Genomic DNA, 41,395 nt, shown 5'->3' with positions numbered 1-41,395 from the left:
GATGCGATCGTTAGTATGGATCATGGGGTTTATCCTTGGTTTTGACTTTGGGTTTAGGCACCTTCATCAAAACCGGTAAACCCCTTCTTTTCAAGGAGAGGTGTCAGATTTGGTCTGAACTAATCCAGCTTATTTTTATCCTTTCAACTCCCAACCTCTAAAGCCTCAATTCCGTGTTTTCCCAGCCGCGACCGCACGTTTGTTGCTGCCGCTGTCCGCCCTGCTTCCAACTTGCTGCCACCGACTTACTGCTCATAACTCACTGCCTTTAATTCACTGCACTTTACTCACTGTCCTTTACTCACTGCCCATAACTCACTGCGGCATGAGTATTGCCCAGAATGCGATTTTTTTTAGTTTGGCAGTCCGCGATTTCATCAAAAAATACTGTTTTTTGTCGCTCTGTTTTTAGCTTTCTTTTTTCTGTAGGTTTTCCATGCACGCGGATATGACTGGAGACCAGAGGTGGCAAGTAAAGTGCTGCGGCGACAGCCTAAAGGCAATGACGAATGACGAATGAGCCGGTGTGGATGAGGGCGGGGCAGATGTGCGGGCAAGGCTGTAAACGGCGCGCGACCCGGGCCGGCAGGGCGCCCGGTTTTGCTTCTTAGGCGGCGACGACCCGGTTGCGGCCATCGTGTTTGGCGCGATACATCTTTGCGTCCGCGTCGGCGAGCAGTCGCGAGTGCGGCTGTTCGTGAGGGCTGCCCTCGGCAACACCGAAGCTGATGGAGATCTGTACCTGGTGCGGGTAAGTGTCGCTCAAGGCCTCAACCTTTTCGCGCAGTTTTTCCGCCAGAAAGCTGCCGCCTTCGAGGTCGGTGTTGGGCAGCAAAATCAGGAACTCCTCGCCGCCCCAGCGCGAGACCAGGTCTCCAACGCGGGTGTTTTGCTGCAGCACCCAGGCCACGTCCTGCAAAACCCGGTCGCCGAAGGCGTGCCCGAACTGGTCGTTAATGGTTTTGAAATTGTCCAGATCGCCGATCAGCACCGTGTAGCGGCCCGCCTGTTTCGGGTCACGGGATTCCAGCTTGCTGATCTCGCGGTAGGCCTCGCGCCGGTTCAGCAGGCCGGTGAGCGCATCGGTGCTGGCGCGGGTCTCCAGTTCCAGTGTCAGGCGCTGCAGCAGTTGCTGGGTCTGCTGCCGGCTGCTGTCGAGCAGCGCGGTCAGTACGGTGAGCGCGACGAATACCGCCAGGAAGCGCGCCCGGTAGGTGGTGTCATACTCGGCGGTCAGGCCGGGGAACTCGGGGTAAAAGAGGATCAGGGCGGTGGCGGCACCCATCGCCAGGAGGGTCCCAGTGCCAGCGCGGTAGCCGTACAGGTTGATAAAGCCCGGCACCAGGGTAACCGCCCACATAAGGCCGGTATTGTTCACGCCGCCGGACAGCAGCAGGTAGAAATAGAGCGCCAGCAGCAACAGGCCCACCAGCACTGGGGTCAGGCGGCTCAGGCCCACTTTGTGAATGGCCACATAGCTGCCGAGAACAGTGGCGGCGATGGCAAGCAGAACAGAGGCTCTCAGTATTTCATTGTCGCTGAGCGCTATGGCGGCCATGGTGCCGGTGATGGCCATGGCGAAAAGGAGCATGTAACCGGAAGCCTGTACACGACGCCGCAACTCGATTTGCCGCGCCAGCTCCATGGGGCTGGATAAATCTTGGGCGTTGCTGACTATACCTGGATTCATGGATATCCCTATGCGTGTCAGGCACTAGATCCATCTGGCCCGTTCCGCCCTGCCCCAAGGGCAATTTTTAATCAGTTAATCGGCTAATCATTCTTGGCAACGGCTCGAAGCCGACATAAACAGCGAACTAGTATAAGTGGTTCCGCGGGGCTCCCATAGAGCGGCGGCTATAGTTTCAGCACACAGTGCGAGGGGAATCACAGACGATGAAAGGGATTAAACTGACAAGCGGCGACATCCTGACAATTGGCGCCGGCGCCCTGGTGTGCCCGGCCCATAAGCACCTGATCCGCGGCCGTGGACTTTCCGAGCAGGTTTTTGAGCGCGGTGGCGAAGCACTGGAGGCAGCCTGCGCCCTGCAGTCGGAATGCCCGGTGGGTGAGGCGCGGCTCACCCGCGCCTACGGCCTGCCGGTTACCTACCTGATCCACACCGTCACTCCCCAGTGGACCAGCGGCGACCAGTGGGGCGCGCGGGCGCTGGCGCAGCTGGGCCAGTGTTATACCAGCGCACTCGACCTGGCCCTGGCCAGTGGTATCCGCACGCTGTTGTTCCCCGCGCTGGGCGCGGGCAGAAATCACTTCCCCCACAGTCTCGCCGCCCACCGGGCGCTGGAGGTACTGGTGCCGCGGGCGGACGAGTTCGAGCAGCTGACAGTCTGCCTGCACACCCGCGGGGCGCTGGCGGATTGGCGGCAGGTGCAGCAGCGTTTTTTCACGCCATCCCTGTGAGAGCCTTGGCTTGCGCTCTGGAGTGGCACGGGGTTAAGCACCGAGGTGGTGTCGGCGCGGTGCAGACACCGGCGTTATGCGGATAAAACAAAGGCGGGCCTGAGGCCCGCCTTTGCTGTTTGCGCTCTTGCCCGCGCTCTTCTCTCTTGCCTGCGTTTTTGCCGCGGCGCCGGCAGGCTTACTTCTTGGCGCGCTTGCGCATATTTTCCTGCAGGATCTTCTTGCGGATACGGATGCTTTCCGGTGTGACTTCCACCAGCTCGTCGTCCTCAATAAATTCCAGTGCCTGCTCCAGGGTGTGCCGGATCGGCGGTGACAGGGTCAGCGCGTCGTCGGTACCGGAGGCGCGCACGTTGGTCAGCTGCTTGGCCTTGGTGGGGTTTACCACCAGGTCGTTGCCCCGTGAGTGAATGCCCACTACCTGACCCTCGTAGACCTCTTCACCGTGGCCCAGGAACAGGCGGCCGCGATCCTGCAGCGGGAACAGGCCGTAGGCCAGAGTCTTGCCGTTGACCATGGAGATCAGCACGCCGTTGATGCGCTTGGCCACATCGCCCTGCTTGACCGGTCCGTAGTGGTCGAAGATGCTGGTCATGATGCCGGAGCCGCTGGTGATGGTCAGGAACTGCGAGCGGAAGCCGATCATGCCCCGCGACGGCACGATAAAGGTCAGGCGCACGCGGCCCTTGCCGTCCGGCTCCATATTGGTGAGGTCCGCCTTGCGCAGGCCGAGCTCTTCCATGATCGGGCCCTGGTGCTGCTCCTCGACATCGATCACCACCTGCTCGTAGGGCTCCTGGATCACGCCGTCGACTTCCTTCTGCACCACTTCCGGGCGGGACACGCCCAGCTCGAAGCCCTCGCGGCGCATGGACTCGATCAGCACCGACAGGTGCAGTTCGCCGCGACCGGAGACCTTGAACTTGTCCGGGGAATCGCCCTGCTCGACACGCAGCGCCACGTTGTGGATCAGCTCCTGGTCCAGGCGATCCTTGATGTTGCGCGAGGTGACGTATTTGCCCTCCTTGCCGGCAAACGGCGAGTCGTTGACCTGGAAGGTCATGCTCACGGTAGGCTCGTCCACAGACAGGGCCGGCAGCGCCTCCGGGTGCTCCGGGTCGCACAGGGTGTCGGAAATGTTCAGTTCACCGACGCCGGTAATACACACGATGTCGCCGGCGCTGGCCTGCTCCACTTCCACCCGCTCCAGGCCCAGATAGCCCATGACCTGCAGTACTTTGGCTTTGCGCTTGTTGCCGTCGCGGTCGAGCACCACTACCTGCTGGTTGGGCTTGAGGGTGCCGCGGGTGATGCGGCCGACGCCGATGACGCCGACGTAGCTGTTGTAGTCGAGGGCGGAAATCTGCATCTGGAAGGGGCCGTCGAGGTCGACCTTGGGCGGCTCGACCTTGTCGACGATCATCTGGAACAGCGGCGTCATGTCCTCGGCCAGATCGGTGTCGTCGAGGCCGGCGATGCCGTTCAGGGCGGAGGCGTAGACCACCGGGAAGTCCAGCTGCTCGTCGGTGGCGCCGAGGCTGTCGAACAGGTCGAACACCTGGTCCATTACCCAGTCGGGGCGGGCGCCGGGGCGGTCGATCTTGTTGATCACCACGATGGGGTTCAGGCCCTGCTCGAACGCCTTCTGGGTGACGAAACGGGTCTGCGGCATGGGGCCGTCGACCGCATCCACCAATAGCAGCACGGAGTCGACCATGGACAGCACCCGCTCCACCTCGCCGCCGAAGTCGGCGTGTCCGGGGGTGTCGACAATGTTGATGCGGTAGTCGTGCCAGCGAATGGCGGTGTTCTTGGCCAGGATGGTGATGCCGCGCTCACGCTCCTGATCGTTGGAGTCCATCACCCGCTCGGCGCCTTCGTCGCGGCGATCCAGTGTGCCGGACTGGGACAGGAGCTTGTCGACCAGGGTGGTTTTACCGTGGTCTACGTGGGCGATGATCGCAATATTGCGCAGGTTATCAATCACAATGAACCTCTAGGGGGATAGGGCGGCCAGTCTGCGGACTGTCGCGTCAAGTCAATCGGGGCGGGGCTGTCGATTAGCGGTCGTCCGGCCAAAGGCGGCGATTATAGTGGCCAAGCGTGACAAATGGGAGCAAAAGCCGGACAAAAAACCATCACGGGCTGACTTTTTTAAACCGGTCCCTAGGCATCGGGCAAAATGATTTCCGCGCGGGCAGGGCGGTCTGTGCCTGCGGGGCTGGCTTTAGCCCCGCAGCAATCGCCTGTGCGAGGCAGCTGTCACCCGGGGGCCCGGCAGCGCATGCACAGCCGCGGCCACAGCCGGATTAGCCGTGACCTATAGCGGCCGGGGCGGTGATTCAGTCCGGCCGGTGCGGCAGGTGTGGGCGCAGCACACCGACGTTGCGGTGGCCCTGGTCGATAAGATGCGAGGCGTGCAGCTTGCTCATGACGCCGCGACTGCAATAGAGCAGGTATTTTTTTTCCGCATCCAGTGTGCTGAAGACGCTGTTGAGGCGGTAGAAAGGAATCACCTCCACCTGGCTGCCCTCCAGTTCGAGCGGATCCATTTCCTCCTCGTCCGGGTGGCGGATGTCGATGACCACCGCATCGCCGGCCTCGCTCACCACTTCCACGTCCGGCACCTCGCCCTGCACCTCTTCCATGACCTGGTCGATATTCTGGATCACGCGGTTGCCGATGGCGCGGTCGAGCACGCTGAAGTCAAAGTGGGTCTCCTCTTCCTCGACCCGCTCGCGTCTGGCCTTGGTGGTGGGCTTCACCGAGATGACACCGCAGTATTCCGGCATGTTGGCCGCAAACTCCTCGGTACCGATGGCGCGTGCGGTGCGGATGATCTCGGTCTTGTCGTTGACGATCAGCGGGCGCAGCACCAGGGTGTCGGTGACACTGTCGATCACGGCGAGGTTCTTCAGGGTCTGGCTGGAAACCTGGGCCACCGCCTCGCCGGTCACCACCGCGTCCATGTTCAGCTCGTTGGCCATCGCGGTGGCCGCGCGCAGCATCATGCGCTTGAGGATCACGCCCATATGGGAGTCGTCCACATTGGTGAGGATTTCCCCCACCACCTCATCGAACGGCACGGTGACGAATTTTACCCGGTGCGAGGAGCCATAGCGGTTCCACAGGTAGTAGGCCACTTCCTTGACCCCCAGCTCGTGCTGGCGACCGCCGAGGTTAAAGAACAGGAAGTGGGTGCGGATGCCGCGCTTGATGGTCATGTAGCTGGCGACGATGGAGTCGAAGCCGCCTGACACCAGCGACAGCACCGGGTCCTGGGTGCCGAGGGGGAAGCCGCCAAGGCCCTGGTGCAACTCCTCCACCACGTTGAGTTTGTCGTGGCGGATTTCCAGCTTGACGGTGACATCGGGGTTTTTCAGCTTGACCCCCGCCGCCGCGGTGTTTCTGTTCAGGCCGCCGCCCACGTACTGCTCCACGTCGAGGGACTGAAAGTCGTGCTTGCCGCTGCGTTTAACCCGCACACAGAAGGTCTTGCCGTCCAGCTTGTCACCCCAGACCGACAGGGTCTTTTCGTAGATGTCCTGCATATCGCCGAGGGGGAACTGCTGCACCCGGGCGAAATTGGCGATACCCGGAGTGTGCGCCAGTACCTCCTCGATGCGGTCGGACAGGTGCGCCACCGCGTCCGGCGCGATCACTTCAATCTTCTCCCAGTCCTTGAGGATCTTGATGCGATCATCGACACGGTGCAGCAGGATGCGCAGGTTGTCCTTGAGCTGCTTGGACATGCGCTTGCGCACCGGGTTGCTCTTGATGGTGATCTCGGGAAAGAACTTGACGACAAAGTGCATGGGAATCCGTGTTGTACCGCGTTGCTGGGAAAACGCTGCATTATAAACCAGCGGCCCGCCAACTGGTTGCGCACCAATAGTGTGCATCGCTTGTGAAGGGCGGCCCAAGGTGGTGCAAATAAATGTGGCCAGCTGCGCTGTCTGCCTCTATTCTGACCGCGGCGACGCCACGCAGCCCCGCAGGGGCGCGGTCTGACGCCGCTGCCCCAATTTGGCACACTCTTTGCTTTGGTTTCTCGCCTAATAAAGGTCGCGCTTTCGGGCCTTTACCACAGAAGAGCACACGCCAGCATAAAAAAGGGCTGTCGCAACTCAATACATTTCCAAGACCTGGAGGACTGCAATGTCAGCGAAAACGCTCGGTTTGATCAAAGAGAGTGAGGCCAAGTGGGTAGATCTGCGCTTCACCGACACCAAAGGTAAAGAACAACACGTAACCCTGCCGGTTTCCGAAATTGACGGTGAGTTCTTCGAAGAAGGCAAAATGTTCGACGGCTCCTCCATCGCTGGCTGGAAGGGCATCAACGAATCCGACATGATCCTGATGCCGGACGACGAGACTGCGGTACTGGACCCGTTCACCGACGAAGCCACAGTGATCATTCGCTGTAACATCGTTGAGCCGTCCACCGGCCAGGGCTACGAGCGCGACCCCCGCTCCATCGCTCAGCGCGCTGAAGACTACCTGAAGTCCACCGGCCTGGGTGACACCGCCCTGTTTGGCCCGGAGCCCGAGTTCTTCGTCTTTGACGACATCACCTGGGGCGCGGACATTTCCGGCGCTTTCTACAAGATCAACTCCGAAGAGGCTGCCTGGTCTTCCAGCATGTCCCACCCGGAAGGCAACATCGGTCACCGTCCGGGCGTTAAGGGCGGCTACTTCCCGGTTCCGCCGGTCGACTCCCTGCACGACGTGCGTGGCGCCATGTGTAACGCCATGGAGCAGATGGGTCTGGAAATCGAAGTGCACCACCACGAAGTGGGCACTGCCGGCCAGTGTGAAATCGGCGTTGGCGCCAACACCCTGGTGAAGAAGGCCGACGAAGTACAGATCCTCAAGTACTGCGTGCACAATGTTGCCCACGCTTACGGCAAGACCGCCACCTTTATGCCCAAGCCGCTGGTAGGTGACAACGGTTCCGGTATGCACATCCACCAGTCCTTCAGCAAGGACGGTGTCAACCAGTTCGCTGGTGATGCCTACGCCGGTCTGTCTGAAACTGCCCTGTACTACATCGGCGGTATCATCAAGCACGCGCGCGCGCTCAACGCTTTTGCCAACGCTTCCACCAACTCCTACAAGCGTCTGGTACCGGGCTTCGAGGCGCCGGTTATCCTGGCTTACTCCGCGCGCAACCGCTCCGCTTCCATCCGTATCCCGTACGTGCCGAGCCCGAAAGGCAAGCGTATCGAGGCCCGTTTCCCGGACCCGAGCGCCAACCCTTACCTGGTGTTCGCCGCCATGCTGATGGCCGGTATCGACGGCATCAAGAACAAGATCCACCCCGGCGACCCGGCCGACAAGGATCTGTATGACCTGCCGGCGGAAGAGCTGGCCGAGTACCCGACCGTTGCTTCCAGCCTGGAAATGGCTCTGGACGCACTGGATCAGGACCGCGCCTTCCTGACCGAGGGCGGCGTATTCTCCGACGACGCCATCGATGCCTACATCGACCTGAAGCGCGAAGAAGTAGAGCGTCTGAACATGACCACTCACCCGGTCGAGTTCGAGATGTACTACTCCGTTTAATGCCCAGCGGCGCCCCCGTGGCGCCGGTTGCATTTGACGCAAAAAGCCCGCACCTTTGAGGTGCGGGCTTTTTTTGTTGGCGGTAGGCGGGGTTGTATTAGGCTGTAGTCAGCGAATCATTCATTAACGATCAGGCGTGGGTGTTCCACGAATGGGATTTCATGAAAAAACACGACGGACGGCGTGGCGCGCTGTTGTTCACACTGATGGGATTGCTGCTGGCCGGCGCCGCTCTGGCCGGCGGCGACGGCGCCGATGAGCCCTCATCCGGCGGCAGCGTGGTGTACAAGACGGTGGCACCCGATGGCAGTGTGGTTTTTTCCGATACACCGCCGCCGGATGGCAAGGCGGAGCGCATCGTGCTGGCGCCGACAAACATCCAGCCCGTCGTACAGTCGCGCCCCATGCCCACGCGCAAACTGTCGCCGCGGGATGGGGACAATGAAAAACCCTGGCGCCTGGCCAGCTTCGCCATCGTCAGCCCGGAAAATGGCGCCACCATACCCCCGGGCCAGCGCTTTGTGGTGATGCAGGTTGCCATCGAGCCGCCGCCCCCCAGGGGTCACCGTGTGTACGCGGTGGTGGACGGTCAGCCGTGGCTTGGCAGCTCCACAGGCGACCGCCTGGATATCTCCTCGCTGGAGCGGGGCACCCACACCCTGCAGGCGGTGCTGACCGATGCCGACGGCAATGTGCTGGCGCGCTCGCAGATCATCAATCTCTACGTCAAACGGCCCGGCGACCAGGTGCCGGACTCCCCCGCTGGTCAGGCGACACAGGCGCCCAAGGCACCCGCCGCGCCCGGCCTTCCGCGCCCCAAGAAGTCCGGCTCGGGTAACTGATCCTCGCACTTTCTGCCCCCGTCCTTCGTTGTTCCCTGGGAGAGCTCTTCGCGAGCTCTCCCCGTAAGCTCTCCTCGTTAGCTCTTCGCACGCGCAATCCTCACGAGCGCTGCTTGCTCACCAGCGCACTAACTATTGGGTGCTGTAGCGTTGCCCTTCATCCGGGACTCTGAATCAGACGCTTTTGACAAGCTGTTCAGGCGTCACGCGGGAGTGACTTCCGCAGGCATCTCGGGAATCGGTTCAGGGGCTGCCCTGGGGGTGTTTTTGCCTATCGCCGGGAAGACCATGACCCCACAGCCGTCCATCGGGCTGTACTCTCTCTGAGTCATGCACCACAATGGTGCGAATGTGGGGCTTGCCCGCTCACTGTGCTTAGCCCCGCTTCCGCGGCCGGCAAGCCTGAGGCTTCTGAGCTTTTTCAGCGCGGTCTGCTTACTGCGGAGCAGGCGGGTAGGGCCCGCTACCCAGAAAATCTCACCGTGCGCCATTTTGGTTTGCTTTTTGCACCGCAATCTATCGACCGCTTTTGGATTGGCCCGCCGAGCCGCCGTCGAAACGGAAAAACACCATGCTCAATGATCGCCAGCTGCGCTATATGCTGGATAGCCTGACCACCGCCGTACTGGTGTTGGATGACAGTTTGCTGCTCTGTTACTTGAATGCCGCCGCGGAGGATTTGCTGGCGGCATCCAGTGCCAGGGTGGAGGGCTACCCGTTCAAGGAGCTGGTGCGGGAGACCGAAACCGCGCAGGAGGCGATGCGCCATGCGCTGGCCAGTGGCGAGCGCTATACAGTGCGGCAGGCCAACTGGCTGCTGCACAACCTCCAGCGCCGTACCGTCGACTACTCGGTGAGCCCGGTGCCGGAACTCGGGCTGTTGCTGGTGGAAATGCAGCCGATGGACCGGCTGCTGCGCATCGCCCGGGAGGATGCTCTGCTGAGCGCGCAGGAAACCACCCGCAACCTGGTGCGGGGCATGGCTCACGAAGTGAAAAACCCGCTCGGTGGTATCCGCGGGGCGGCTCAACTGCTGCAGCGGGAGCTTCCCGACGAGGAGCTGGCCGAATACACCCAGATCATCATCGCCGAGGCCGACCGACTGCGAAACCTGGTGGACCGACTGCTCGGCCCCAACCAGCCAGTGGCCATGGTGGATACCAATGTGCATGAAATCCTTGAGCGGGTGGCGCAGCTGATCAATGCCGAGTGCAATGGCCGGTTGCGCATTCGCCGGGATTACGACCCCTCGATCCCGGAGTTTCCGGCGGACAGCGAACAGCTGATCCAGGCCCTGCTCAACATCGCCCGCAACGCCATGCAGGCAATCGACGAGAGTATCGGTCTTGCCGCCGGCCAGATCACCCTGCGCACCCGTATCCAGCGGCGTTTCACTATCGGGCGGCGCTGCTGCCCGCTGGTCTGCCGCATCGATATCGAGGACAACGGCCCGGGCATTCCCGAGGAGATTCGTGAACGGATCTTTTATCCGATGATCTCCGGCCGCGCCGAGGGCTCGGGGCTCGGCCTTTCCATCTCGCAGAACATTATCAATCAGCATCGCGGCCTGATTAAAAGCGACAGCCGCCCGGGACAGAGTGTGTTCCAGATATACCTGCCCCTCGACAACGCATAGATGTTTACGGAATCAAGAAATATGAGCAATCGTGTTTGGATTATTGACGACGACCGATCGATCCGCTGGGTACTGGAGCGGGCACTTTCCCGCGAGGGAATCGATATCAAGTGCTACGAAAATGGTGACAAGGCACTGGACGATTTTTACAGCGACTCCCCCGATGTCGTCATCAGTGATATCCGCATGCCAGGCACGGACGGTTTCAAGCTGTTACAGCGCTTTCAGGCGGAGCGCCCGGCGCTGCCGATAATCATCATGACCGCGCACTCGGACCTCGACAGCGCAGTGGCGGCTTACCAGGGCGGCGCCTTTGAATATCTGCCCAAGCCTTTCGATGTGGACGAGGCGGTGGCCGTAACCCGCCGCGCTTTGGCCCATGCCAGCGAGCAGCAGGCGGAAGAGCCGGGAGTGGTTGAGCCGGTCAATGGCAGCAAGGAAATCATCGGCGAAGCGCCGGCCATGCAGGAAGTCTTCCGGGCGATCGGGCGGCTCTCCCACTCCAATATCACCGTTCTGATCAATGGCGAGTCCGGCACTGGTAAAGAGCTGGTGGCGCAGGCGCTGCACAATCACAGCCCGCGCAAGAGCAAACCCTTTATCGCCCTCAACATGGCCGCGATTCCCAAGGATCTGATGGAATCGGAACTTTTCGGCCATGAAAAGGGCGCGTTTACCGGCGCCACCACACAGCGCGCCGGCCGCTTCGAGCAGGCCGATGGTGGCACCCTGTTTCTGGATGAGATCGGCGATATGCCGGCGGAAACCCAGACGCGCCTGCTGCGAGTGCTGGCGGATGGAGAGTTCTACCGTGTGGGCGGACACACGCCGGTAAAAGTGGACGTGCGCATTATTGCCGCGACCCATCAGGATCTGGAAAAACTGGTGGTCGAACACAAGTTCCGCGAAGACCTTTTCCATCGCCTCAATGTGATTCGCATTCATATCCCGCGTCTGGCCGACCGCCGCGAGGATATTCCGCGTCTGGTGCGCCACTTCTTCAACAGTGCCGCCAAGGACCTGGGCGTGGAGCCAAAAATTCTGCTGAAGGAAACCGAGCAATATCTGGCGAATCTGGACTGGCCCGGCAATGTGCGCCAGCTGGAAAATACCTGTCGCTGGATTACGGTGATGGCATCCGGCCGCGAGGTGCATATCGAAGACCTGCCCCAGGAACTGCAACAGCAGACCGCCAGTGCCGCCGCGCCGCAGGACTGGCAGAAATCCCTGCGGCTGTGGGCGGATCAGGCATTGGCCTCCGGACGCCGGGAAATCCTCAGCGAAGCCGTACCCGCCTTCGAGAAGGCATTGATCGAGATCGCACTCAAGCACACCGCCGGGCGCAAACGGGATGCGGCGGAGCTGCTCGGCTGGGGCAGGAATACACTGACACGCAAGCTCAAGGAGCTGGGCATGAGTGGCGAGGGCGATTAGGTCGTCCAGCCGCTATTGTCCGACCTTCATCCGTCCGTCAGGACCGCTCCTAGTGAGCGGTTTTTTGTGGGCGGGCATTTTGTCCCCGGCCCTGACCGTCGGCCTGGCAGCCTCTTTAAATTGTGGTTTTAATTGCGTCCTTTATGCCTCTGCCGTGCTGAAAGTAGGTGTGATGGAGTTCTTCTGCCGCCGGCGGGGCGGCCAGCGGTCATGGTGGCTTGCCGCTGGGTTATAGGAGGCCGACCTCAGGTGCCGTCGCCGGACTGGCGGTACACCTCACGAAGCCTGGCCATAAAAACGGATTCAACCGGTAGCGAGAGGGTGTGCAATAGCTGCCGGGCAAAGTCATCTGGATCGCCTGTGGATGCACTGCCCTGCTCAACCGGGAAGTAGGTGTGCACGCGCACAAACTTGTCACCACTGGTAAAGACATAGTTGACGACATCCGCCTGCTGGTCGTCGTGGTCTGTCAGCTTGCTGGTGTAATAGCTACCGTTAAAATCCCTTTGGCCTATTTTCCAGTGGAGTGCTTGCGGCTCTGCGGAAATCACCGATTTCAGCTCTCCAGTGCGCTGCATCTCTACCATATCATTGCGCAGGTTCTGGGCCTCTTCCCATGTCAGCGCCTGCGTATCGTTCCACTCGGTACTGGGAATGGGATAGATAAAAACTTCCGCGCGATCAAATGCGAACTGCCGGTGCTCGAAGGTCAGCAGGGTGCCAAAAAAAGGATTGTTATAGATGTGCTTGTCGCTCAGCACATAGTCGCCAACTTGCTCCGGTACATTGAGTTCTTTTTCATAGTCACTGGCTTCGATTGCGCTCAGGAGGTAGGCGCCGGTGAAGATATTTTCCATTTCCAGGTCGGCGAGCAGGCGCTCGGCAATGGCGGCAGTCAATACTTCCTGGTATTGCTCCGCGTTAAAAATCGATACGGAAAATCTGAGGGGAATCGTATAGTCATAACTTTTGATCGGTATCTCCCGCCAGGTGACCATAAGCTCCGCGCGAATGGTTCTTTCCAGCAGCATGGGAAGCATCATCAATGTCGCACCGGAAAGGACGGCTGTGCTGAATTCACTGCCGGTCTCCTGGTCGAGCACGGCAACAGATGTCAGCAGCTGGTAATTTTCATCGGGTTGCGCCAGCGTCAATTGCTGGAAACGCCCGGATGCGGACAGCGCCTGCTGCAGGCTGCTCAGGTCAAATTCATTGCGCGTACAGTGATGCAGAAACGACCGGGAGCGAAAAGTGTTGCATTCCTTGCGCAGGTCTTCCGAGAGCCGTTTGTACATCAGTGATAGCGGTGGGAAGAGCGGGCTGCCGGGGAGTCGTTCCTGGGGGGTGGGGATCGTTGTGCAGGCGGAGAGAAGCGCGGAGAGTATCAGGAAAATAACAGGCAACTGCAGCGTGCGCATCGGCAAAAACTCTCGGGCAGGGGTTGTGAATCGAAAGGAAAATATACGGAATTGATCATCGGAATGCATCCTCGCAACAGGTGTCACGCCATAAATACTCACTGAAAATTCTAAAAAAGTTGTGTCGAAAATGCCGCAGTGCCAGTGGTGGCGCAATAATCATCTTTGCGGCTATTTGAGCGTGTATTCCCGGCAAGCGAAAAAGAGTCAGCGGGGGTAGCGGTGAGGGATAGCGGCGATGGATAGCGGCGATGGATAGCGGTGATGGTAGGAATAGCGGTTGTGATAGGCATTCAGTTAGGTGCGGAGAGAGGGATTAGGGGGAGAAGCGATGCTGATAGCGACAGAAATAAACAGAGCCGACAACGCTGTTCACAGCGCAAAAAGGATGGCCCTATGGCCGCTGGACGATGCTGACCTGAAGAGGTGTGGAGTACCATCTTGTTGACCACAAAGGGTGTTAGTTGCATTTGGGTTTAACCGCAAAGGATGTTGGCCACAACACAAAGAGTGGTAGCGCGAATACATAGGGTGCAAGTCAAAAAGATACCGACCAAAAAGCTTTGCACTGTATGGAGGTTGCCTGCCGCAAAAGGGACACGCCGGTTCAATCTCACTATTGATGGCTATATCCAGGTCAGTGGCGCCGCCCCCGCATTCCCGGGCATGTACTGAAAACCTGGTCCAAAATGAAGGGGCAAACTGTGGGAAGCCCATGAATATCCTCGACCCCATCAATCCTTTCCATCTCTTCTCAACCGTGCCGTTGCTTGGTCTCTACGGACTTTCCATCCTGCTGGTGGGCGCGACTCTGGGGCTCGGCTATTGGTTGGGATATCGCCGCCGGCGCAGCAAGGCCGGCATCAAAGACAGCTCTCTTGGCAGTGCGGTGGCGGCGACGCTTGGGCTGCTGGCGTTTATGCTGGCATTTACCTTCAATATGACCGCCGAGCGTTTCGCGCAGCGCAAGCTGTTGCTGCTGGAAGAAGTTAACGCCATTGCCACCACCTATCTGCGAGCGGACTTTCTCGACCCCAAGGGCGAGGCAGAGGCCCGCGCGCTGCTGGCGGAATATGCGTCCCTGAGGGCTTTCGATCCGCGCGATCTGGACCTGCCAGGTTATGTGCGCCTGCTTGAACGCAGTGAGGCTATTCAGGGCCAGCTTTGGCAAATCGTTGCGCGGCATGTTGATGCGGGCTTCGATGCGCAAAGACTGCGGGCTTTTTACCAGCCGCTCAATACCCTGATCGACTATCACACCCGCCGGGTGCAGGTGGGCGCCCGCTACCAGATACCGCCGCCAATCTGGGGCGCGCTTTATGCCATTACCGCTCTGGCCATGCTGGGAATTGGTTTTCAGCTGGGTGTTGCGCGGGGCGGTTCCCCGCAGGTGGCGATTGCACTGGCCCTGTCTTTTTCACTGGTGATTCTGCTGATTGCGGATCTGGATCGCGCCGCCGAGGGTTTATTGATCGTGGATCACAGCGCTATGGCTGAGTTGAGCGCCAGCCTGCGGCAGCGCCAGCACTAGGACAGCGGGTGCTGGCTGGAGAGTGGGGGAGTGGGGGAGTGGGAGAGTGGCAGAGCGGGCGGAGGCCTTGCTTGTATACTCTCCTTCTCCCTTTTGATTCATTCCGTGTCCGGGAGCGGGTCTTCGCCGGCTTCAGCTGGTCCGTTATCGTCCAGGGAGTCCGATCCCATGAATTCGCGCATAAAGATTTGCCAGAAGGCCATAAACAGCGCTGCCAGTAGCGGGCCGATGGCAAAGCCGCTGATGCCGAACATCATCAGACCGCCGACGGTGGAGAAGAGCACCAGGTAATCCGGCAGTTTGGTGTCGCGGCCCACAAGAATTGGCCGCAGTACATTATCCACCAGGCTGATAACGCCGACCCCGAATGCCATAAGGATGGATGCCTTGACCACATCACCGGTGGCATAGAGGAAGAGCGCCGCGGGAAACCAGATAATCGCTGCGCCCACGGCGGGCAGCAGCGACAGCAGGGTCATTGCCACGCCCCAGAGTAAAGGCGCCGGCAGGCCCAGTACCCAGAAGATGAGCCCGCCCAGTGTGCCCTGGGTGATGGCCACCACCAGGTTGCCCTTGATAGTCGCCCGGGTCACCTCGGCGAATTTGTCCAGCAACAGGCGCTCGCGCTCATCCCCGAGGGGCAGTGCGCGGATCAACAGCTCCACCAGCCAGTGCCCGTCGCGGATCAGGAAGAAGGTCAGGTACAGCATCAGCCCCAGCATCAGGAAGAAGTTCATCGTATTCTGACCGAGGGCGATGGCGTTCTTGGCGATAAAGCTGCCGGCGTTCATCAGCCCGCTCAGGATACGCTCCTTGAACTGCTCGAAATCCATGCCTAAACGCTCGATCAAAGCGCTGATTCCCGGGAAGGCCGAGCGCACCTGCTCCACCTGTTTGGAAAGATCGATCTGCCCGCTCTGGGCTTTCTGCAGCAGGCTGGCGGCCTCGTCGACAAACGAGGTGACCACCACCAGCACCGGAATAACCACCAGTACCACGCAGAGCACCAGGGTGAGCAGTGCCATCAGGTTGGGCCAGTGCGGGAAGCGCTGCATCAGCAGCCGGTAGACCGGGAAAAAAATCACTGTGATGGCGCAGGCCCAGAAAATGGGCGTGAAGAACGGCTCCAGCAGGAGGGCGAAGGCTACTGATACCAGCAGCAGGGCGACGACGAACGCGCGCTGTTCCATTTTTTCTTGCACTGACATCCCCGATGTTCGGTTTGTTATTTTTACTCGGGCCTAGTTTACGCAGTGGCGTGTGCTATTTACCAGCGGCGGTAACCGCAGGTATCGATATGGAAACGCACCCCGCTGTAGATGCCGAGCCCCGCCCTGCTCTCGGGTCCCAGGCGCAGGTGCATCGCCTGCAATTCCGCCACCAGCTCGCGGCGGCTGATATTGGACCTGGGTACCAAGTCGACACTGCAGAAATCCCGGTGGTGACTGGTCGCGGAGCCGCCGACCCTGCGGTTGTAGCGCGCCGAGCGGTAGGCGGAAACGATCACCACCGGGCCGATACTGGGCACCACTTCATCGCGAACCAGCTGCAGGGTTGCAACGATATTGGGCCAGGTTGGCGGCGGCGGCAGGGCGAAGGCGGGTTCATTGATTCTGAGCCAGTCGGAGCCTTGCCGCAGCAGCCCGTGGGCGGGCAGTAACTGCAGGTCCACATCCGCCTCGCGCAGAAAAATGGTGAGTTCGGCAAACTGCTCGCGGTTGCGGCCCTGGCGAAGAAATTGCCGCAAGCTCGCCTCATCGGCGATCCGGTAGCCGCGTATCTCGACATAGGGCTGGGCTGCCGACTGCAGGTACAGCAGGCCCCACATCACCGCGATAATCAGCACCAGCAGCAGGGTGATGGCGCTCACCACCAGCCAGTTGGTGCGCTGGGCTCGCCACTGGCGGTGGACCTGGCGGCTGAGCAGGCTGAATTGATCTGTTGCGGACATGGCATCCGTTCGCGGCTGAATACAACTTCGCCGCACGGCCTGCGGCATCCTGTCGTTCGCTGTCTGTATTCACTATAGCCACAAACAAAAAGACCCCCGCAGATTGCTCTGCGAGGGTCTTGCGGACCGCTGTCCGGTCAGTGTCAGGCGCGGGGGCCGGCGCCCTTCACTTCGTCGCTCACCTGGAACTTCTCGATGTTCTCGGCGAAGAGGCCAGCCAGCTTCTTGGCCTGCTCATCGTAGGCGGCCTTGTCGGACCAGGCTTCACGCGGGTTCAGGTAGGACTTTTCAACACCGGGCACTTCCAGCGGGATGTCCAGGTTGAGGGCTTCCAGGTGCTCGGTGGCAACGTCTTCCAGGGCACCGCTCTGGATGGCGGCGATCACGGAGCGGGTGACTGGAATCGGGAAGCGCTTGCCGCTGTCGCCGGAGCCACCGGTCCAGCCGGTATTGACCAGGTAGACCTTGGAGCCGAAGTCCTCGATACGCTTCATCAGCAGGTCGGCGTATTCGCGCGGTGCGCGTGGCATGAAGGGCGCGCCGAAACAGGTGGAGAAGGTCGGGTGAATACCCGCTTCCGCACCCAGCTCGGTGGAGCCGACACGGGCGGTGTAGCCGGACAGGAAGTGATAGGCGGCGGCTTCCTTGGACAGGATGGAGACCGGCGGCAGTACACCGGAAACATCGCAGGTGAGGAAGATCACGTTCTTGGGTTCGCCGGCCTGGTTGCCGGGCTGGCGCATGACCACGTGCTCGAGCGGGTAGGAGCATCGGCCGTTCTCGGTCAGGCTGGTGTCGTGGTAATCCGGTACGCCGGCCTCATCGGTGACCACGTTTTCGACGATGGCGCCGAAGCGGATGGCATCCCAGATAACGGGCTCGTTTTCCTTGCTCAGATTGATGGTCTTGGCGTAGCAGCCGCCCTCAATGTTGAACACGCCACCCTTGGCCCAGCCGTGCTCGTCGTCGCCGATGAGGTAGCGGTCCGGGTCGGCGGACAGGGTGGTCTTGCCGGTGCCGGACAGGCCGAAGAACAGGCACACGTCGCCGTCCTTGCCCACGTTGGCCGCGCAGTGCATCGGCATCACGTCTTTTTCCGGCAGCAGGAAGTTCTGCACGGAGAACATGGCTTTTTTCATCTCGCCGGCATAGCGCATGCCTGCCAGCAGAACCTTGCGCTGGGCAAAGTTGATGATCACCACACCTTCGGAGTTGGTGCCGTCGCGCTCCGGCTCGCAGACAAAGTTCGGCGCGTGCAGGATGCGCCACTCTTCCTTGCCCTTCGGGTTGTACTTTTCCGGGCGGATAAACATGTTGCGGGCGAAGAGGGTGTGCCAGGCGGTCTGGGCGGTGACCACAACCGGCAGGTAGTAGTCTTCGTGCTGGCCGACGTGCAGCTGCTGAACGAAAGAATCGGAAGCGGAGACGAACTCTTCCACGCGGCTCCACAGGGCGTCGAACTTGTCCACCGGGAAGGGGCGGTTGACCTTGCCCCACTCGATGCTGTCGCTGGTGGAGGGCTCTTCCACCACGAAGCGATCCGCCGGGGAGCGGCCGGTGCGGGCGCCGGTCTCTGTGACCAGGGCGCCAGTGTCGGAGAGCTTGCCCTCGCCGCGCTGTATCGCCTCTTCAATCAGTTTCGCCGACGCCAGGTTTTTCAATGCCTGCGCGGTGTCGTCCATCTGTGCCATTCGTCGATTACCCGTGAAGTTGTAGGATCTGGAATATTCAGGGCGACGCGTACGGGGGGCGACGCCGGGAAAATCGGGGGCAGAATTATGTCAAACTTCAATTTGGCGGGATACTGAGGAAGGCTGTTTTTCGACCGATGACAACGCTGTCTTGCGAAATTTTGTGCCACTTTATTTGGTATGACTATGATGTAGTTTTACTACATAGATCTGGTGAATTTTCGCTGCGGAATTGGCCCCCCGGTTCCGGCCGCCGCTGCCCGGCCGGAGCCGGGCGCAATCCGCCGTGCGGGGAGGCTTGCGGTGGTCAGTGGAGGGTATGGGGCGGGGCGTTGAACAGCGTCTCCACCTGCTCGCGGTCAAAGCGGTACTGGGCGTTGCAGAACTGGCAGTCCGCCTGAATGACGCCGTCCTGCTGCTCCAGCAGCTGATAGACCTCTTCCGGCCCCATGGCGATCAGCGCCCTGGCGCTGCGCTCCCGCGAGCAGCTGCACTTGAAGCGGATATTGGCGGTGCCCAGCGTCTCCGGGTTGAGCTGGTGGAACAGGCGGTGCAGCAGCTGGTCGTGGGGCAGGTCGTGCAGTTCTTCGGCGGTCACTGTGCTCGCCAGGTGCCCGGCGGTCTCCCAGGCGTCGGCATTATCCGTCGCGCTGGCGGCGTTGTTGCCGGGCAGCACCTGCAGCATGATGCCGCCGACGGTGCTGGGGCTGGACTCGATCCAGAAGCGGGTGGCCAGTTGTTCCGACTGGGTGAAGTAGTCCTCGAGGCACTCCGCCAGTGTTTCCCGCTCCAGCGGCACTATGCCCTGGTAGCGCTCGCCGCGTTCCGGCTCCACGGTAATGGCCAGTACTCCGCGCCCGCCGATCAGCTGTTGCAGGGTGGCGTCATCCGCGATCTCGGCGCCCTCGGCGAGGTGGGCGATGCCGCGCAGGTCGCTGTGGTGCGTGCACTCGGCCATGATCAGGGGCACGTCCCCCTCGCCGCGGGCCTGCAGCGCCAGCAGCCCCTCGAACTTCAGCGTTGTGGAAAGCAGGCAGGCGGCGGCGAGGAATTCACCGAGAAGCCGCTTTACCGCCTGCGGCAGCTGGGGATTGTTGTCCAGCACCGCCTGGTAGGCGTCGGTGAGGGTCACCACCTGACCGCGGATATCGTGATTGGAAAAAATAAAGCGTTCCAGCTGATCGGACATGGACTCGTGGCCTCGGCAAAGCAGTGGGGCGAATAGGGGATCGCCGCCTGGGCGGCGATTTTAGAGGGCCGGGTCTTTAAATGGTAGCCGCCCGCAGGCGCCGGGGCTCAGTCGCAGTATTTCTGGACCAGCTTTTCCTGCTCCTCGGCCCACTGCTGCCGGCCGCGCTCGGTGAGTCGCACCTCTTGGCCATCCTGATCGAGAACTATGACCGGCCCGCGCAGGATGTTGAGGTTGTGCCGCGCCTCGCGGCAGGCATGCGCCCGCTGGGCGCGCTGCTGCTGTTGCTGCTGTTGCTGCTGATGCTGGCGGTTAAGGTACTGGCGCTCCAGATCCCGGGCCGCCTTGCGCTGCTGGGAAGAGATCGCGGGCCGGGCGGCATCGGCGCTGTTGATGGGGAGGATCGCCGCTGTCATATCCTCGGCGGCGGCACCCGCCGGGGGGCGATCGCCGAAGTGTACCAGGCCATCTTCGTCGATCCAGCGAAAGAGTGTGTCGGCCCTGGCTGCGTGGCAGGCTAGTGAACTGGACGCAGTGATGGCCAGCGCCAGCAGAAGGTATCTGAACATCCTTGTTCTCCATTTTCCCGGTTTTCCCTGCTTTTCAGCATCCCGGTTTATTCACGCATTTCCTGTGCCAGCGCGCTGAAAAGCCCTGGCGAGTGGCGGTCGGGAATATGATAGGTCTGCAGGATCATGGCTTCCTGCTCCCGCGCCGCCGCGCTATCGAGCACCATACGGTAACCGGCGTCATCGCGCAGATCCACAAAAGGTTGGTCGTTGGCTTCCATCTGCTGGGCAAACTCGGCGAAATCTTTGACCGGCTTTCCATTCACTGAATCAATAATCCAGTTCTTCCATTCGTGGTAGCCCAGGTTTACGGCCGCCGGCAAAACCTTGAGCGCCACCACCAGTTCGGTGCGTTGCGCGTCCCCCCAGCGGTTGCGGGCAGACAGATAGTCGATAGGCGCCTTGGAGTGCCAGTTGTTGCCCCAGCGCTTGATAAGGTTCATGTTCAGCGGCACAAACACCACACCGCCGTAAATATAGTAGCGCGGGCGCTGGTCAAACTGTTCCCCCAGCACCACCGAGCGGGAGGGCGGTGACGCCCCCAGAGTGATCTTGGCGGTGCGCACCTTGCCATCGCGGGCGAAGCGGATCGGCAGCTGGTCGCCCACGTGGTACTGGTCGACGGCATAGTGGTAATTGGTGCGCTGGTTCTTGCGCCACTCGACAGTGCGGTCCGCCGCCACCGGGTAGCCGTCCACCTCCAGCAGCACATCGCCGGGCTGCAGCACCGCTGCCGCCGGAGCGTCGTGGAACACCTTGACGATCAGCGCGCCCTCCTGGTCCTCGCTGAGGCCGGCGGCGCGCTTTAGCGCCGGGCTCTCCATGCTCTGGGTGACCGCTCCCAGCTCGGGGAAGCCGTCGTGCACGCCATCCTCGGCATCCTTGAGCACGTGGCGGATCACGCTCGGCGGCACAAAATAGCCCAGGCTCTCGGCGCCCTGGCTGTTGTTGGTCTGCATGGCCACGCCGACGATGCGGCCGTCGGATATCACCGGCCCGCCGCTGTTGCCGGGATTGATGGCGGCATCGATCTGGCCAGCCATCAGGTAGCTCTCGGCATGGGCGTAATACTGGTGTTCGACGCGGGACATGACCCCGCGGGTGATCGACAGGGATTTGCCGCCGATGGGGTAGCCGTAGACGGTCACCTCTTCCTGCAGGTCCGGCAGCGTGCCCAGCGCCAGCGGCCGGGTGTCGGCGAAAAAGCCCGGGTCGTCCACGGTGAGCAGCGCCAGGTCGGCCTCATGGGAGACAAAAACCACCCGCGCGCGGAATTTTCTCGCATCGCCATGGCGCTGCACCTGAATAAAACTGCCGTTGGCCACCACATGGGCGTTGGTGAGGATGCGCTGGTTATCGATGACCGCGCCGGAGCCGGACAGCTGCTGGGCGTTCAGCAGCGCCCAGGGGTTGAAATAGTCCGGGGCGGCGGCGGTGGTGTAGATCTTGATGATGGAGCGCTTGAGCTGTTCGTGTTCGCGGGTGTCTGCGCTGGCTGCCTGGGGGGTGAGCAGGGAGAGCACCAAAAGGCCGACAAGCGGAAAGATCGAAACGAGGCGGAGCGAAGACAGGGTATTTTTCATCATGGCGGCCGATCACAATGTCTTATTGGTTTTCAGGCAGTTTAGCAGTTGCGGTAAATAGCTACGCAGCGGCGGCCCCAGTGGAGCACCGCGTCAGTCCTGCTCGCTGAGGAAGCGGTGAATCTGGCGGCGCTGCTTTTTGTTGGGTCGCTCGCTGCGGATGCCCTCGTTGCTGGCCTGGCGCTCGCTGCGGGCCTGCTCGCGTCTGGCGGCGCTGGCCTCGGTTTCCCGGTACAGGGTCTGTGCGACATCGGCCCCGCGGCGCTGGTCGGAGAGCGCCAGCACCTCCACCTCCAGCTGGTCCCAGCCCCTGCGAATGACCAGCGTGATGCCGTTGGTGATCTCCTTGCTGGGTTTTACCCGCTGGCCGTCGGCGTGCACCTTGCCGCCCTCGATAGCCTGTTTGGCGATGCTGCGGGTCTTGAAGAAGCGGGCGGCCCAGAGCCATTTGTCGATGCGAACTTTTTCCATGGGGGTACTTCAGAAACTGTCATGGGCGTTGCCGGTGCTGCCTGTTGGCGCGATGGGCTGTCGGCGGCGATCCAGCGCTATAGATATCGGTTGAGACGCTATTTTTTTCGCGCAACCTCAATGATCTCGTTGAAATGCAGTATCGCCGGGAAATCGTCGATAGCCCGCAGCGGCCCGCGGCTGTCCGGCTGCAGGATACACAGCAGGTGGGCGATGCCGTAGTCGCGGGCCGCCGCCAGCACCTGCTCGTTGTCATCCACGAACAGGGTGCGGTCCGGGTCGAAGTTGGAATGCTCGCGCAGCACCGGCCAGAACTCCGCGCTCTCCTTGGCGTGGCCCAGATCGTGGGAGGAGATGATGCCGTCCATCCAGCGGTCGATGCCGGTGCGCTCCAGCTTGTGGGTCAGGCCGTCGGGGTGGGAGTTGGTGACCAGCAGTACGCGCTTATCCATCTGCCGCAGCCCACTGAGGAAATCCTCCACATGGGGGCGCACGGCGATGCGGTCCTCGATTTCCCGCAATATCGCGGGAATATCCATGTTCAGTTCCCGGGACCAGAAACTCAGGCAGTACCATTCGAGAGTGCCGCGGCGGGACTCGATCTCTGCCATCAGTGCTTCTTCCGCCTGCGCCAGGGTGAGGCCGTGGGTCTCGGCATAGCGTCTGGGCAGGTGATTGAACCAGAAGTGGTTGTCGTAATGCAGGTCGAGCAGGGTGCCGTCCATATCCAGCAGCACCGTGTCCACGCTTCGCCAGTCCAGCATAAAGATCTATACCTCGTTACAGGCCGGCTCCTGGTGGGAGGGGCCGGCGCTCAAAAAATCGCCTGTTCCCTTTCTGTGCGCATTATGCCCGCGCGCGCCCTATTCCGTACAGCAGGGCCAGCTGGGCGGCGTAATAGCTGACCATGATGGCGGTTCCGGCCATTGGCAGCGGCAGCAGGAAGCGGTTTACGGCGATCAGCGCGTCGGAGGCCATAAAGAGAGTCGCCCCGGCATACAGCAGGCCCGAGTTGCCCCGGTGCGCGGCGGCGGCGAGCGCCATCAAAGAAATGGCCAGCAGATAGCAGAGCACCGCTGGTGCCAGGTCGCCAGCGGCGGGAAGCAGCAGTCCGCCCAAAAGGCTCGCCGCCAGCAGCAGCGGCAGCGCACGCATGGCGAAGCGGCGGCGCGTCCTCTCCCGACCCGGCAAATCGGCTCCGCGCAGAAAGTTGGCGGCATAAACCAGCTGTGCGATCAGAAAGGCGCCGAGGCCGGCGATAAACTGCAGGGGAAACTCCAGAGCCAGCAGGACATCGCCAAGGGCGGAGAAAGCCAGCGCCACCAGCGTCAGTGTGCGGGTGAGCCCGCGCACCATCAGGGCGGCCATAATGCCCAGTATCAGGATCGGCGCGGCCTTGAGGCCGGCCATCCAGTTGCCTGTAAAGCCCGCGGCATCGAGATAGAGATAGGCGGCGGCCAGCAGCGCAAACGCGGCGGGCAACAGGGTGCGCACAAGGCGCCCGTGGCTGGCTTTGGGGGCAATTTCGGAATTGGCTGGGGAATTCATCGCGGTTGTTAAGTTGGTAGTGCTGTTGGAGGAAGTCATGGTCATGGCCGTGTTTTTCTTGTATTTGTTCTTGGCTTCGAGTGCGGTGCAGTATTTGCGAAAGATGAGCAGAAGAAAAGATTAAAGAAAGAAAAGCGCGGCGCAGTCGGCGCCCGCGCCTGCGTGACGGTATGATTCCGTCCAGCTTAACCCCGCCGAAATACGCGAGACGTGATTGATCGGGCAGAAAACGGGCAGAAAAGATGCCAATCGAAAATCAGGAAAATAAAACCACAGGAGAGCTTCGCCAATGAAAGCAGACAATATCCTCGCCACTATCGGCAACACCCCCCATGTGCGCATCAACAAGCTGTTCCGCCCGGATATCGAGGTGTGGATGAAGGTGGAGCGTTTTAACCCCGGCAGCAGCATCAAGGACCGCATCGCGCTGGCCATGGTTGAGGCGGCGGAGCAAAGTGGCGAGTTGCGCCCCGGCGGCGTCATCGTGGAGCCCACTTCCGGCAATACCGGCATCGGCCTGGCGATGGTGGCGGCGGTGCGCGGCTATCGCCTGATCCTGACCATGCCGGAGTCCATGTCCATCGAGCGGCGCAAGATCATGAAGGCCTATGGTGCCGAGCTGGTGCTGACACCCAAAGAGCGCGGTATGCCCGGCGCTATTGAGCGGGCCGAGCAGCTGCTGCAGGAACATGCCAACAGCTGGATGCCGCAGCAGTTTCGCAACCCCGCCAACGCAAAAGTGCACCGGGAGCAGACCGCCAAAGAGATACTGGCGGATTTCCCCGAGGGGCTGGACTACCTGATTACCGGTGTCGGCACCGGCGGCCATATCACCGGTTGCAGCGAGGCCCTCAAGGAGCACTTCCCCGGGCTCAAGACCTTCGCCGTGGAGCCGGAGAAGTCGCCGGTCATCAGTGGCGGCGAAAAGGGTCTGCACCGGCTGCAGGGGATCGGCGCGGGGTTTGTGCCCGAGGTCCTCAACCGCGACACACTCGACGGCACCATCCAGGTGAGCGAGGAAGACAGCTTTGAAATGGCGCGCCAGTGCGCCAGCCAGGAAGGCATCTTCGTCGGCATTTCCTCCGGCGCCAGCCTGGCGGCGGTGAAAAAGCGCGAGGCAGACTTGGCGCCGGGGGCCCGTGTGCTGATCTTCAGCTACGACACCGGCGAGCGCTACCTCTCCATCGAGGACCTGTTCAGCGCCTGATTTCGGCAGTGCTGCGCGGCCGATACCGTCGCCGGGCGCCGTGGGAACGCAGCCCCGGCGCGGGTATAATGGCCGCTTTTTGCGCCGCTCGGTGCGCGGGCGAATGCTAGGGCCGGCTGAAAACCGGCCAAAAAACGCCAGTGCACCGAGCGGCGCGGTGACAATCATCAGAGGCTCGCCACCAGCGGACCGCAATCAGGAGTTTTTATGCAACAGGGGCTGGACAGCAAGGCACTACTGGAGCGCGTGATCGGAATCTGCGAGCGGGCCGGCGCGGCGATCCTCGAAGTCTATAACAGCAGCGAGGAACTCGAGGTCGATACCAAGGCCGATGACTCGCCGGTAACCGCCGCGGACCTGGCCGCCCACCGGGGACTGGCCCCCGCACTGGCGGAGCTGATTGAGGGCGTGCCGGTATTGTCCGAAGAGCAGGCAATGCCCTCCTTCGACGAGCGCCGCACATGGCAGCGCTACTGGATAGTCGATCCCCTCGACGGCACCAAGGAATTTATCCGCCGTACCGGCGAATTCACCGTCAACGTCGCCCTGATTGACAGCGGTGAACCGGTACTGGGGGTGGTCTATGTGCCGGTGCTCAATATCACCTACGCCGGCTGCCGCGACCGCAACGCCGGTGGCGAGAAGTTTGCGTTCAAGCGCGATGCCAGTGGCGAGCAGTCCATTCACGTGCGCGCCATGGCGCCGCGTCTGGAGAATCTGCAGCCGGTGGAACTGGTGGCGAGCCGCAGTCATGGCGCCGGCGCCGTGGATGCGCTGGTGGAGCGGATCGAAGCGCAACTGGGCGCGGTTGAGTGCAAGAACATGGGCAGCTCCCTGAAGCTGTGCCTGGTCGCTGAGGGGGCGGCGGATCTTTACCCGCGCCTGGCGCCAACCTGCGAATGGGATACCGCGGCCGCCCAGGCGGTGGTGGAAGCCGCCGGAGGCGTGGTGGTGGATGACCAGTTTGAACTGCTGCGTTACAACAGCAAGGACTCGCTGCTCAACCCGTATTTTTACGTCATCGGCGATACCGCCTTCGACTGGCGCGCTCTGCTGAGCAAGTGATCGTTTCTGGGCTAGCCTTTCAGAAAGGTTCTGTGCTCGCCGCTCGCCACTGCGGGCGGCGAACCGCCGCGGTTATCCAGGTTGCCCGATGCCCCGCACTGTTCACGTCAATGTCAGCGAAAGCGAAACCCGTAAAATGCGCCAGCAGCTGGAATCCGAAATCCGCTGGCTGCAGTGCCAGATGGACAGCCTGCAGGCCGGCACCGGTGAACTGGATATTTCACTGCTGCAGACCTACAAGGAAATGATTCACTGTCGCCGTTCTCTGCTGGGGCGCATGCCGCGCTGAGCATTGTTACGTTTTCTTGCTGTTAAAACCGCTAAAGATCGCTAAAGACCGCTAAACCCGCCAGCCGCCTGCCGAAAGCGCGCAACCCCTCCCCCGTTCGCCACGAAAAAATAAATACCGTCTACCCTTGGTGGGTTCATCCAATAAGAGTAACTCCAATGCGTTATCCGGTTGTGGTTCACAACATCGAATACGCCGGGTTTGGTGCCATTGCGCCGGACCTGCCCCACTGCCACTGCCACGCCGAAACGCTCGACGCGACCCTGCAGAAAATGGCCGAGAAGATTTTTCAGCGCCTCGATGACATACAGGCTGCCGGCGAAGCGCCGCCGCCGTGCAGTGAGATCGAGGCGCTGCGCAATAACCCCGCCTACGCCGGCGGTATCTGGGCCATGATCGATGTGGAACACGAGCAGCCCATTCCCAAATCCGGTGACTAACCCGCAACCCAGGATTGCGCGCCGGTTGCGGCCGGGTCGCGCTGAAATTGCTAAAAGAAATTCTCTGACCAAGGAAGGTAAGGCATGAAAAAAATTGTCGGAGCGTTTGCCCTGTTCTTTTCCCTGTCCGCTGGGGCGGTGGAATGGAACAATCCGTTTGAAAGAATCTGTCTCGGTGAATACCAGGTAGTGGGCACCATTGGGCTCGGTCAGGGCGAATTGCAGATCAACGACGAGCGGGATTTTTATGGTTACGGCAGCATCGGCATCTCACCCAGTCTCGGTCTGTGGCAGATAGAGCTGCGCTATACGAATTTCGATGACGGCGGTGTCGATATTGACCAGTACGGCATCAACTTCAAGGTGGACTTCACCCTCGACTGTGACGTGCAGTGCCTGTACTGGATGGCTGGCTGGAATTACAGCGATCTCGACGTTCACGAAGTGATTCGCGGTGGTGAGCCGGTCATCGTCGACAAAACCGGCCATGACAATTACTGGAATCTCGGCGTGGGCTACCGCTACCGCTGGACACAGAAATTCGATACCTCGCTGGAATATATGTACAACGACGTGGGGCGGGTAGATGACTACGACCTGGGCAGTTTGCGCGGCCTCACCATCAATCTTGCTTACCGTTTCTAAACCCCGGTGACAAATGCACGCGGGGTTCAGCGGGGACTGCGCGGCCTCAGATGGCACGGGCGTCCCCGTCACAAGCACGTGAGTCACTGATTTTTCGCGGCCAGCTATTCCAGCGCGGTCATGTCGTGCCTGTGAGGCAGTTATTCCTCAGGCTGTGACAATGCTGCACACCAAGCGCCTCGCCCTGCCACCTAGCGTTGGCATTTCCCCTAAATTGCCGCTACCGGATACGCTCCAGTTGCTTGCCGGCTGTTGTTTTTCGTTAATTTTCCTCGCCCTGAACGCCCGCTCTGTGCTTAATGCTTGCAGCACGCTCCCTGGATGGAATTACGATTCCCAGTTCACTTTTTCGTTGTTCACCATTCGCCTTGGTGGGCTCACGCAGGTTTGGCTATTTTCCCGGGCTCTTCTGGTCCGGCGCTCCAGTGTGGCAATTTGCGGGTGAAAGTTAGACAATCGGTCAGGCATAAAAACAAAAAGCCAACATGTAAAAGTAGGGATTAGCTTTGGAACAGAAATACAATGTGGTGCTTACGGGGGAGGCGGCCAGCGGGGTCAGCCTGGAATCAGCCATTGCGGCACTGGCCCGTGTAGCCGGTATCGAACGGCAGCAGGCCGAGGCAATGTTTGCCCGCGGCAACGCGGTGCTGAAGCGGGATCTTGCCCGCGAGCAGGCACTGGCCTACCAGCAGCGGCTGCAAGCCATGGGGATTGTGGTGGCCATCGAACCGGTTGCGACGGATGGCAGTCAAGCGGGTGGCCAAACAGAAAGCCAACCGCAAAGCCAGGCGGCTGTGCCGGCGGCCGGTCACGGCGGCGGCAGTGCGGCGGCGGCACCGGGCGCAGCGGCTGCAGCCGCCAGCGATGGCGGCGGCAAGCGCCACGTAGGCTTTGTGTTCAGCGGCAGCGGTTACGAATATTTCAAGATCTGGATCGTCAATATCCTGCTCATCGTCCTCACTCTGGGTCTCTATGCCCCCTGGGCCAAGGTGCGCAACACCCAGTATTTCTACGGCAATACCTCACTCGAGGGTGCCTCGTTTCAGTTTACCGCCGACCCGGTGCGCATGCTGATGGGGCGCCTGGTGGCACTGGCGCTGCTGGCAGTGTTTATCGGTGTCAGCGAGCTGGCACCGTGGCTGTATTTGCTGATGAGTATCGGCTTGGTCTTTGTTGTCCCCTGGGTGATAAACAAGTCGCTGGCCTTCTATGCCCGCAATACCACCTATCGCAATATCCGTTTCCGCTTCGTCGGCACCTATGTGCGCGCGCTGGTGACCTTTATCGGCTGGCCGATTCTGGCGATGCTGTCGTTTGGCATTCTTAGCCCCTATGCCCTCTACAAGCAGCAGCGCTTTTATGCGGAAAACCACCGCTACGGCAACAAGAGCTTCAATTTCACCGCCGGCGCCGGTGATTACTATGTGCTGTGTCTCGTCGCTTTCGGCCTGGGTGCGGCCGGTGCCATCGCCGGGATGGCGCTGCTGCCAATGCTGGCAAGCTTGCTGGTGGGGGAAAGCGACGGATGGGCGGCCTTTGCCGGCTTGGCCGGCGGGATGCTGGGTTATGCCGTGGGGCTGATCTATTTCCTCACTGGTATGAAAAACCTGATGTTCAATAACCTGACCCTGTCGTCCCACGACTTCAAGGCCAGCTACAAGCTCGGTTCTTACGGCCTGCTGATGGTGACCAACTTCATCTTCACGCTGCTGACTCTGGGCCTGTTCATCCCCTGGGCCAAGGTGCGCCTGGCGCAGTACGCCGCCCAGCATACCGCCATGGACGTGACCGGTGACCTGGACCAGTTTGCCACCATCAGCCAGCCGGACGAATCGGCCTTCGGTGAAGAGTTCGGCGATGTGTTCGATATGGATGTGGCATTTTGACCCAGCCACTGGTCATTCACGGCCGCTGGCAGGACGGCACCAGCAGCGCCGAAACGGCGGCGCTGCTGGAAGTCCGCAACGGGCTTGTGCACCTGCTGGTGGCCGGTGAGGAGCTGGTCAGCGCCCAGCCCTGGCAGCTTAAGTACTCGCCAAGGCTGGGCCGCACACCCCGCTATATTGGCTTTCCCGGCCACGCCGGCCAGTTCGAGACGCTGGATCTTCAGCAGGTAGCAGAGCTGGAGGCGCTCGATGGTCGTCGCCACAGTCGCGCCTACCGTTTTGTCCATCGTATTGAGCAGAACCTGGCGATGGTGGTGGTGGCAACTCTGCTGGTGGTGGCATTGGTATGGGGCTATTTCACCTGGGGCGTGCCCACTGCCAGCCGGCTTCTGGCCGAGCGGTTGCCGGCGGAGATGCTGAACCGGGCGGGGGAGGACACTCTGGAGCTGATGACCGAGTACTACCTGCGGCCGACCGAACTGCCGGCGGAGCGCCGGCAGGCGCTGCGGGATCTGGTGGCCGGGGTGGCACCGGATTATCCAGTGGAGAAACTGCGTTTCTTCAGAGGTGGTCTGGTGGGGGCCAATGCCTTCGCGCTGCCCGATGGCACCATTGTGTTTACCGACGAACTGGTGGCGCTGGCAAAGGATGATGCGGAGATCGTCGCGATCTTCGGTCACGAGCTGGGGCACTTGGTACACCGCCACTCCCTGCGCCAGGTGATCCAGGGCTCCGCGCTGTCGCTGACCATCGCCATGGTAACCGGTGAGGCGGGCGCCCTGGGCGATATTCTGCTGACCGCTCCGGTCGTGTTCTCCCAGCTGGCCTACTCCCGTCAATTTGAGCTGGAATCCGATGCCTTTGCGCTACAATTGCTGCGTGAGCAGGGTATAGACCCCGAGGCCTTTGCTTCCATCCTCACCCGCCTGTATGAGAGCCACAAGCCCATTGCCTACAGCCGCTCAGGTGCCGACAGCGAAACAAGTGCCGACAGCGAAACAGGTACCGACAGCGAAACAGGTGCCCACAGCGAATCAGGAGCCCACAGCGAATCAGGTGCGCACCCTGAAACAGCGGCCCACAGCGAGTCAGACAGCCACAGTGGCCCGGATGCCGCAAACCCGTCCGATAATGTCGGGCAGGGTCAGGATGTACAGGCGCAGCCGGGCTGGAGCGGCTACCTCAGTACCCATCCGCACCTGCAGCAGCGGCTGGAACAGGTCGACAAACATTTGGCCTCAGCGCAAACCCCAGTCAGCCCCGCGCAGTCCCACTAGGCCCTGTTAAGTCTAAGTCCCACTGGTTATGGTTCTGCCCGTGCAGTCATGGCGGGCATTCGCTACCATTCCGGAACACGGGCCGGCACCGCCGGTGGGCTGCCGGTAACTCCAACGGTGAGAGTCCCCTCTGCCGCCCGTGATCCGGGCTGTGGGCAGGGGAATTGCGAACAGGCAGCTGCGAACAAGAGAGGAGCATCTGGTGCGGAAGTGGTTGTATACCCTGGTGACGTTATTGCTGGCCGCCTATCTCGCCCTGCCCTGGTATACCGCGGAGCAAATTGGGCGCAGCGCCGCCGAGGACGATGTGCAGCGCCTCGCCGGTTATATCGATTTCACCGCCCTGCGCGGCAACCTGCAGGCAAGTTTGCAGCAGGACCTGCGCCGTTCCATGGGCGATGACTTGCCGCCGGAATTGGGCGATTTTCTCAGTGCCGGCAGCAACCTGCTGATCGGCCCGGTGCTGCGCCAGCTGGTGACACCGGAGGGTATCGCGGAGCTGCTGCGCGGCGGTGACAGCCTGCGGACCTTGCAGCGCGAACTGTACCGGCTGGGCGCCCCTTCTGTTCCCGAAAGGGAAATGCAGGGGCCAGAAGCCGATGCGTGGCGCCTGCTCGGCTGGCGATTCACCGCGATCGACCGGTTTCGTGCCGACTATGGTCCCGAGGGTAATGCGCAATTACAGCTGATACTGCAGCGCCAGGGTATGCAGTGGCGGGTTGTGGATCTGCAATTCCTGCCAGCCAGCGAATCGATCCACAAATAATAGGAGCAAGGTTAACCGTGCAAGTGGATGACTCAAGAAATGTTTTCGGCGATCCCCTGCTGCCCTGCAGCACCGAGCCGATGACCGGTTTCTTTCGCGATGGTTGCTGCAATACCGGCCCCGAGGATTACGGTTCCCATACCGTGTGTGTACAGGTCAGCGAGGAATTTCTGCTGTTCTCCCGCGATCGCGGTAACGACCTGATGCGACCGATGCCGGAAGTTGGCTTCGCCGGGCTGCGCCCCGGCGACAACTGGTGCCTGTGTGCCTCCCGCTGGCTGGAAGCGCAGAGATACGATATGGCTCCGCGGGTATACCTGCAGCGCACCCACGTAAAAGCGCTGGAGATAATCCCGCTGGAACTGCTGCGCCAGTACGCGGTTGATCTCAACTGAATTTATTGATCCGGCCGGGATGGATAGAAGAGGGCAGTTTGCGGATCGGATTTCTTTTAGCCGTTGACCCATGACAGCAAGCGTACGGCAGGCCAGGGCAGAGACCGCGGCCTGCCGATAGTGCTCAGGTGGCAAACAGCGCGCTGTCGATATCGTGAAAGCCCTTGAATTCCAGCGCGTTGCCGCTCGGGTCCTGAAAAAACATGGTGCCCTGCTCGCCCGGTTGGCCGGCGAAGCGGATATAGGGTTCTATCAGGAATTCCTCCACAAAACCCCTGGCCCGCTCGGCGAAGGCCTGCCAGTCGGCAAAGTTCAGCACCACGCCAAAATGCGGTACGGGCACGCCGTGACCGTCCACCGGGTTAGCCACCGCCGCCACCTTGCCGTGGCGGCCAATGGCCGGGTTGAGATGGGTCACCAGCTGGTGGCCAAACAGGTTGAAATCAATCCAGTGCTCCGCGCTGCGCCCCTCCGGCAGTCCCATCTTCACGCCGTAGAATGCACGGGCTTCATCGATATCCCGCACCTGAATAGCGAGGTGAAAAGGAGTGAGTGGCATGGCTGTTTCCGCTGTGTGGGCTAGTTGTGTGAATGGCTAAAATGCTAAAGGGCTAGCGGAGGATTGCTCGCGGGACTTTCACTCCCGGTACATTCACTCCCGGTACATTCACTCCCAGCACTTTCACTCCCGACATTTACACCCCGGTATTTACACGCCGGGGATTGTCAGTCGCTATCGACCTCTCCGCCATCACGGCTGAGGATCGCCAGAGTCGAACCGTCCCTCTTGCCGTTATAGTACTGATCCAGCACCGCGGCAAAAACCGACTCACCCCCTGCCACCGCATCAAACAGGGTCATGCATGACTTCAGCTTGAGATCATCGGGGCTGCCGAAAATCTGCCGTGCCGTCATGCCCTCCTGCTTGCGCAGGCATTGCGCGCACTCGCGCAAGCGCCGCCCCAGAAGCGCGTGATTGAGATAAGCGCGGGCCTCATCGCGACTTCTAATCGCGTAATACCGGGCCGTGGCACTGCGGCCGAGCCCCTGAACCTGCGGGAAGATATACCACATCCAGTGGCTGTGCTTGTGTCCCGCATTAATTTCGGCAAGGGCCTGAGCGTAACAGTCTTCCTGGGCGTCGACAAAACGCTTGAGGTTGTACTTATCCGGCATTGTTCTTTCCAGTGTATCTAAGCAGCAATTTACTGGTTGAGTGTCAGCATGATCCTGGGCACAGAACCTTTACTTGCCTTTGCTTTCATTGTCGAGCCGATTTCTGGCAGTGACGCACTCCGGCTGCGAGCCCGGGCAAGAGACCACTTTAGGGTCTGCTTTGGAGTCTGCTTTGGAGTCCATGCTATTCGGCTTTATTTTTCGGACCGTGAGCCACAGAACCCAGCAGTGCCCGCAGTTCGTCATCGGTGGCGCAGCGCCCTGACGCCCAGGCCCGTTCCAGCAGTGCGCGCACTTCGGTGAGCGTCCGGTGCTTGTCCCGCAGGCTGGCGATCAGAGCCTGCAGTGACGCCAGTTGGCCGTTAATGGTGGCCAGCACCTGTTCATGCTCCGGCGCCTGTCCTTCCGGTTGAAAGAAAACCTGCATTTGCTCCAGAGTAAACCCAAGTGCCTGCAAGGCACGTATCATTTGCAAACGCAGAATGGCTTCATCTGGGTAGCGGCGGCTTCCCCCCTCGCTACGCGTCACGCCCGGCAAAAGACCGATCTGTTCGTAGTAGCGGATAGTGGATGCCGGCACACCGGTGGCGGCGGCTAAGGCTCCGATTCTCATGGTCGTGGTGGTCGTGGTGGTCGTGGTCATGGCCGTCTCGGAGCGTTAGCGCAGGGCTGGTCTGTGCCTGCGGGTGGGTGTCTTGCGGCAATAGGCCGGATGACAAGAAGCAACAGGACCAGAAGCCGCCTGGTAATTCATCAGCCACTTGAACTTAAAGCTCACTTCAAGTTTAGCCTTGGCGGCGGAACACAAAAAGCACAATCAAAGATGCAGCTAAAAACCCAGCATCGGGCGCAACAAAATCGAGAGGTAGATGCCATGTCAGCCGAACCCATGTCAGCCAAACCCATGCCATTTGAGCCAGTCACATTACCCTGTGGCCAGACGCTGAAAAACCGCATTGTCAAAGCCGCAATGGAAGAGAACCTGGGGACCGCACAGCTTGCGCCGGGTGACGGGTTGCTGCGGCTATATCGGCAGTGGTCCGAGGGTGGCGCAGGGCTGATTATCACCGGCAATGTGATGGTGGATAAGCTGGCCATGACCGGCCCCGGAGGCCTGGCGCTGGAAGAGGGCACCGACCTCGAACCGTTTAGGCGCTGGGCGGCAGCGGCAAAGTGCAACGATACCCGAGCCTGGGTGCAGATCAGTCACCCGGGACGGCAGGTTTTCAAGGCCATGGGCGGCAAGGCCCTGGCGCCATCGGCCGTGGCGCTCGAACTGGGTAAGCACTCAAAAATGTTCCCGCAGCCCAAGGCCATGGAGGAACAGGAAATCCGCGATGTGATTCAGCGTTTTGTGGCCACTGCGCTGCAAGCCGAGCGCAGTGGATTTGATGGGGTGCAGGTACACGCTGCGCACGGTTACCTGATTAGCCAGTTTCTCTCACCGCATACCAACCGCCGCGATGATGACTGGGGCGGCTCCATAGACAACCGCGCACGGCTGTTGCTGGAGGTTGTGCGGGGTATCAGGGCGGCCGTTGGCAGCCAGTTCGCGGTGGCGGTAAAGCTCAACTCCGCCGACTTCCAGCGCGGCGGGTTTGACGAGCGCGACTCCAGTGCCGTGGTGGTAATGTTGAATCGCGCAGGCATCGACCTGATTGAAATCTCCGGCGGCAATTACGAAGCCCCCGCCATGCAGGGGCGCACAGCGGATCAGCGCACACTGGCCCGCGAAGCTTACTTCCTCGAGTTCGCACAGCAGTTGGCCAAAGTCAGTCAGGTACCGCTGATGACCACCGGCGGTATTACAAGCTTCGCCACCGCCGAGCGGGTACTTAACGCGGGTGTCCAGCTGGTCGGCATTGCCAGTGCTCTCGCGGTACAGCCAGACCTGCCGAAGCGCTGGCAACAGGATCAGGCGTTTAGCCCCAGCATACCCACGGCCAACTGGAAGGATAAAACCCTATCGGGCCTCGCCAACATGGAGCTGGTCAAGCGTTACATGCAGCGTCTGGCAGCGGGCAAGCGAACCACCGGCAGCCTGAACCCGTTGATCAGCCTGATGCTTGGACAGCTGCGGCAGCAGAAACTGATCAGGCGTTATCGCTCGCTATATATAGAACCGCTTAAGGCCGAATCGGTTCGGGCAACTGTAGAGAACGTAGACTGATCAGAAGGCCAGAGCGGCAGTGGCCTCGGCTCTCGCACCTGGATCTTGGGGCATAACAGTAGGAGGGGACGGCTCGTATTGAGCGGCTCCTTATTGTGTCCTGCTGTTTGGATGATCCAGGATTTATCAATCGTTTCTGATCTCAAGGATGCCCGGTCACGCAGGCCGCCCCAAACCACCACCCCACCGCTGGTTCACCATCGCGCTCACACAGCGGCCGCGAAACCAGACCCGGCATACAGCGACCACAGTCAACGGCAGTCAGCAAGAACAGTCGGCAGCCATGGAAAGCCGCCCGCGCTGTACTGCCCCGCCACTACCCATAGAAGAACGGTGTTGCTAGCCCATGAATCGCTGTTTGCCCGAACTAGGCCGTTGAATGATAATGCCCGCATGGCGCCCAATTCATCTCGGCGTATCCTAAACAGCAGTGGCTGCCGCACACGGTTCAAGCCGACCGTTAAAGGAAAATTAAGGAAAATTTCTTCATTACTCTCAGAAAGTTGAGAAGAAATGACAAATGCCTCGGCATGAGTGAAACCCTGTGCTCGCACGTGTCTCGCGCTCGAGGAGTAGGCAATGCACAGGAAATCTGCACATGCTGGCCGGGGGTCTTAAGTGTTCCGAATGTTTCATCTCATCACGGATCCAGTTGCAAGCGGCAATCAGTGGATCGTGAAGGTTGTGTGTTAAGGGGGTAGTTTCAATGTTCGATCAGCTGATGGCTGAGAAAGTACAGTTGGGTTTCGATATAGCAACAAGCGTCACAATTATCGGCGCCTTTGCATCCTGGGCCTGGCAGAGCGGCAGGAGAGCAAGAAGGGATCGTCAGATCGGCATCAGGGAGCAAACCCGGGCCGCATCTCTGGAGAAGGTGGGAGAGATTCTCTATGAGTTTGAAAACGTATTTTCAAAGCTCATAGCCGCCGCAGACAAGTTTGAAAGACCAATTACCGTGCGCTGGGATAAGCTGGGCGGTAACGGCACTGTTGAGGCGCTGGGCGAAGTCATGGTGGACGATGCCAACTTTTTTCCCCAGCAAACCGAGTACCTGCAAGACTTGTTGCTCCTCGTTGAAGAGATGTACGAAACCGTTCAGGTAAGAAGATATTCTGTTTATCCGGTATTGGATGCAATTCCTGAAGGTGAAAAATTCCTGCAGATGTTCCGCCAGGATATGGTGGAAATTGCCGGCGTATATAACTCCCTTCAGGGCGGGCCGGCACATCTGCTTCCGAAGCTTCAGGAACTGAAAATTTGCGTGGATAACACCAGAAGCGAGATTATCCGGCAGCAGGAAGTCGACCTGAATGATGAAATAGCACTGAATAAAAAAGTATTCGACACATTGACCGATGACTCAGCATTCCAGAAAAAAATACTCGGTGTCATCGTGGACAAGGATAATGCCGACTTCACCTTCTGGTTTGTCCCAGAGGAAAAAGAGCCGCTGTTTGCCGAGGCCTGGGATGAAGACGGCAAGATAGTTCAGGGCAGAAATACAGACCTGTTCCCGGATGTATGGGGTGAGCTTTTGTGGACAATGATCCGCAAGCCCGGTCGAGCCCTGTCACTGGGCCTCGTAGGAGCAAACAGACAGGTGATGAACGCTCGCAAGGAGTGTAAGGACATCCTGATCAAGCTGTCTGTCATTACCAATGCGCTGCTTTCCAACGGTGCGGATGCAGACTTGGATGTTCTGGTTAAGCGCTATGAAAGTGCAGCCTTTTTCGATCGGGAAGGTTCCATCAGATAACGCTGCATTACCTTGGGAGACCAGAGTAATTCTGCTCTCCCTCTTCATTCAATGTGGAGCAAGGGGAAAACCGCAAATAACCAGTGCCTCAATAGCCTTATTGAAAAACACATCAAATACATAGCTTTGTAAATTGCTCTTGAACGAGTGCAGGGAAAGAAATCTGGACTTCCAGTTAATCGCAACGGGAGCTAAGAAAATAATCAGGTTGACCAAGCCCTGTAGCTATAACCGGTTGCGCGGTTGGCCATGTTTTAGGTGGGCGTTAATGTATTTTCCGCCATAATTTTACTCTGACCCCAATTTCCTAGCTTCACCCCCGTGCTTAGTTGACCTGTTGCTGAATCCTTTCAAACAACTTTTTGATTGAAATCTTGGCTTCGGCGTCTTGCTAAGAGCCAATTGGATCAACTGTGAAGCTGAACCGCACCGCTTGCCCCAGCATAACGATGGAATACAGCCTAGAAAGGGGGGAGGAGAACTTAACTTACTTTCCCTGTCAGGAAGTAGTTGACCACTAGATTAGTCTGCCACATCAAAAAAGCCTGCCATCATGGAATAGCAGGCTTTAAGTTTGATGAAATAGGTGGACTTTAGTTATCGCGTTATTGCGGTTTTACTTACAGGCCCCCGGCACACGGCAAGCGCATGCAGATGGCGCATGGCATGCGTGGTCGTCGCCACAACGGGCGGGATGAGACGTGCGACTTGGGTAAGGACCAAAATGGCGTTCGTAGAGCTCGATAGTTTGCTCAAAGTTGTCCTGTAAAGCTTGCTGATCATCCTCACCGTAGATACCAAAATAAGGATAGTGGTCGATAAAGCGACCAAACACAGTATTACAGTCCTCACGGTACGCGCGGGTATCGAGGATGTGGGCATGCCATACTTGGTCAACCAGCTTGCTGGGCACCAGGGACACGCCGGGGTACATCTGCTTCAGGGTGAGGAAGCGGCGGTATTCTTCCTCTCCCTTATCCCAGGCCTCCTCGGTCATTTCGGCTTCCGCTGTTTGCGTAACTTTATACTTCAAACGGGCGAAGTCCAGAGACGCTACGGCTGGGCTCAGTAAAGCCACTGTATTCATAAGGGCGGGGTGAAACTGTTTGGTTTCAGAGTTGTTGGCAAGATTCATAATCATATTCCTTTAACGAATGACTAAGTTGAGTTGAATGGCGCGGGCTTAACGCCCGCGCTCGTGTTGTTATTGCTTTGGTTTTTTATGATGTGCGGCTGCGCGCTCAGCGCGAGTGGCAAAACTTTTGGGAGGCACGCTGCCCCCGCTCTGCTTTGCGGTAGCGCTGGTGATGCGTGAAGCTGCTTTCTGAGTCATTGGTGTCTTCTTGGCCATGCTTGTGTTCCTTTTTGAACATTAAGTGAGTATGAGGATGCGGTATGTGCATCACCTTCGCTTAATGGTCGTGTCGAAACACTGGCGTGCAATCAGGCAGTAAGGGACTAGGCGCGGACCGTGTTCGCGGTAGAGAAGGCGCCAGCCACGGCCGATCTTGAAGCGGATGATGTGGGGACTTTGCTTGATGCGCTTGCCGCCCAGGCGATTGAATGAGGTCCCCTCAGCGAGCTGCTGGTGCAGCTCCTTTGCCCGTTGGATATGACAATCCGGGACCTGATGGGGGCATTTGGAAAGGATTTGTTGTAGAGAGGTCATTATCTGGCTCCGTTTTTCGAGTTCGGAGCCAGTGTGTTTTCGTGCAATGCACTAAAAAGTGTTTATTGCAGAAAATCTAAAAGGTCATCAAATTCCTTGGCTGCACGGTATTCCCGAGCTACTAAATCACGATATTGCTGCAATCGCGGGTCATTGCTGTTCATTTTCTGTGCAGATTCCCAGGCGGCTTCAAGGTTACCGTTGAGATAATGGGCCATCATGGCATCCCCATTGGAGAGGCTGGCGGTCTGCGCGAGTATCGCCTGCAGCAAGTCCATAGGGCCAAGAACCAACTGAGGGAGCGTTTCGAAAGGGTTGGCGAGCTTCACCTCCCGCAAGCAGGCTGTGCCGGATAGAACCTCGAGAAACTTCAAGACTTCTGGTTTGAGGAGAGAGATATCGACAATCGAGCGCCGCTCAAGGAGAAGAGCACTAAAGAGCTTCACCATTTCCTGCCGGAAGTTCGGCTCCTCAAAGACCCGCTTTACTTTCTTGGGGTCGGACAATAGCGCCTGAATAATGACCGCATTATGCAGTGTCGTCAGCTGATCACGGGGTACGCCCCTGGATTTACGCTCCACGATCAGCTGAGCGTTATAGACGATCACGCGGTTACGCATTAACGAGTTGACCTTGTTCCTGAGGCCCTCGTGTTTTGTCAGCTTGATTCCGAAGAGCTTTTCAATGGCCTGTGCCACCGACATACCCTTATCCAAGCTAGCCATCACAGGCTTCATCCAGTAGCTGTTCTTTGCTGTACTGATAGAGCTCCGGGTCCTGATTGGCGATGACCGACGCCTGTTGATACCACTGGTTACCACAGCTATAGCGCTGATGCTTGGCGTGTTCTTCCAACATGCCGCGGCATATACCCGCCCGCATTGCTTCAGCCGGAGAAGTTGAAATGCTTGCTAGCAAGCTTTTCTCGCCCCGACGGTCGTAGATGGCCACATACTCCCGGCAGCTGAGGATCAGTGTTTTGCTATCGATCTCTGCGGCGATGCTATTCATGGATACAAACGCCAAAAATACAAAAAAGTATCTAATCATTGCGCCAGCCCTTCTTTGTTAACACTCTCAGTCCTCGTCTGTTCGACAGGGAGCTTGGGTGCTGCCCAGTACAAGCAAAGCAGAGTCACAATCAGGTCCAACTGCTGCAATCGATGGCTATTTTTGGCCATGATCTGATTGAGTTCATCAATCTCCGGGCCTATCAAGATGAAAAATATAACCAGACATAAAAATGCCAGATTTACCCAGCCAATGTTCCTCAATGGCCGATAGATAGCGCTGGTCCACTTCAATTGAGCCGCTTTTGAGGCTGTGAGGTGGCGGTTAATCAGTGAAAATAGCAACAGACCAAAGCCGATCTCAAGGAGCGACAGCTCAGAGAAAGTGAGACTATCTTCAAAAAAATCAACGAATACAAAAATTAGGGAAGCTAGGCCCACACCAAATAGCATGCTTCGACCGATGAAGAGTAATGTAGCTTTTGCGAAATATGTAAAGCCCATGGGGGATCTGCTCTCTATCACTTACTTACTTCCAAATTATTGCATGAATTGAATTAGTCAACGGGCTAATATGTCCGCGTCAGCGATATCAATGCCCGGCCTTCCAAATCGAAACTTTCATAATGATTGACGATTAAATCGGTGAGTTCATCGAGGTCGACTTAGCTGTAGTAGTTAAGAGGAAATTGGGTAGAAATTGAGGTCAGAGTAAAATTATGGCGTCCATCCGTACAATGCTATAGAACCATGAATCTTTCCAGAAGAGTTTCAAACAATTTTATCCGGCATTGTAATGTGTGGCGTGCAGTGCAGGCTCAGGGAAAGAAATTAATTTACTTGGTCATGGGGTTATTATGTAATTAAGTGGATAGGTATGAATCAAAGGGCTGCTTGTTACAGCCTATCTCTGCCTGTCAGTAAGGAGTCAATACGCTCCAGCTTGGGTTAAGATCAATGAATTCGGAGATTCAGTGTCACTCCGAATCCAATTTCTGAAATCTTCTACGATGTAATCCATCCCGTGCCGAATTCATTTCGACAGGCGCATAAAGCGAATTAGCTCGTTCCAGTATTGTTCTCAAATCAGCAGTTTTCAGGGATAGCCCGAGGTGCTTCTGCTTATGCGCTGGTTGAAATGGAAGTGTGCCCACGCCTGGGCGGGCATATGGTAGGAGTCGCGCGGTGCGCGACATATGTGGCATCTGGGTGATGTTCTAACGGCTAAAACGAAAAAGCCCCGCTGCAAGCGGGGCTTAGGAGTATGGTGCCCGGAGGCGGAATCGAACCACCGACACGGGGATTTTCAATCCCCTGCTCTACCAACTGAGCTATCCGGGCTTCGCAAGCTGCGGGGCTGTCCCCGGTTGCGAGGCGCGTATTAAACCCGCTCCCCGGGGCCGAGTCAAGCCCTTGATTGATAAATAGTTTTTGCTGTGAGTAAGCGCTCGCTATTTAGTCGTTTTTCTCTTCCGGGGGCACGTAACCTTCGGCCTCGTCGTAGCTTTCACCGCTCAGGAACTTCTGCATCTGCTCGCTCAGGTAGGCGCGGCTGGAGGGCTCCATCATGTTGAGGCGTTTTTCGTTGATCAGCATGGTCTGGTGAGACATCCACTCGCCCCAGGCTTTCTTGGAGACGTGGTCGAATATGTCCTGCCCTTTGGGGCCGGGGAAGGGGGGGGTGTCCAGCCCTTCCAGTTCCTGCTGGTATTTGCGACAGAATACGGTTCTCGACATGGGTCTCTCCTCGTTTTAGGCGCCGGTCTGGTTCTGGGGTGTCAGCAGTGGGGCGCGG

At 59.4% G+C, this 41,395-nt stretch carries 41 protein-coding genes and 1 tRNA gene (1 of these 42 cut by a window edge); 17 read left to right on the top strand and 25 right to left on the bottom strand.

The window, feature by feature from the left end; translation table 11 throughout:
* Positions 1 to 607: 607 nt before the first annotated feature.
* Positions 608 to 1,690 (bottom strand): GGDEF domain-containing protein, encoded by a 1,083-nt coding sequence (locus ABEA58_RS09485; protein WP_345550948.1) that lies wholly within the window; start codon positions 1,688 to 1,690, stop codon positions 608 to 610.
* A 206-nt stretch (positions 1,691 to 1,896) separates the two neighbouring features.
* On the opposite strand from ABEA58_RS09485, the gene ABEA58_RS09480 reads away from it, so the two are divergent.
* Entirely contained in the window at positions 1,897 to 2,421 is a 525-nt protein-coding gene (locus ABEA58_RS09480; RefSeq protein WP_345550947.1) for a macro domain-containing protein, read from the top strand.
* Positions 2,422 to 2,599: 178 nt separating this feature from the next.
* Here ABEA58_RS09480 and typA read toward each other — a convergent pair whose 3' ends face one another.
* Both typA and thiI read right to left on the bottom strand, forming a co-directional pair.
* Positions 2,600 to 4,408, bottom strand: coding sequence for a translational GTPase TypA (typA, locus tag ABEA58_RS09475; RefSeq protein ID WP_345550945.1), 1,809 nt, complete (start codon positions 4,406 to 4,408; stop codon positions 2,600 to 2,602).
* 355 nt (positions 4,409 to 4,763) lie between these two features.
* A complete protein-coding gene (gene thiI / locus ABEA58_RS09470; protein ID WP_345550943.1) occupies positions 4,764 to 6,236 on the bottom strand; it encodes a tRNA uracil 4-sulfurtransferase ThiI in 1,473 nt (490 codons plus the stop codon).
* Between the two features lie 343 nt (positions 6,237 to 6,579).
* Between thiI and glnA the strand changes: the two genes are divergently transcribed.
* The 4 genes from glnA (at position 6,580) to glnG (ending at position 11,898) form a co-directional block, all read left to right on the top strand.
* Entirely contained in the window at positions 6,580 to 7,986 is a 1,407-nt protein-coding gene (gene glnA / locus ABEA58_RS09465) for a glutamate--ammonia ligase (protein WP_345550941.1), read from the top strand.
* Positions 7,987 to 8,147: 161 nt separating this feature from the next.
* The gene (locus ABEA58_RS09460) at positions 8,148 to 8,828 is read left to right on the top strand and encodes a DUF4124 domain-containing protein (RefSeq protein ID WP_345550939.1); all 681 of its coding nucleotides are present in this window, start codon (positions 8,148 to 8,150) and stop codon (positions 8,826 to 8,828) included.
* A 571-nt stretch (positions 8,829 to 9,399) separates the two neighbouring features.
* Positions 9,400 to 10,464: a nitrogen regulation protein NR(II) gene (gene glnL / locus ABEA58_RS09455; RefSeq protein WP_345550937.1), complete on the top strand. Its 1,065-nt coding sequence runs from the start codon at positions 9,400 to 9,402 to the stop codon at positions 10,462 to 10,464.
* Between the two features lie 21 nt (positions 10,465 to 10,485).
* On the top strand, positions 10,486 to 11,898 hold the full coding sequence (gene glnG / locus ABEA58_RS09450) for a nitrogen regulation protein NR(I) (RefSeq protein WP_345550935.1): 1,413 nt from the start codon (positions 10,486 to 10,488) through the stop codon (positions 11,896 to 11,898).
* Between the two features lie 245 nt (positions 11,899 to 12,143).
* Here glnG and ABEA58_RS09445 read toward each other — a convergent pair whose 3' ends face one another.
* Positions 12,144 to 13,316, bottom strand: a complete 1,173-nt coding sequence (locus ABEA58_RS09445; protein ID WP_345550933.1) for a hypothetical protein — start codon at positions 13,314 to 13,316, stop codon at positions 12,144 to 12,146.
* 715 nt (positions 13,317 to 14,031) lie between these two features.
* Between ABEA58_RS09445 and ABEA58_RS09440 the strand changes: the two genes are divergently transcribed.
* Positions 14,032 to 14,847 carry a bestrophin-like domain gene (locus ABEA58_RS09440; RefSeq protein WP_345550931.1) on the top strand — a complete coding sequence of 272 codons (816 nt, stop codon included), beginning with the start codon at positions 14,032 to 14,034 and terminating at the stop codon, positions 14,845 to 14,847.
* A 98-nt stretch (positions 14,848 to 14,945) separates the two neighbouring features.
* Here ABEA58_RS09440 and ABEA58_RS09435 read toward each other — a convergent pair whose 3' ends face one another.
* From ABEA58_RS09435 to ABEA58_RS09395, 9 genes are all read right to left on the bottom strand, one after another.
* Positions 14,946 to 16,055, bottom strand: a complete 1,110-nt coding sequence (locus ABEA58_RS09435) for an AI-2E family transporter (protein ID WP_345550929.1) — start codon at positions 16,053 to 16,055, stop codon at positions 14,946 to 14,948.
* Between the two features lie 59 nt (positions 16,056 to 16,114).
* On the bottom strand, positions 16,115 to 16,798 hold the full coding sequence (locus ABEA58_RS09430) for a D-Ala-D-Ala carboxypeptidase family metallohydrolase (RefSeq protein WP_345550927.1): 684 nt from the start codon (positions 16,796 to 16,798) through the stop codon (positions 16,115 to 16,117).
* Between the two features lie 143 nt (positions 16,799 to 16,941).
* Complete coding sequence (locus tag ABEA58_RS09425) at positions 16,942 to 18,489, bottom strand: phosphoenolpyruvate carboxykinase (RefSeq protein ID WP_345550925.1); 1,548 nt, start codon at positions 18,487 to 18,489, stop codon at positions 16,942 to 16,944.
* Between the two features lie 307 nt (positions 18,490 to 18,796).
* Positions 18,797 to 19,678 carry an Hsp33 family molecular chaperone HslO gene (gene hslO, locus ABEA58_RS09420; RefSeq protein WP_345550923.1) on the bottom strand — a complete coding sequence of 294 codons (882 nt, stop codon included), beginning with the start codon at positions 19,676 to 19,678 and terminating at the stop codon, positions 18,797 to 18,799.
* A gap of 107 nt (positions 19,679 to 19,785) precedes the next feature.
* A complete protein-coding gene (locus tag ABEA58_RS09415) occupies positions 19,786 to 20,247 on the bottom strand; it encodes a DUF4124 domain-containing protein (RefSeq protein ID WP_345550921.1) in 462 nt (153 codons plus the stop codon).
* A 47-nt stretch (positions 20,248 to 20,294) separates the two neighbouring features.
* Entirely contained in the window at positions 20,295 to 21,833 is a 1,539-nt protein-coding gene (locus ABEA58_RS09410; protein ID WP_345550919.1) for a S1C family serine protease, read from the bottom strand.
* 90 nt (positions 21,834 to 21,923) lie between these two features.
* Entirely contained in the window at positions 21,924 to 22,301 is a 378-nt protein-coding gene (locus tag ABEA58_RS09405) for an RNA-binding S4 domain-containing protein (RefSeq protein WP_345550917.1), read from the bottom strand.
* A 98-nt stretch (positions 22,302 to 22,399) separates the two neighbouring features.
* On the bottom strand, positions 22,400 to 23,065 hold the full coding sequence (gene yrfG, locus ABEA58_RS09400; protein WP_345550915.1) for a GMP/IMP nucleotidase: 666 nt from the start codon (positions 23,063 to 23,065) through the stop codon (positions 22,400 to 22,402).
* An 82-nt stretch (positions 23,066 to 23,147) separates the two neighbouring features.
* Complete coding sequence (locus ABEA58_RS09395) at positions 23,148 to 23,894, bottom strand: lysoplasmalogenase (protein WP_345550914.1); 747 nt, start codon at positions 23,892 to 23,894, stop codon at positions 23,148 to 23,150.
* Between the two features lie 244 nt (positions 23,895 to 24,138).
* Here ABEA58_RS09395 and cysK point away from each other — a divergent pair, with 244 nt between their 5' ends.
* The 9 genes from cysK to ABEA58_RS09350 all read left to right on the top strand — a co-directional run bounded on the left by cysK (position 24,139) and on the right by ABEA58_RS09350 (position 31,819).
* Entirely contained in the window at positions 24,139 to 25,056 is a 918-nt protein-coding gene (gene cysK, locus ABEA58_RS09390) for a cysteine synthase A (RefSeq protein ID WP_345550912.1), read from the top strand.
* 207 nt (positions 25,057 to 25,263) lie between these two features.
* Positions 25,264 to 26,121 (top strand): 3'(2'),5'-bisphosphate nucleotidase CysQ, encoded by an 858-nt coding sequence (gene cysQ, locus ABEA58_RS09385; protein ID WP_345550910.1) that lies wholly within the window; start codon positions 25,264 to 25,266, stop codon positions 26,119 to 26,121.
* Between the two features lie 88 nt (positions 26,122 to 26,209).
* Positions 26,210 to 26,410 (top strand): hypothetical protein, encoded by a 201-nt coding sequence (locus ABEA58_RS09380; protein ID WP_345550909.1) that lies wholly within the window; start codon positions 26,210 to 26,212, stop codon positions 26,408 to 26,410.
* A gap of 158 nt (positions 26,411 to 26,568) precedes the next feature.
* Positions 26,569 to 26,850: a type II toxin-antitoxin system HicB family antitoxin gene (locus ABEA58_RS09375; protein WP_345550907.1), complete on the top strand. Its 282-nt coding sequence runs from the start codon at positions 26,569 to 26,571 to the stop codon at positions 26,848 to 26,850.
* An 84-nt stretch (positions 26,851 to 26,934) separates the two neighbouring features.
* Complete coding sequence (locus tag ABEA58_RS09370) at positions 26,935 to 27,495, top strand: outer membrane protein (RefSeq protein WP_345550905.1); 561 nt, start codon at positions 26,935 to 26,937, stop codon at positions 27,493 to 27,495.
* Between the two features lie 506 nt (positions 27,496 to 28,001).
* The gene (locus ABEA58_RS09365; protein ID WP_345550904.1) at positions 28,002 to 29,381 is read left to right on the top strand and encodes a YjgN family protein; all 1,380 of its coding nucleotides are present in this window, start codon (positions 28,002 to 28,004) and stop codon (positions 29,379 to 29,381) included.
* Positions 29,378 to 30,658, top strand: coding sequence for a M48 family metallopeptidase (locus tag ABEA58_RS09360; RefSeq protein ID WP_345550902.1), 1,281 nt, complete (start codon positions 29,378 to 29,380; stop codon positions 30,656 to 30,658). The genes ABEA58_RS09365 and ABEA58_RS09360 overlap by 4 nt, the downstream gene beginning before the upstream one ends.
* Positions 30,659 to 30,860: 202 nt before the next feature.
* Positions 30,861 to 31,424 (top strand): DUF2939 domain-containing protein, encoded by a 564-nt coding sequence (locus tag ABEA58_RS09355; RefSeq protein WP_345550900.1) that lies wholly within the window; start codon positions 30,861 to 30,863, stop codon positions 31,422 to 31,424.
* Between the two features lie 23 nt (positions 31,425 to 31,447).
* On the top strand, positions 31,448 to 31,819 hold the full coding sequence (locus ABEA58_RS09350; RefSeq protein ID WP_425563527.1) for a DUF2237 family protein: 372 nt from the start codon (positions 31,448 to 31,450) through the stop codon (positions 31,817 to 31,819).
* Between the two features lie 124 nt (positions 31,820 to 31,943).
* Here ABEA58_RS09350 and ABEA58_RS09345 read toward each other — a convergent pair whose 3' ends face one another.
* The 3 genes from ABEA58_RS09345 to ABEA58_RS09335 form a co-directional block, all read right to left on the bottom strand.
* On the bottom strand, positions 31,944 to 32,378 hold the full coding sequence (locus ABEA58_RS09345) for a VOC family protein (RefSeq protein WP_345550896.1): 435 nt from the start codon (positions 32,376 to 32,378) through the stop codon (positions 31,944 to 31,946).
* A gap of 167 nt (positions 32,379 to 32,545) precedes the next feature.
* On the bottom strand, positions 32,546 to 32,995 hold the full coding sequence (locus ABEA58_RS09340; protein WP_345550894.1) for a DUF1810 domain-containing protein: 450 nt from the start codon (positions 32,993 to 32,995) through the stop codon (positions 32,546 to 32,548).
* A gap of 184 nt (positions 32,996 to 33,179) precedes the next feature.
* The gene (locus tag ABEA58_RS09335) at positions 33,180 to 33,638 is read right to left on the bottom strand and encodes a MerR family transcriptional regulator (RefSeq protein ID WP_345550892.1); all 459 of its coding nucleotides are present in this window, start codon (positions 33,636 to 33,638) and stop codon (positions 33,180 to 33,182) included.
* Between the two features lie 231 nt (positions 33,639 to 33,869).
* Between ABEA58_RS09335 and ABEA58_RS09330 the strand changes: the two genes are divergently transcribed.
* Positions 33,870 to 35,165: an NADH:flavin oxidoreductase/NADH oxidase family protein gene (locus tag ABEA58_RS09330; protein ID WP_345550890.1), complete on the top strand. Its 1,296-nt coding sequence runs from the start codon at positions 33,870 to 33,872 to the stop codon at positions 35,163 to 35,165.
* 706 nt (positions 35,166 to 35,871) lie between these two features.
* Positions 35,872 to 36,921: a hypothetical protein gene (locus ABEA58_RS09325; RefSeq protein WP_345550889.1), complete on the top strand. Its 1,050-nt coding sequence runs from the start codon at positions 35,872 to 35,874 to the stop codon at positions 36,919 to 36,921.
* A gap of 616 nt (positions 36,922 to 37,537) precedes the next feature.
* On the opposite strand, the gene ABEA58_RS09320 is transcribed toward ABEA58_RS09325, so the two are convergent.
* The 9 genes from ABEA58_RS09320 to mutY all read right to left on the bottom strand — a co-directional run.
* The gene (locus ABEA58_RS09320) at positions 37,538 to 38,056 is read right to left on the bottom strand and encodes a glycine-rich domain-containing protein (RefSeq protein WP_345550887.1); all 519 of its coding nucleotides are present in this window, start codon (positions 38,054 to 38,056) and stop codon (positions 37,538 to 37,540) included.
* Between the two features lie 69 nt (positions 38,057 to 38,125).
* Positions 38,126 to 38,272: a hypothetical protein gene (locus ABEA58_RS09315; RefSeq protein WP_345550885.1), complete on the bottom strand. Its 147-nt coding sequence runs from the start codon at positions 38,270 to 38,272 to the stop codon at positions 38,126 to 38,128.
* 51 nt (positions 38,273 to 38,323) lie between these two features.
* A complete protein-coding gene (locus ABEA58_RS09310) occupies positions 38,324 to 38,590 on the bottom strand; it encodes a ParE family toxin-like protein (protein ID WP_345550883.1) in 267 nt (88 codons plus the stop codon).
* 62 nt (positions 38,591 to 38,652) lie between these two features.
* Entirely contained in the window at positions 38,653 to 39,315 is a 663-nt protein-coding gene (locus ABEA58_RS09305; RefSeq protein WP_345550881.1) for a hypothetical protein, read from the bottom strand.
* On the bottom strand, positions 39,308 to 39,640 hold the full coding sequence (locus ABEA58_RS09300) for a hypothetical protein (RefSeq protein WP_345550879.1): 333 nt from the start codon (positions 39,638 to 39,640) through the stop codon (positions 39,308 to 39,310). Before ABEA58_RS09300 ends, ABEA58_RS09305 begins: the two co-directional genes overlap by 8 nt.
* A complete protein-coding gene (locus ABEA58_RS09295) occupies positions 39,637 to 40,104 on the bottom strand; it encodes a hypothetical protein (RefSeq protein WP_345550878.1) in 468 nt (155 codons plus the stop codon). Before ABEA58_RS09295 ends, ABEA58_RS09300 begins: the two co-directional genes overlap by 4 nt.
* A gap of 761 nt (positions 40,105 to 40,865) precedes the next feature.
* A tRNA-Phe gene (locus ABEA58_RS09290) sits at positions 40,866 to 40,941 on the bottom strand.
* Between the two features lie 114 nt (positions 40,942 to 41,055).
* The gene (locus ABEA58_RS09285) at positions 41,056 to 41,337 is read right to left on the bottom strand and encodes an oxidative damage protection protein (RefSeq protein ID WP_345550877.1); all 282 of its coding nucleotides are present in this window, start codon (positions 41,335 to 41,337) and stop codon (positions 41,056 to 41,058) included.
* Positions 41,338 to 41,352: 15 nt separating this feature from the next.
* Positions 41,353 to 41,395 carry the 3' portion of an A/G-specific adenine glycosylase gene (mutY, locus tag ABEA58_RS09280; protein ID WP_345550875.1) on the bottom strand. 1,070 nt of this gene lie beyond the right edge of the window, so the window shows 43 of its 1,113 coding nt (coding positions 1,071–1,113); its start codon lies beyond the right edge, outside the window; it ends in the stop codon at positions 41,353 to 41,355.

This window comes from Microbulbifer aestuariivivens (assembly GCF_039545115.1).
GTDB lineage: Bacteria > Pseudomonadota > Gammaproteobacteria > Pseudomonadales > Cellvibrionaceae > Microbulbifer > Microbulbifer aestuariivivens.
Note: the sequence above shows the minus strand (reverse complement) of the source record. Positions and strands in the feature narration are given on the sequence as shown.

Bases quoted from the DNA above. Each gene is read 5' to 3' on its own strand.
- ABEA58_RS09485 (WP_345550948.1), bottom strand. From the start codon at position 1,690: ATGAATCCAGGTATAGTCAGCAACGCCCAAGATTTATCCAGCCCCATG.
- ABEA58_RS09480 (WP_345550947.1), top strand. From the start codon at position 1,897: ATGAAAGGGATTAAACTGACAAGCGGCGACATCCTGACAATTGGCGCC.
- thiI (WP_345550943.1), bottom strand. From the start codon at position 6,236: ATGCACTTTGTCGTCAAGTTCTTTCCCGAGATCACCATCAAGAGCAAC.
- glnA (WP_345550941.1), top strand. From the start codon at position 6,580: ATGTCAGCGAAAACGCTCGGTTTGATCAAAGAGAGTGAGGCCAAGTGG.
- ABEA58_RS09460 (WP_345550939.1), top strand. From the start codon at position 8,148: ATGAAAAAACACGACGGACGGCGTGGCGCGCTGTTGTTCACACTGATG.
- glnL (WP_345550937.1), top strand. From the start codon at position 9,400: ATGCTCAATGATCGCCAGCTGCGCTATATGCTGGATAGCCTGACCACC.
- glnG (WP_345550935.1), top strand. From the start codon at position 10,486: ATGAGCAATCGTGTTTGGATTATTGACGACGACCGATCGATCCGCTGG.
- ABEA58_RS09445 (WP_345550933.1), bottom strand. From the start codon at position 13,316: ATGCGCACGCTGCAGTTGCCTGTTATTTTCCTGATACTCTCCGCGCTT.
- ABEA58_RS09440 (WP_345550931.1), top strand. From the start codon at position 14,032: ATGAATATCCTCGACCCCATCAATCCTTTCCATCTCTTCTCAACCGTG.
- ABEA58_RS09435 (WP_345550929.1), bottom strand. From the start codon at position 16,055: ATGTCAGTGCAAGAAAAAATGGAACAGCGCGCGTTCGTCGTCGCCCTG.
- ABEA58_RS09430 (WP_345550927.1), bottom strand. From the start codon at position 16,798: ATGTCCGCAACAGATCAATTCAGCCTGCTCAGCCGCCAGGTCCACCGC.
- ABEA58_RS09425 (WP_345550925.1), bottom strand. From the start codon at position 18,489: ATGGCACAGATGGACGACACCGCGCAGGCATTGAAAAACCTGGCGTCG.
- hslO (WP_345550923.1), bottom strand. From the start codon at position 19,678: ATGTCCGATCAGCTGGAACGCTTTATTTTTTCCAATCACGATATCCGC.
- ABEA58_RS09415 (WP_345550921.1), bottom strand. From the start codon at position 20,247: ATGTTCAGATACCTTCTGCTGGCGCTGGCCATCACTGCGTCCAGTTCA.
- ABEA58_RS09410 (WP_345550919.1), bottom strand. From the start codon at position 21,833: ATGATGAAAAATACCCTGTCTTCGCTCCGCCTCGTTTCGATCTTTCCG.
- ABEA58_RS09405 (WP_345550917.1), bottom strand. From the start codon at position 22,301: ATGGAAAAAGTTCGCATCGACAAATGGCTCTGGGCCGCCCGCTTCTTC.
- yrfG (WP_345550915.1), bottom strand. From the start codon at position 23,065: ATGCTGGACTGGCGAAGCGTGGACACGGTGCTGCTGGATATGGACGGC.
- ABEA58_RS09395 (WP_345550914.1), bottom strand. From the start codon at position 23,894: ATGACCATGACTTCCTCCAACAGCACTACCAACTTAACAACCGCGATG.
- cysK (WP_345550912.1), top strand. From the start codon at position 24,139: ATGAAAGCAGACAATATCCTCGCCACTATCGGCAACACCCCCCATGTG.
- cysQ (WP_345550910.1), top strand. From the start codon at position 25,264: ATGCAACAGGGGCTGGACAGCAAGGCACTACTGGAGCGCGTGATCGGA.
- ABEA58_RS09380 (WP_345550909.1), top strand. From the start codon at position 26,210: ATGCCCCGCACTGTTCACGTCAATGTCAGCGAAAGCGAAACCCGTAAA.
- ABEA58_RS09375 (WP_345550907.1), top strand. From the start codon at position 26,569: ATGCGTTATCCGGTTGTGGTTCACAACATCGAATACGCCGGGTTTGGT.
- ABEA58_RS09370 (WP_345550905.1), top strand. From the start codon at position 26,935: ATGAAAAAAATTGTCGGAGCGTTTGCCCTGTTCTTTTCCCTGTCCGCT.
- ABEA58_RS09345 (WP_345550896.1), bottom strand. From the start codon at position 32,378: ATGCCACTCACTCCTTTTCACCTCGCTATTCAGGTGCGGGATATCGAT.
- ABEA58_RS09340 (WP_345550894.1), bottom strand. From the start codon at position 32,995: ATGCCGGATAAGTACAACCTCAAGCGTTTTGTCGACGCCCAGGAAGAC.
- ABEA58_RS09335 (WP_345550892.1), bottom strand. From the start codon at position 33,638: ATGACCACGACCACCACGACCACCACGACCATGAGAATCGGAGCCTTA.
- ABEA58_RS09330 (WP_345550890.1), top strand. From the start codon at position 33,870: ATGTCAGCCGAACCCATGTCAGCCAAACCCATGCCATTTGAGCCAGTC.
- ABEA58_RS09325 (WP_345550889.1), top strand. From the start codon at position 35,872: ATGTTCGATCAGCTGATGGCTGAGAAAGTACAGTTGGGTTTCGATATA.
- ABEA58_RS09320 (WP_345550887.1), bottom strand. From the start codon at position 38,056: ATGAATCTTGCCAACAACTCTGAAACCAAACAGTTTCACCCCGCCCTT.
- ABEA58_RS09315 (WP_345550885.1), bottom strand. From the start codon at position 38,272: ATGGCCAAGAAGACACCAATGACTCAGAAAGCAGCTTCACGCATCACC.
- ABEA58_RS09310 (WP_345550883.1), bottom strand. From the start codon at position 38,590: ATGACCTCTCTACAACAAATCCTTTCCAAATGCCCCCATCAGGTCCCG.
- ABEA58_RS09305 (WP_345550881.1), bottom strand. From the start codon at position 39,315: ATGGCTAGCTTGGATAAGGGTATGTCGGTGGCACAGGCCATTGAAAAG.
- ABEA58_RS09300 (WP_345550879.1), bottom strand. From the start codon at position 39,640: ATGATTAGATACTTTTTTGTATTTTTGGCGTTTGTATCCATGAATAGC.
- ABEA58_RS09295 (WP_345550878.1), bottom strand. From the start codon at position 40,104: ATGGGCTTTACATATTTCGCAAAAGCTACATTACTCTTCATCGGTCGA.
- ABEA58_RS09285 (WP_345550877.1), bottom strand. From the start codon at position 41,337: ATGTCGAGAACCGTATTCTGTCGCAAATACCAGCAGGAACTGGAAGGG.